Below are 56,126 nucleotides of genomic sequence, written 5' to 3'. Positions count from 1 at the left end.
CGTCCGAGGCCACCAACCGCCGTCGAACGATCCCTGGCCGCGGGCCGGGGACAACGACAGACGGGGCGCGCCTGCGCCGCCCGGCTCGGGGGCCGGTGCGGCCAGACGACGGTCGACATCCGGGGTACGCCGTCCGCCCGACGCGGGTGAACGGGCCAAGGCGCGTGCCCTGTCCGTGACCGCCAGGGGGGATGCGGTCGGAGCGCCACCGTCGTCGTCGAACCGGGCGAAATCGGCACGATCGGCAGGAAGGACCTTCAGGCTCGTCGTCATGACGGCCGCCTAACTCCGATGACGATGACCACCGGATGGCTGCGACCGGTAGCTGGGTCGGCCTTCTGGTCGACGCTCGCGATACACCCGATCAGCGACCATGCTACGCCCGATCGCCACACTGACTACCGGCTCGCCTCCGGCAGCACCGACGGCGTGCCGGGGCGGCCGCTGCCGGGCCCGTGGCCGGCGATCTCGGCCAGCGCGACGGCGAGCCGCCGGGACAGCTCGCGTACCGACAGCGGCACGCTCGGCGCGTGCCAGACCCGACCCCAGGCGCGCTCGTCCCGGCTGATCGCGACCAGGGCGCGGGCGACGTCGCCGACGTAGGCCCAGCTGTGCGCGGCGTCCGGATCACCCTCGCCGGGCGGGCGCACCCGCGGCAGCCCTTCGGACGCCAGATGTCCGGAGGTTCCCGCCATGATCAGGTCGGGTCGCGGTTCGACGGTGATGATGGCAACCATGCCCGCGGTCGCCACCACCCCCATCCGGCCCACCGCACCCGTCCCACCCGGCGCTCGCCGGCCGGCGGATCGCCTCGATCTGCACCGGCGCGTTCGTCCTGGCCCAGGCCGGCCTGCTCGACGGCCGGCAGGCGACCACGTACTGGGTGCAGGCCGGGGCGTTGAGCAGCCGCTTCCCCGCCGTCGACGTCCGCGCGGACGTGCTGTTCGTCGAGGACGGCCAGATCGTGACCTCGGCCGGGCTCGCCGCGGGCATCGACCTGTGCCTACACCTGGTGCGCAGCGACTACGGCAGCGCGGTCGCGAACGCGGCGGCCCGCCTCGCGGTGGCGGCCCCCGTGCGCGCCGGCGACCAGACCCAGCTCGTCCCGACCCCGCTGCCCGGCCCGGATGGCGCCGGTCTGGCCCGCACCCGGGACTGGGCGCTGGCGCGTCTCGACGAGCCACTCACCCTCGCCGACCTCGCCGCGCACGCGCACGTCAGCGAGCGGACGCTCGGGCGGCGCTTCCGGGCGCAGACGGGCCTCAGCCCGCTGCAGTGGCTGCTGCACCAGCGCGTCGAGCGGGCTCGCGAGCTGCTGGAGACCACCGACCTGCCGATGGATCACGTCGCCCGGCGCAGCGGGCTGGGCTCGGCCGACTCGCTGCGCCAGCACCTGCTGCGCCGCACCGGGCTCACCCCGACGGCCTACCGCACCGCCTTCGCCCGCCCAGGCGGCGCGGCCTGAGCCGCCCGTGCCGGGGCCGCGGGGGTTCCCGTGCGCGCGCTGGGAAGCCCGGGTCGCCCGCGGCATGGCGCGGGGACGGCACCGGGTCAGCGGGGCAGGCCCAGCGGGACGATGCGGGCCGGGGCCGCGGCCACCGCACGGTCCCCGACCCGCACCGCGATGACGAGGACGACCGCGCCGGCGACCGAGAGCAGCGTCCGGACGTGGTTCCACACCGTCCAGTCGCTCGCGTACCGCAGCCAGGATCCGGCCGCGCCGGCGGCGGCCGGGTCCACCCGGGCGAGGGTGTCGTTGTGCGGCACGTGGTAGGCGATCGTCATTAGCACCCCGAGCAGGTAGAGCACGGCTCCGGCGAGGCGGTACCAGGCGCCCGGCCCGTGCGGGTCACGCACCGACATCACGCCGAGCATGACGCAGGCGGCGGCCGTGCCGAACATGACCAGCATGAAGGCGGCCGTCGGGGCCTGCCGGTTGACGCTCTGCATCGCGGCGAGCCCCTGGTCCGGCGGCAGCCGGCGCAGCGCCGTCATGACGAAGGCGGAGAAGGCGAAGAACACCCCGCCCACGACCGCCGCCCCGACGGCGGTGATCAGCGTGAGCGTGGGCAGAACCCTGGAGGTCATGGGCCGTCCTGTTCAACGGGAAGCTGTCGTGATCCAGTGAAATGCGCGCGATCGGGACGAGCCATGGCCCCGACGCTCATCTGCATACGCGAGCGTCCATCCAGCCCGGCGAGCGTCGGCCGCCGTTACGATCTCCGGCATGGACGCGCTCGCCGGGCTGCTGGACGGCCCACGGGCGCGGGGGGCCTTCCTGCTGCGCACGACGATGAATCCGCCCTGGTCGATGCGCATCCAGGACGAGGCCCCGCTGGCCATCGTCGCGGTCGTGCGCGGCCATGCCTGGGTGATCCCCGACGACCGGCCCGCGGTGCGCCTGGCCGCCGGGGACGTCATCGTCATCCGCGGGCCCGACCCGTACCTTGTGGCCGACGATCCGGCGACCCCGGCGCAGATCGTCATCCATCCCGGCCAGATCTGCACCACCCCGGCCGGGAAGAGCCTGGACCTGTCGATGGACCTCGGGACGCGGGCCTGGGGGAACAGCCGTGGCGGCGCGGCCGAGCTGGTGACCGGCGTCTACCAGTTGCGCACCGAGGTCAGCCGCCGGCTGCTGACCGCGCTGCCGGCGCTCGCCGTGGTCCGGGCCGGTGACTGGGATTCCCCGCTCGTCGACCTGCTCGCCCGCGAGATCGGCCGGGACGATCCCGGCCAGGAGATCGTCCTGGACCGGCTGCTCGACCTGCTCGTCGTCGCGGTCGTGCGCACCTGGTTCGCCCAGGCGGAGGCGGACGTCCCGGCGTGGTGGCGAGCGAACGACGACCCGGTCGTGGGCCGGGCGCTGCGCCTGTTGCATCACACGCCCCAACACCCGTGGACGGTCGCGGAACTCGCCGCGGCCTGCGGGGCCTCCCGGGCAACCTTCGCCCGCCGGTTCACCGACCTGGTCGGCGAGCCTCCGATCGCCTACCTCACCGGCTGGCGCCTGGCGCTGGCCGCCGACCTGCTGCGCGAACCGGACGCCTCCGTCGGATCGGTGGCCCGCCGCGTCGGCTACGGCAGCCCGTTCGCGCTGAGCACCGCCTTTCGCCGCCATTACGGCGTCAGCCCCCGCGAGCACCGCGCCCGGTGACGCGGCCGGGCGGTGACACCACCGTGATGGCGTGCCCTCGGATCAGCCGGGCCGGCGTGGCGGCGAGCGGGGGAGTCCATGCCCCGACCGTTAGGGTTGTTGTCAAGGGTTCGACGTCGGGATGTGGTGGGACTGTGGTTGATCGCCGGGACTGGATGACCAAGGCCGCGGACGAAGCGATCGAGCGGGCGCAGCGGCGCCCGGGCAACGGGAAGGTCGTCTGCGCGTCCGGGATCAGCCCGTCGGGGCCCATTCACCTCGGCAACCTGCGGGAGATCCTCGTCCCGCACCTCGTCGCCGAGGAAATCCGCTCCCGTGGGGTGCCCTGCGAGCACATCCTGTCCTGGGACGACTACGACCGGCTGCGCAAGGTGCCCGCCGGGGTGCCCGCCGACTTCGCCGAGCATGTCGGCCGGCCGCTGACCGCCGTTCCTGACCCGTGGGGCGAGTTCCCGAGCTGGGCGGAGCGGTTCAAGGCGCCGTTCCGGGACGCGCTGCGCCGCCTCGGCATCGAGGTCCGCGAGATCAGCCAGACCGAGATGTACCGCTCGGGCGCCTACGTCGACGGCATCTCCCGGGCGATCGCCGCCGCCCCCGCCATCGACGGCATCCTCGGCCGCTATCGCACGCTCCAACCGTCGCCCGCTGCCGCTGCCCCGGCGGGGGACCCCGCGCCGGCCGACGTCGACGTCGCCGCGGACGAGGGCGCCGCCGACGACGAGGGTTCGGCTTCGGCGGGGGCCTACTTTCCGTTCCGGCCCTACTGTGACGTCTGCGGCCGGGACACGACGGCGGTGTCGGCCTTCGACCCGGCTGCCGGTCAGGGCGACTACTCCTGCTCCGCCTGCGCCAACCGGGGCCGGTTCGACGTGCGGGGGCCGGCGACCGGAAAGCTGGTGTGGAAGGTCGACTGGCCGATGCGCTGGGCGTTCGAGAACGTCGCCTTCGAGGCCGGCGGGGTGGACCACTCCTCGCCGGGGTCGAGCTTCACCGTCGGCGGTCAGATCGTCCGGGAGGTGTTCGGCGGCGAGCCGCCGGTGTACCTGCCGTACTCCTTCGTCGGGGTCCGCGGGCGGGCGAAGCTCTCCGGGTCCGCCGGCGGCGCCCCCACCCCCGCCGACGCCCTGCAGATCCTGGAACCGGCGATCGTTCGCTGGCTCTACGCCCGGCGCCGCCCGAACCAGGCCATCACCGTCGACTTCGGGCCGGAGGTGCTGCGCGTCTATGACGAGTGGGACGCGCTGAACCGCCGGGTCGACGACGGCGCGGCCGAGCCCGCGGAGGCGACCGTGGCGGCGCGTTCGCGGGGCACCGCCGGGCACGGCCCGGTCGACGCGCCGCGCACCGTGTTCCCCTTCCGGCTGCTGTCGTCGATCTGCGACATCACCGCCGACGACCCGACCCAGATCCTGCGGATCCTGCGCCAGGCCCGCGGCACCGATGCGCCCGGCGGGAGCGGAGCCGACGGCACGCCGGGTGCGTCGTTCACGCTCGACGACCTCCAGCCGCGGCTGGACTGCGCCCGGGTCTGGACCCGCGAGCACGTGCCCGCCGAGCAGCGCACCATCGTGCGGACCGAGCCGGACCGGGCGACGCTGGCGGCGCTGAGCGCCGACGAGACGAAGGCCATCGCCATCCTCGTCGACGGTCTCGAGGAGGACTGGTCGCTGAACGGGCTCACCGCGCTGACCTACGCCGTGCCGAAGCTGCTGCGCGGGCTGCCCGCCGACGCGCCGGCCACCACCGAGCTCAAGCAGGCCCAGCGCGCGTTCTTCGTCCTGGTCTACCGCCTGCTGGTCGGCCGCGACACCGGCCCGCGCCTGCCCACCCTGCTGCTCGCGGTCGGCCCCGAGCGGATCAGGTCACTGCTCACCGGCGCCTAGACGCAATCTCACGACACTGCTCGGCCCCGCCGACGAAACCGCCAACGACCAGCTCAAAACCCACCTGCGCGGACCCGGCCGGGTACTGCGCTCCCGGCTGCCTGACCTCGCCCACAAGGAAATCTGGGCGTGGCTGCTCGTGCACCACGCCCTGGCGGTCTGGTCGCCCGCGCCGCCGAAGCCGCCGACATCGACCCCGACCGGGTCAGCTACACCCGCCCCGTCCGCCTGGCCCGCCGCACCGCCACCGGTACGGCGGACATTCCCCCCTGAGGACTGGCACGCCGCGCTGCCCGCCATCCACGCCGAACTCACCGCCCGGCTCGTCCCACCCCGCCGTCACCGCACCTGTCCACGGGCGATCAAACGCGGCCGCCGCAACGCTTACCACGTCAAGAGACCCGGCCCGCCTCCGTTTGCCACCCGGGCCCGCCACAGTCCGCCTCTACCCACTGAACCCCCGAACAGCATGATCAAAATATGCTAAACGGCATTGGGTTATGATGGCGCTTATCACGTCTGCATGGCCGGGATCACCGTGGAGGGCACCTGGCCGGGGACGGTGCGTCCGGTCGTCGTATTAGGGTTGCCGCGAGCCTTCTTCGGCAGACACCTCGAAAACCTTGATTACCCCGACCAGTCCGGGCTCGCTATGCTGTCCGGTTCCCTGGCTGAACGGTTTTACCAGGCGCTGCTCTACCAGGCGCTGCGCGGAAGGATGTCGCCCGGTTGCCGCCCAAGGATGTGTCGCGATGGCTGGTCGATCTGTTGCTCCGCAACCTGGCGCAGGTGCGCCGGTGCGTCCCGGAGGCACTTGTCGTGTTCGCGACACCGGTCGGCGGTGGGCATTTACCCAGCTCAGCGGCCCGTCAGAGCGAAGCGTGAATGGATGCTACGTAGAATGGTGACATTGACCGATCGTGCTGCTATGCTCAGCATATTGAGTGGCCATCCTGCTGTGCTCGTCTTAAGGATACTTTGTATCTACGGGAACTACTAGGTCATGGGAGGATTGAGGTGGCGGTTGGCGATTATCTTTCCCCCTCTTTCTTTCTGGATGCAAATCGAGAATCCATACTCGACGAGCTCCAGATCAGACTGCATAGCAGTGGAAGCAGGATACTGGACGATCCGACCACGGCCGGTGCATTCATTGAGAGAGCATCACGTGCGCTGACCGAGACCATAGAAGATCTGCGCCGTGCCGCCAACACCCCACCGATCCCACATCCTCGGCTGCGCACCAGCGAAGCGATCGTCGTGAGCGTACCCGAACTGATCACCGCCGCCAACCTGCTTTTCGACGTGACACTAGACGCGGTCGCCGTGGAACTGTCCGGGACGTCGGAGGGGGCCCGCTTGATGGCCGATGTTGCCAGGGCTCTCCAACGCAGTCTGCTGACCATGGTCCGAGAAGGAGCCCTCGCCAACCGGAGCCTCCTACTTCAAGAGGTCTACATGGCGCAGATGGTGGAACGGCGACGGATCTCCCGTGAACTCCACGATTCCATCGGCCACAGCGTCAGCATCGCGAATCATAGTCTGGATCTCTACCGCACTTATCTCGACAGGGAACCGATCAAAGCCGCAGAGAAGATCAAGAACGCACACGACGCGATCCGGTGTGCCATGGCCGGCATTCGGGGTACCACCAGAGGCCTGCGGGCCGAAGCAGCCGTCGAACAACTCGAGTCGACGCTCCGCTCCTATATCGAGGAGGTGTGCCCCGACGACGTCGATGTTAGAATTTCGGTTCGGGGTGACGAGGAGAAGATGCCGGGCTATGTGTTAAACGAGATATTTCTCGTCATTCGCGAAGCGCTGAAAAATTCTTTCAAGCACGCCCGGGCAAGACTGATCCGAGTCGACGTGGTCATCAATGACAAACTGCTCGAAGCCTCCGTCGTCGATGACGGAATCGGGTTCGAGATATCGACACTCGATAGCCCTGGAGGTATCGAGTCCCTCCGTGAGCGGGTTGCGCTCCTCGGCGGCGACACCATTATTCGTAGTTACCCCCAGAAGGGTACTACGGTGACGATCTCCGTTCCCGTCCCCGGGGTCTCCGGTGCAGACCTTGGCCGATAGACCGTTCTCCATCGTCGTGGCCGACGATCACGTGCTCTTCCGTGACGGCCTGTGCGAGCTTCTCAATGTCGACGACCTCGTCGTGACCGGCGCCGTGGGCTCGGCCTACGAACTCTTCACGCTGATCCGCCGGAACCCCCCGGACCTCGTTCTGCTCGACGTTGAGATACCCGGCGAAGACGTCATAGCCACCGTCGAGAAGCTGGCCGCAGACTTCCCCAAAGTGAGAATCCTGATCCTCAGCATGTATGACGACCCGCGAGTGGTGTGGCGGCTGCTGTCCCTGGGAGTCCACGGTTACCTGCTGAAGACCGTCAGTAGAGTCGACCTGCTCTCGGCGGTGCGCGCAGTCCGCGACGACGACGCGCGGATCATCCTGTCGATCTCGCGGGAGAGCCTCTCCACGATGCCCACGAGACCGTCCGGGCGGCTCTCAGCGCGCGAGCAGGAGATCATCGTCCTGGTATCGCAAGCCATGAGCAACGCCCAGATAGCCCGGCGCCTCGCGATCACCGAGGGGACCGTCAAACGGCATCTGCGTAACATCTACAGGAAACTGGGGGCGGTCTCGCGTATCGATGCCGTCAACAAGGCCGGCGGGACGTAAGTTTCCGCAACAGCTCTGCGCGCCACCGCGGCGTGAGCCCGACAAGAATAAACATGAATTCTTGCCGGGCTCACGCGGTCGCTAGCCTAGAGTTGGCGCAGTTGTGGGACGATCTCATCGCGCACGTGTTCTTGGACGGTCTGCATCGGCACTCGTCGAGCTTCGAGTACCACGGTTCCGTGTGGGGCCGCGTGCCGCTTGACGGGCGGGCGTGACGCGAACTCCACCCCGCTGCCCACCAGCACCGCGGCGAACTGCCCGGTGTCGAGTAGCGCGAAGGCCTCCTCGTCCCGAGTCACGCCGATAGCCTGAAACCCGTTCTCTGTGATGATCGCGATCGATGCGTCAACCAGATGACGCTCGCGACCGAGAACCAGTACATTCGTCACTTTCGGTACACCTCTTCCGGGTCTTCTTGGCGGCCTACGTTGTCACCGGATTGGGTTCGGAATCTATCAGGGGGTTCGCCATCCGTGCGTGCTTGGGCAGCGCCAGGAAGCCGAGACTCACGATGACAAGGATCCCGCTGATGAGGAGCAACACGCCACTGAACGCGTAGGAGAAGTTCTTCGCATTGGCGCGGGCGGCGGCGTCGGTGAACGCGGCGGCCGTGCGCCCGTCCGCTCCAGTCGTGCTGCAGCTCGCCGGGACAACGGTCGGATCGATGGACGAAGATCGTTTCTGCACGCAGGTGCGGAAGCTCGCGAGGGTCTCGTCCTGCGCCTGTGTAGAGACACCGACAGCATTCAGTTCAGCCCGCAAGCCAGGCGCCACCGCATCGGTGCCGCGGCTGGAACTGTGGCCGAGCAGTGTGAAGAACACGACACCGACAAGCGCCACGCCGAGGGCTAGGCCGAGCTGCTGAACGGTGTTGAGCAGGCCCGAAGCGTTGCCAGCTTCGCGGCCGCGGACCTGGCCGAGGAGTAGATCCAGGGTGGGCGCGACGACCATTCCCCAGCCGATCCCGGACACCACGTGCACGGGGATGATCTGCCAAGAGCTGAGGCTGGGACCATAATGCCATGCCAGCCAGGCGAATGCCAGGAAGCCCGCGGCGTTGAGAAGCGCACCGACTACCAGGACGGTGCGGCCGAACTTCGGGACGAGTTTGTTGGGCGCATTGCCAGCGCCAATCCCGACGCCGATGGCGAAGGTTGCGGCGGTCAGGCCGGCGTGCAGCGGAGTCCAGCCGAGACCTTCCTGTAGGAAAAGTGTCCATACGAAGAAGAACCCACCTACTGCGATCCAGAACAGCCACCACATGCCCATGCCGACGGAGAACGGGCGGGAGCGGAACACATCGAATTCGACCAGCGCGGAACCCACGGTGGCGATCCGGCGCCGTTCGAAAGCGATGAACACTCCGAGCAGCACGGCCGCGCCGGCCACCATCGCGAAGATCCACGCGGGCCACCCCAGACGACGGCCTTCGGTGAGCGGGTACACCAGCAGCGTCACCGCGGCAAGTGCGAGCAGCATCCCGATCACGTCGAGCTTCGGTTTCTGGGGCGAGCGGGATTCGCGGATGAGGAACGCTCCGGCGATCAGCGCGGCAATGCCGATGGGGACATTGACGAGGAAGATCGGGCGCCACTGCCAGCCGAACAGGTTCCACTGCACGATCACGCCGCCCAGCGCCAGCCCGAACACGGCCGAGGAGCCGGTCACCCCGCCGAAAATGGCCACGGCCTTCGCGCGTTCGTTCTGGGGAAAAGTCACGCGGAGGATTGCGAGGATCTGGGGCACCATCAGGCCGGCCGCCGCGCCTTGCGCGAACCGGGCGGTGATGAGCATGCCAGGGTTGACCGATACCCCGCAGAACAAGGAGGCGATCGTGAACCCGGCCATGCCGATGGCGAACACACGCTTTCGTCCATAGATGTCGCCGAGCCGTCCGCTCAGGATCAGCAATGCGGCGAAGGACAGCACATAGGCTGCCACGACCCACTCGATCTGGGCGTATTCGGCGTGGAGGTCGCGTTGGATGCTCGGCACGGCGACGTTGACGATGGTCGAGTCGACCAAGTCGATGAACCCGGCCACCAGGACGATCCCGAAGGCGAGCCAGCGTCGCGGGTCCGGGAGGGTGTCGTCTCCCACCTCTCCCACGTCTCCCACGTCTCGCGGCGGCGCGGCCGGTGAAGAGATCTCATGAGCCATGCCGACTAGTATGCATCTAGGATGACTATCACGCAAGGTGATAATCCAGATCGGGTACCATGAGGGCATGGGATCGCAGCCTCTGTTCGAGCACCCCGCCTGCCTCATCACCCAGCTGGATGTCCACGTGCAGGAGCAGCTCATCGCGCAACTGGCGCCGCTGGGCATCCACCCACGCCATTTCGGTGTGCTCAGCCTGCTCATCGAGCAGGATGGCCTCAGCCAGCACCAGCTGAGCGCGCCGCTGAGCGTCCACCGCAACGTCATGGTCGGCCTGGTCGACGACATGGAGCGGCGTGGCCTCGTGGACCGCCAGCCGCACCCCACCGACCGCCGTGCCCACGCCGTGCGCCTGCTGCCAGCCGGTCGCCAGCTGCATGCTGAAGCCGAAGCCTTGGTGAGCGAGTTCGAAGCCAAGCTGCTCGGCGGGTTGGATGCGGCCGAGGCGAGGGCGTTCACCTCGCTGCTGATGCGCGTCTGCGAAAACGCCGGCCTTTACCACGACATTCACCCTGGCCTGAGGGCCAGCTCCGGCGAATCGCTGTCCGTCTGATCTGACCGGCGCGCAGTGGGCGCTGGTCGAGCGCTGCTGTCGACACCGTCGGCCGTCGGGAGAAGCACGACCGCCGGGACCTGGTCGACGCGATCCTCTAGCCTCGATCTTTCGCCTGGTGGCTGGGTCGGTTTGCAGGGTCGAAGCCGCGGCAGGCGATCGCCAGGCCGGACGGGCGGTGGCCGCGGGGGTCCCGTTCTCCTGGGTGACCGCGGAGGAGACCTACGGGCAGGCCAGGTACCTGCTGGTCTGGCGCGAAAAGCACGGCCTGCCCTATATATGTTGGCCACGAAGCGCAACGATGAGCTGGTCATCACGACCATGGGCCGGGCCAGAGCGGACGAGGTGGTCGCCGCGCTGGCCGCCCAGCGGGGTGCCGGATCTCGGCCCTTCGTCCAGGCCTGGTCATGCTGGCGGCGATGCCGCCAACACCAGGCCCGATGTTGCCACCACCGGCGACGTCGACCCTCACAAGGGCCGTTGCAGTACCGAGTCAGGGCATGTTGAAGTGGTGGGTGCCACCTCGCCTTGTCGGCGGACACGGCCCGGGTGGCGTCAGGGACGGTCGGCGAGGCGATCCGCGACCCAGTCCGCAGCTTCCAGAGTGTAGGCGTTGATGACGTTCAGGCTGGTGTGCGCCTCGCGCGGGTGCACTTCAAGTCGGTGCCGCGATCCCCACGCTTGATCGAGATCGGCCAGTGCCTCGACCGGAAAGATATCGTCGAGAGCGCCGTGAATGCTCAAGATCTCTGTCGCCGGCGCGGGACCCGGTTCCAACGCGAGCTCATCGAAGCGGGGCTGAAGATCCACCTCGCTGTCCACCTGGAAGGCGAACCGGAAGTTGTCCTTCAGTCGACGTGGGAGACCGTTGAACTTCCCGATGCTCGGACCTCCGCCGAAATTGATGACGCATCGGAATGAGCCCCCCAGAGCGCGCGCGACCCGAAGCGCGAGATAACCTCCGAAACTGATCCCGACGAAACCCAGACGGTCGACGGCGATTCCAGGCTCGGCACCCAGCTGCTCCACGAGGTCGGCGACCACCTCTTCCATCGTGATCCGCAGCGGCGTCTGCCCGAGTTGGATCCCCTGGCCGGGGCCCTCGAACAGGACCGCGACGATGCCGCGGTCGAGGTACGCCTCGGCCAGCGCCATCATTTCGACCTCCGTCGCCGAGTCCATGCCGTTGGAGAGCACCACTGCCGGCAGCGGTCGCCGAGCATCGCGCATGGCCGGCGTGGTCAGCAGCCAGTACGGCACCTCGGGACGGTCTGGGCTCGCGGGCAAGCGCCGCTGGGCGACACGGAGATCAGTGCCGTCGAGACTACGCATGAAGCACTCCCGGATCCGCTGCCTCAGCCGGTGCTTCAGATCCGCGTCATCGAAGTACTGGAACTCCGCCCAGTGATAGCATGCCGCCGCACTCCGCATCGCGCGCGACCGACCCGCCGCCGTACTCGAGCGTTCGGCGAGCTCCACGTAGCCGTCGGCCTGCACCGTCCACCGCTCGCGCCAGACGTTCCAGAAGGGCGCCGATCCCAGATCCAGGTCATCGGCCGGGAATCCGTCCAGCGCCGCCGCGATATCACCCCAGTGCACCTGTGGGGCGTAACGCCCGTTGAGGAAGAGCAACCTCGGAAACAAGTAACCGAGTGCGCTATAGACGTATTCGGGGACCCGCAGCCGGCTCACGGCGTCAGTCACGGCCGTCACCAGTCAGCTCGACCACTGCGGCGTGATCGATCCCCTTGGCTACCTCGCCTCGCATGATCTTGCCGTTCGCGCTCCTGGGGAATGGGCTCGCCGTCGCGTAAACGAAGTCGGGCCACTTCTCCCGGGCCAGGCTGCGCTCGAGTTCGCCGGCCACGGTGCTCCGTACCGTATCGGGACTTTGCGCGCCGATGGGCCCGCACAGGCACGCCACCGGGCGCTCGTGGGGCATCCTGGATCCAGGCAGGCCGACCAGAACCACTTCATCGACCCCCTGCATGCCACCCAGCACCGCCTCTATCTCCTCGGGGTAGATGCGATGGCCGTTCTCACTCAACAGCACCCCCGAGCTGCGTCCCTTCAGAACGAGGTCGCCCTCAGGGCTCCACTCCGCCAGATCGCCGGTGCGCAGCCACTCCCCGGGCGGCTGGATCGTGCCGTCGGCGACATCCACGTAGCCTTCCATCACCGCGGCACCGCGGACCAGGATCTCGCCGACACCGTCCGGGTGGCCGGCTACCGGGACGAGCCGCACCTCGAGGGTGTCGTCGGGGCGACCGATGCAGTAGATATGCTTCGCATAACGGCGGTCCGTGTGCCCCGCTTCATCCAGGAAGCAGAACGGCCCATAGGTTTCGGTGAGGCCGTATCCCTGGATCCAGTCGCACGGAATAAGCTCCCGGCCCTGCTCCAACACCGCGTGGGGAACGGCCGCTCCGCCGTACGACACCACGCGGAGGCACGAGAGATCGTGGCCGCCGGTGGCGACCGCGGCCACGAACTGCTTGAGCGCTACCGGCCGCAGCGCAAGGTGGGTAGCCCGATGGGCCGCCACCTGGGCATGCCAGTGCGCCGGATTCGGATCTTCGGGGAACACGACCGTGGCATCGTGCAGCAGTGCCCCGAACGAGTTGATGACACCCGTGGTGTTGTTCATCAGACCCGTCATGAATATGCGCGCGTCCGGGCTGTATCCCATCATCCGCGTGACGCTGGCCATCCTCGCGCAGATATGCGCCTCGCTGATGCTGATGGCCTTCGGCCTGCCTGTGGTCCCGCTCGTGAACAGGACGAGGAAGTTGACGATGGGAGCAGGGTAGTCGATCTCAACTTCGCGGTCCGGGCTGTCGCCCGGCGGGAATGGTAGCTCGACGACGCTGGGGCAGCGATCGCGCAGGACGTCGAGGCCCGAACGGTCGCGCTTCTGGTGGATGACGACATCAGGCCGCGCATTCTCCGCAATGGACAACCATTCCGGCAGAGCCGCCGCCTGCAGGCCATACGGCATCATCAGATGAAGACCTAGCGCGCTCGCCGCCGCAAGAAAGAATACAGCCTCCGGGCCGTGATCGAGCAGCGCCAGCACCCGGTCTCCCTGACCGAGCCCGTTGCTCCGCAAATCCATCAGGCATCGTGCCACCTCGTTGCGGACCTGCCGTCGAGTGAAGACGCGAGTACCCGCAACCATGCACGGGCTCTCGGTATCGGCGCCCTGCGCCAGGACGATGCTGACCAGCTTTCCTGGCTCGGTCATGCCCGATGCACCGCCGACGAGGCGAATCTGCCAGCCGCTTCCATGGTGGCGCGGCTGTTGGCACCGAGCGCATCGCGCACGTACGCACCCGCTTGATCCAGCGTCGTCCCGGGACCGAGGACACGCTCCACGGCGGCGGGAGCCACGGCCACCATGTGTCGCGAGGTGATCGCCACATCGGCGTCGACCTGCTCGAACTCCCAGATTCCGCTGTGTCCTGAAAGCAGGGCAGGCAGCACCGTCTGCTTGTAGGCGATCTGCCGGAGCGGGAAGCACAGCCGGACCGAGGAGGTGGTGTGCGCGCTGCCGTCCGAGGTGATCGTCTCCATCTCCATCTCCTGCACACTGCCGGGCTGCTCGTGCAGGCTTACCCGCAGCACATGCGGGAGGCGCTCCGGCCAGAGGTCCGATCGGTAGATGAAGTCGTATGCCTCGCCCAGCGCGACTCTAGGCAGCTCAATGCGATCACTGAAGCCGAATACGAACTGGTCCGGCGGGTGCCCGAGTGCAGCGACCTCTCCGAGAGCAGCGAGCTCCTGAATGCTGTTGCGGTCAACCGCCTCGGCGATCCAGTCCAAGGCCGCGGGTTCCTGCGCGACTGCCGAGAAGCTGTGTGCCAGGACGATACGCGTCCGGCCATCGCCGGCGGGGAGGAACGACCATTCTCCGGACATCGCGGCTATCGGCGCCGCACTGCGTTCCTGCTGGAAGGCGATCCGGAGGCCGGACGAATCGAGCAGCCGGCGCGAGGTCCACGACTTCACCTCGCCGTTCGTGTGGGCCCAGATTTCGATTCGCTCGTTGTCGCCGACCATTTCGAGCTGGCGGGCGTGGATGCACGGACCGAGGATTACCGGCCACCGACTGACGTCAGCGACCAGCGCATACAGCCGGTCCGCCGGGGCCTCTACCACCCTGCTGTGTTCCATTCGGCGGGTAAGTGTGCTCATGACTGCGTCGCAGCCTGTGCCGCCTGGACGATCGCGGCCAGTTCGCGGGGTGTCTTGGCCGCGATGAGAGGCTCGTCGGGAATCCGCACACCATAGTCGCGTTCGATCGTCGCGGCAGACTCCAGGAGCGCCAGCGACTCGTACCCGAGGTCGTCGAAACTGGTGTCGGCGAAGTCGTTCTCCGCGACCTCGACCTCGGGAGCGCCGGCGCTGGCAATCAGAATAAGGCGTATCTCGTCGATGGTGATGTTCATCGTGTCTCCTGGGAGAGGTTGGTCACGGTGGCAATGGTCCGCTGCTCAGTGCGAGTGCTCCCAGGCGCGGACAACTACTGCCGAATTGAATCCCCACAGCCCTCGGGCCAGCACGAGTGCGGTGCGGACATCACGATCTCGGGGCGTCCCGTAGACCACGTCGACGCCGTACTCGTCGGGGACCTCGCTGGTTCCGGCGACCGGCGGGATCACACCATCCCTGATGGACAGCAGAGCGCTCGCCACGTCGAGTGGCCCACCGCCGGAATAGGTCCGACCGGACGCTGCCTTCGGAGCTGTCACCGGCACACCACGCGGGCCGAAGACCTCCCGGATTGCGGCCGCCTCCGCCCGGTCCAACTCGGGGATCCCGACGGCGTCGGCGAAGATGACGTCGACCGCATCGGGGCCTATCCGGGCATCGGTTAAAGCGGATTCGATGGCTCGACGCAGCGCCGGGGGCCTGCCCAGCCCAGGCGCGGGGTCGAAGGCGCTGGCGTATCCGGCGATCTCGCCGTAGATGCGCGGCGCTGCGCGGCGCTGCGCGGCCTCGGCGTCCTCGAGCACCAGCAGCGCGCCACCCTCGCCCGGGACGAAGCCGTTGGCATCCCGGTCGAAGGGCAGGTATGCGTTGGTCGGATCCTCTCGGTCGCTGAGCCGGGCACTCGCGATCTGCGATACCCAACCCCATGGGTCGAAGGCCGAGTCCACCCCTCCGGTCACCACGAGCGGCGTGCCGCGCCGCACCGTACGCCGTGCGTGCCCGATCGCGTCCAGCCCCCCCGCCTGCTCCGCCACCAGCGCGCTGCTGGGGCCTCGCATGCCGTGCCGTATCGAGATCTGGCCGGTGTTGACCGCGTAGAACCAGGCGAAGGACTCATAGACGCTCACCGCCTGCGACCCCTCGGTCCACAGTTTGCGGAATTCGCGATGGGTGAACTCGAATCCGCCGAGCGCGTTCGCAGTCACCACGCCCATTTCGTAGTCCACCAGGCTCTCCGCGTCGATCTGGGCGTCAGCCAGGGCCCAGGCGGCGGCGACCAGCGCCAGACGGGTCGACACGTCGGTCTGCCGCAGCAGCCGGGCGGACAGGTGCTCGGCTGCGTCGAAGTCCTGGATCTCCCCGGCCAGCCGCACGGGATAGCGGGTCGCATCGAAGCGTGAGATCTCGCCGATTCCGTGCCGGCCCTTGACCGTGGAGTCCCAGTACGCCTCCGTCCCCAAGCCGTTGGACGCGAGCGCGCCGATTCCGGTGATTACCGTGGCTGTCATGCCTTCTCCGACGTAGGGCGCTGCAACACCATGGCGGTCTGGAAGCCGCCGAACCCGCTGCCGACCGTCAAAACAGTGTTTACGTCCATTTCGCGCGCAGTGAGCGGCACATAGTCCAGATCGCATTCGGGGTCCGGTTCGTGCAGGTTCGCCGTCGGCGGCACGACACCGTGCTCGATCGCGAGCGCGCAGGCGGCAATCTCCACGGAGCCGATGGCACCGAGCGAATGGCCGACCATCGATTTGATCGAGCTGACCGGCGTCCGATAGGCGTGCTGGCCAAGGGCCCGCTTGAACGCCGCGGTCTCGTGCCGGTCGTTCTGCTTAGTTCCCGAGCCGTGGGCGTTGATGTAATCAATAGTGGTGTTTTCGATTCGGGCAAGGTCCAACGCCACTCGGATCGCCTCGGCCAGCTCCCTGCCGTCGGGCTTCAAGCCAGTCATGTGATAGGCATTGCAGCGCGTCGCGTACCCGCTCACCTCCGCGTAGACGCGCGCGCCACGGCGACGCGCGGACTCGAGGTTCTCCAGCACAAACATGGCCGCGCCCTCGGCGAGCACGAAACCGCTGCGAGAGCTGTCAAACGGTCTGGAGGCGGTCTCCGGCTCGTCGTTGCGCGGCGTCGTCGCCTTGATCGCATCGAAACACGCGACGACGATGGGTGTGACCGGCGTGTCGGCGGCGCCAGCGACCATCACATCCGCGGCCCCCTCCTGGATGAGCTGCCAGGCGTGCCCCACGGCATCCAGCCCCGAGGTGCAGCCATTGGAGACCATTGACACCGGCCCCTCCGCGCCGATCTTCCACGCCACCTCGGCCGGCATCACACTCGGGGCCAGGTAATCGAACATGTGCGGTGACAACCAGTTGTCCTCGACCAGCCAGTTTCTGCCCGTGTCGGACAGGACGAGGTATTCACGTTCCAGACTGGTGGCGGCGGCCACCGCGCTTCCGAGAGTGACCCCGGTCCGCGCCGGATCCAGTCCGGCGAAATCCAGCCCGCTGTCTTGCACCGCTTCCTGCGCGCACACCACGGCGAACTGGGTCGCCCGGTCCATGCGCCGGATCTCCCGCTGGCTCAAGCCCTCCCAGACCGGATCGAAGTCGGCCTCACCGGCGATCTGCGACCGATACGGGGACGGGTCGAAAAACGTGATCCGCCGCGTCGCGGTCCGCCCCTGAGTGAGCAGATCCCAGAACGCCTTGGCGCCGCGGCCACCCGGGGCACGCACGCCGATTCCGGTGATCACAACACGTCGGCTCATACCACTCAACATTCCTCTCAGACCCCGTCGTAGTCGATGAGGCGCTCTTGATTGCGAAGCTGTCCGTCCTCTCGGACCAGAACATCGTGCACCACACAGCTACGCACCATTCCCGGGTCGGCACCCGGCCGCGTGGTCAACACCAACGCATAGGCGGTGCAGCGGAGCTTCCCGTCTTGCTGCGGCTCCATGTCGACCATCGTGAACATGTGCCGACGCTGCTGCGGGTCCGCATCGAGCCGCTTGCGCAGCTCATAGAGGTCGGACAGGATCGCCGTCCGGGTCCGGGTCGGCTCCCGGCCGGGCGTGTGGCCGAAGACCGCATCTGCGGTGAAGGAATCGGCGTAGACCTCCAGCTTTCCCCCGTCCAGCGCCTGCATCTGGCGCGCGTAGTACTGGAGTACCTCTGCATACAATCCGACATCGACGCGAGCCGTGTCCATTATCTTGAACTCCTTCGCGCGGACTTTGATGTGACCAGTCTCCGGGGCCGACCAAGAGGCGCGGTCGAGGCGGCCTCAAAACAGTCCGCGGGCGTCCTGTAGCTGGCCTCGACCTGGGCGCGAGGTGGGGGAGCGACCGTGGAGGCATGACACCTCTCACACGCACTGACACGCCGCAGCGGGTGGCCTTGGTCACCGGCGCGACGAGCGGTATCGGTCACGAGATCGCCCTGACGCTCGCTCGGCAGGGACTCGCGGTATATGTGTGCGCGCGGACGGACAAGGCGCTGACCGAAACCATCAAGGCGCTTCGCGGCGACGGGCTCGACGTCGATGGCAGTACCTGCGATGTCACCTCACCCGGGCAGGTCCGCGCCCTCGTCCAGGCTGCGGTCGACCGCTACGGCCGCATCGACGTCCTTGTCAACAATGCTGGTCGTCCAGGCGGCGGTGCGACCGCCGACATCGCCGACGAGCTGTGGTTCGAGGTTATCAACACTAATCTCAACAGTGTCTTTCTGGTGACGAAGGCGGTCCTGACCATCGGCGGCATGCTGGAACGCGGAACTGGCCGCGTCATCAATATCGCCTCCACCGGCGGCAAGCAGGGAGTGATCCACGCGGCCCCATACACCGCCTCCAAACACGGCGTGGTCGGCTTTACCAAGTCGCTGGGGCTGGAACTGGCCAGGACGGAAATCACCGTGAACGCCGTGTGCCCCGGCTTCGTGGAGACGCCGATGGCCGAGCGAGTGCGCGAGCACTACGCCGGGATCTGGGAAGTCGACGAGGACGAAGCGCACAACCGCATCACCGGCCGAGTTCCCATCGGACGTTACGTGGAGCCGCACGAAGTGGCGGCCATGGTCACCTACCTCGTCGGTGACGGCGCCGCCGCCGTCACCGCGCAGGCGATGAATGTCTGCGGTGGGCTCGGCAACTACTGATCAAGCTTTCAGTAGTTGGTCGACATAGGTCCGCGCAGCGGGCTCGAACTGGAGCGCCACATGTGTCGAGATGGAGGTGACGTCCCGCCAGACGCGCTGCATAACGCCAGAGGTCGACTGTCCACGCGTGCCGGCCTGACGGATCAGTCGGTCCACGGCGGTTACCGCCAGGTCTACGGCCAGCGAACAGTCGCGCAGGTTGCGCGCCGTATCCAGGGGGCTCGTGGCGGCCCCTTGGTCGGCGACCTCCGCTGCTCGGTCGAGCAGGAGCTTCGCAGCATCCGCCTCACCCGAGGCACGCGCGAGCGCGATCTCCGCTGAGGCGCGGATGCCCTGCACGCCGGTCGTCCCCGGGAGCGGTTGCGCGTTGCCGACCTTCTCGGCGAAATATGCCGAGAAGGTCCGTGCCATCCCTAGCGCGGCGCCGACCGCGGGGGCGGCGAACATCAGTCCATTGACGGCCTGCAGAGGAACGCGATAGCAGTTCGCTACGGCGGCCACAGCATCGCGGGCTCGCCCGGCGAACAGGTCCGCCCGGTCGAATGCGCGGTGCTCCGGGATGAACACTTCGTCCAGCACAAGGGTGTTGCTCCCGGTCGCCTGCATGCCGACACTGAACCAGGTGTCCTCGATGCCGTACGCGGATCGTGGCACCGCGAACAGCTTCGCCTCGGTCGCCGCGTCGGAGTGCACCATGCCGCCCACCAGAGCCCAATCCGAATACCCGATGGCGCTGATGTAGGGCCAGCGTCCGGAAAGCAGCCATCCGCCGGCACACGCCCGCGCCGTGCCGAGCGGTGTTGCCGATCCCACGAGCACCGTGTCGGGACCCGAGGCCCAGACCTCGTTCTGTCCGTCTTCGGGTAGGAAGGCTCCAGCCATCCGAGCGATGCTGGCGATCAGCGATGCGCACCAGGAGCTCGCTGGACACTCCTCGGCGATTACGCTGACCGCGCTGATCAGCTCGGCGAAGGATCCCTCCCTCCCGCCGAGCCCGATGGGGGTGAAGTGCCGGGCAAAGCCCGCCTCCACCACGGCCGCCATGACGGAGGGGTCTACTTCGCGGCGGCGCTCCGCGGCGTCGGCACAGCGGCCCGCGATCGCGGCGACCTCGACCGCGGCAGTGGGTAGCCCGGCGGTGGACATGCGCGTCCTCCTGCTGTTCTAGGAACTGACCAGCAACTGGTGGTAGTTGTTGCGAAAGAAGGCGAGCGGCTCGTCGTCGCGTTGCACAGCCAGCTCGAGGACCTCGCCGATGATGATTACATGATCGCCGGCGTAAACCTCGCGCTCCACGCGACACTCGAGATAGGCGAGCGCCGTGCTCAGGATCGGCACACCTGTGATTCCTTCCCGAGTGTCCACCTCAACGAGCCGACGGGTATGGCGACTGGCGAAGGCCCGGCAGATGTCCTCCTGGTCCGCGGCGAGAATATTGACCGCGAACGCGCCCGTCCGCTTGAGCGCCAGTAGCTCGCTCGATTCGTTCTGTATGCAGATTAGGATCAGCGGCGGGTCCAGGGACACCGAGGTGAACGAGTTCACCGTCAAACCGGACACAGGGCTGGTCGTTCCGCTCGTCACCACCGCGACGCCCGTCGCGAAGTTTCCGCAGACGCTGCGGAACATCCGTGGGTCCACTCGCATGGAATCCGTCCGATCCATGCCCCTGGGGGCATGCGTGTTCACGCGGCACCGTCAAGAAGCCGGTCGATGAACAGCCCCTGCATTCCCTCCGAAATCTCATCCGCCTGGGCGAGGGTCAGGAGCACGTCGCCGGCGAAGAGCCCGTTGGTCTGCCAGTCGTCAGGCCTCAAGCTAACGGCATAGGGGTTCACCGGTACAGCGGGGTCCGGGCGCGGATTCAAGTTGCGAGCGGCCCTGTGGAAGATCCCGACGGCGAGCGCCTCGGCGATGCGCACGTTGCGCGCGATGGCCGAGCTGAGCTCGTCGTCGTCATAGTCGAGGACGAGCGCCGTGTGACTCTCGCGGATCGCCTTGGCCGGGACGTACGCCTGCGCGGGGCCAGGCGTCTCCACCTGCTCAAGCAGGTGCCAGTCGCGGAAGATCTGCTGCACTCGGTCGTTGATCGCGTAGAAGCGCTCGATGTCGTTGCGCACCCGCTGGAGAAACTCGTAATCCACGAACTTGTTCTTGACGAACAGCAGCACGACACCGACATGGTTCAGCATGGCGTCCCAGCAGAGCTTCGGGACCATCACCACGGGATTGCCGAATGCCGGGTAGTGGTCTTCGATCTTCGAGAGCACGAACTCGAAGGTCCGGAGGTGGAAGTCGTTGTAGTACTCGACTCGCTCGCCGATCTCCAGGCCAGCGAGATCCCGCGTGATGAGATCGGTGGTGACGGAGTTGCCGTAACCGATCATGTCGGATCCGGGGGAGTAGAACGCGTCGGCGAACGCACCCGCCTCGCCAACCAGCGTCCACCGGTCCTGGGAGTACACGCGGTCGACACCGAAGGCGAAGTCCTGCACGGTGAGGAAGTCCGCGACGCTGTCCACTCGCGAGGACACGACCTCCGCTAGTTGAGGCTCGTGCCTGCGCAGCCAGTCGAGCACATGGTCGAAGTCGCTGATCTCCGCATAGGGGTGGAGGCGCGGATCGGCGCAGATCCCGATGCTGATGTGGTCGGAACCCAGCGGGATCAGCCAGACCCAGTACCCGGGGCCCATGAGGTGGTTCGTGCTGAACTGGCGGATGCCGACCTTGCGCATCCGACCCATCCACGTGGGATTGTCCGCTCCCCACTGCTCGAGGTCGATTCCACCGGCCAGGCGGAACCACGATGCGTCGATCGTGTGCGCGACCTCGCGTCCGATGCCGAGCTTGCGCTTGATGACGCCCGCTCGACCGGCGGCGTCGACCAGCCATCGGCTGTCAATGCTGCGTTCCGCTCCCCCCTGTGTGAAGGAGATGGAATGGTTTGCCGTCGGCCGCAGTGTCACGTCCCGCACAGCGCAGCCTTGCCGCAGATCGACGCCCGCAGCGAGCACGAGGCGGGTCAGCTCGTTCTCGAAGCGGCCGCGATCTATCTGATAGTTGTCGTGCGCCGGGAAGTCGGCCGGTCCCAGCTCGATCCGGCGCGTGATATCGCCGTTGTCGCCCGCAGGCTGGAAGAATCGCAACCCGTTCTTCTTCAGATGGAACTTGTCCAGATGCTCCTTCATGCCGACGACCTCGGCGAAGTAGTGCGCGCCCGCGGGGACCGTCGACTCGCCGACCTTGAACGCGGCCTCCGGCGCCAGCCCTTCCCGCTTGTCCAACACCACGATGCTCGTCTCGGGGCGTGCCTGCTTGAGCTGGATCGCGAGCGTTAGACCCGCAAGACCGCCGCCGAGGATCACGACATCTGAACTACTCTGACCGACCATCATTCCTCCCGCTGATTGGGTAACGAAGCCAGTATGGATGGGGCACCTCGGGGCCCGCTCAAGTCCGAATTGAAGCGGGCCGCGAGCTAGATGGACTGGTCATGAATGCGGTCGTACGCTGCTGATCAAGCGTGGCACGTAGGGAGCCTCCCATGAAGTTCCACCATCGCCCGGAAAATATCATCGACCTGAACGACGTCCCCATGCCCCTCGCCGCGCAATTCGTCGCAGGCACGATAGAGATTCGGCACCAGCCGCTCGCTGTCCACGAACTCCGCGAACTCGCCGAGGTCCGCGTTCCGCGCGATATCAAGCGGAGCCAGCCCTTCGGTCAAACCAGCCCTCGCCAGATCCATCAACCAGTCGAGATAGCGTTCGGTGACATCCAGGAGTTCTGGCCCGCCGACCGCTCCGTGTCCCGGCACGATCGTCTCCGCGTCGAGTGTCCGGAGTGTGGCCACCGCACTGCGCAGCCCGGCGATCGACCCGGTCAGTATGAGTGGAGTCACTCCGGATAGCACCAGATCGCCAGTGAACAGCACGCGCTGTCGTGGTAACCAGACAATCGTGTCACAGCAGGTGTGCGCCGGCCCGAACGAGCGTAGCTGGGCGACGTGTTCCCCGAGGTGGAGCGTCATGCTGTCTGCAAAGGTGACGTCCGGCGGAATCAGTTCGACGCCCCCCCAGTCCACATCGGGCCACAGCCCCATGAGGTGCAGACCTACCTCGATGACCTCCGCCCTGGTCTGTTCGTTACCCACCACGGCGGCCTCGGGGAACACAAAGTTTCCGAACGTGTGGTCGCCATGCGCATGGGTGTTGACGATAATCCTGGGCGAGATCTGCGCGACGTCCCCGACCAGGTCACGCAGCCGCCTAGCTCGAGTTTCGGTCGCAGCGGTGTCGACGAGAACGGTCGTGTCTTTTTCGACGATCACTCCAGCGTTGTTGAGGCACCATCCACCGTCGGGTTGCAGGAAGGCGTGAACCCCGTCGGCTACCTCTTCGAGTCTCGGTGCGCCAGTGAAGGCCTCCATGTCGACCACTCTCACACCGAGCACTCGATAATCGCTCAAAGCCTCGCCGAGTCAGCCCTGGAATCGCAGACTCCAGACGGGCCAGCCCCTCGCCGTAGCCATGCACAGGCGCCATCACACCCCCGCGCCCGGATCCGCTGATCTGCCCTGGACACAGCCTCGATGACCAGCGGCGAACCCGGAAAAACCATGCCCACAAGCGGATCGTGTTGTCAGCGGCAGGCGTAGGGTGTAAGTGTTTAGTCCGCAGGTGGTGGGGCCGAACAGTGCTCCAGGAGAGGGCAGATGCGGCAGGACACCGGCATCCCAGGAGTACGGGCAAGTCTTTGCGTGTGCGCTGGCCCCTGCGTGCCCGCGGTGCCGTTGAAGACCTCCCGGTCAACAGCTCCGTATGCCGAGGAGGGATCTGCGGGCAGCCATCATGATGCTGTTCACCGACGATGCCCCGGCAGGGCTCTCCCATCGACGGCCGTCATGTTGATGTGCGAGGATCGCTATCAAAACAACCAACCGTGTGACGGGAGTGCGAGTATGGTCAAGAGGGTTTTGTTGGTCGGTCTGCTGCCGAAGCTTGTCGATGACTTTCACAAGCGGCTCGACAGGCCCGACATCGAGCTCCTCAGCGGCACTGGAGTCGAGGAGGTTCGCGCGGCGTTCGCCCAGGCAGACATCGAGCACGTCTTCCTTGGTGGAGGGCTGGATCTCAGGGCTCGGCTGGAGATGATCCGGGTGGTATTCGAGTCGAGCGACAAGGCAACCGTCCATCTAAAGGATCACCTGTCGGGTCCTGAGGGCTTCGTGCCCTTCGTTCGGGCGGTGCTCGGAGGACTCGACGACTACGAGCCCCGCGAGTCGTCCCGTGCGGTCCTGCGGGCACAGCGGCGCGATCTGCTCACGGAGGACTGACCGTAGGACCCCGCAGACAGGTCAAGCGTCGAGTCGCAGGCAACCTTCCTGGGCGTGCAGGTCCCGTGGGGCGTGCTCAACCGCAATGGTGGCCGGTCGCGACCTCAACTCCATGCCCCTTGGTTGAGCTCTGCACGTTGGCTCTGGTCGTGCGCTGATACCTGGTGCGCGTCTGCTGCCACGGTGTCGGCGCCATCGACGCGATCCGCAACGCCCGCCCCGGAATCCCCTGGCCACCCGTGCTGGCCGCCGCTGCACAGCAACATCACGGGTGCATCCCCAAAGGGAAACTGTTTACCTTTGGGAGTGCGAGGCTAGAGGTAGTCGGCTACCTCCTAGGGGGTATTGGTCTACCCCCTAGGAACCGTACTTTCACCCCTTGGGCGCTCGAGAATCACTATGGTAATTTCGAGCTGTAGTGATTCTCCGGAAGAGTGACTCTGGTCAGGGGGATGGCATGCTGGAATTCAACGTGCTCGGGGAATTGGAGGTCATCGGCGGCGGGCGCGATCTCGCGCCGTCGGCACCGCGCGTGAAGACGGTGCTCGCTCTGCTGGCGCTGAACGTGAACCGAGTTGTCAGCACGGAGACCCTGGCTGAGGAACTTTGGGACGATCTGCCGCCGCGGAGTGCGGCGACGACGCTGCAGACATATATTTACCAGCTCCGGCGGATTCTCGGCGGCACGGTCGGCGGGGGCGCTCAAGGGTGCGACATTGTCACCCGTCGACCCGGCTACATGCTGCGCACCGCCGGGGTTCGGGTCGACGCGGCGATATTCCTCGACATGGTCGGTGAGGGGCGAAACCTGTGGAAAGAGGAGCGTGTCGACGAGGCGGCCCATCGGCTGCGACAGGCACTCGAACTCTGGCGAGGCCCCGCTCTCGCGGACGTCAGGTCGGGGCCGCGGCTCAGAATTCATGTGGCGCACCTGTCCGAAGTACGGCTGCGGGCACTGGAACTGCGCGTCCACGCCTACGCCAGGCTCGGACGGCACCGTGAGCTGATTCCGGAGTTGCGGTCGCTGGTCGCGGAGCATCGGCTCAATGAATCGTTCCATGCGCAGCTCATCGACTCGCTGAGTTCTGCGGGCCGCCGCGCGGAGGCGCTGCAGGCATACCAGGATCTGCGCCACATGTTGAAGACGGAACTCGGCCTCGACCCGACGCCGGAGGTGCAGCGGCTCCAGACCGAGGTCCTCAGCGGAGTCAGAGGCGGCACCTTGTCCAGCCTGCTCCGGGCCGGGTGACTCGGGTCGGATCTCCCTCTACGAGGGTGCCGGCGGCGCCGCAGGGGATTGTGAAACCTGCAGCGGGCCCATCTCCAGCCTCCCGCCGAGCCTGGCCGACCTCGTCGTGTTCGACGTCGGTCTGTCGCTCGGCGTCGTCATCTCTGCCCGTGAACCGGGTGATATCGCAGGCCGGATGAGTCCACGTTCCGCCGACTGCTGGCCCGTCTGGACCGCCAGGCGCTGGCCGCGGCCGTGCTGGGACCCGCCGACCCGGCGGACCCTGCCGGACGGCCGGGAACAGGCCGTCTGCCCGCGGTCGCGGTCGACGGAAAACCAGCCGTGGTGTCCGGCGTCCCCACGGGAGCCGGGTCCACCTGCTCGGCGCCGCCGCGCCCGTCCTGAAGGTCGACTTCCGTAGGACGGACCGCACCCCCTGCCCGCTGCGCGCCCGCTGCACCTCCTCGGCGACCAGCGCCCGCAAACTCATCCTGCGCCCCCGGGACCAGCACCACGCCCTGGAATGCAGCCGCGCCGAACAGGCCACCGACACCTGGCAGCGGCGTTACAACATCCGCGCCGGCATCGAGGGCACCAGGCACCAGGCACCAGGCCACAGCGGCCGCCGGCATCCGCCGCTCCCGCTACCACGGCCTGCCCAAAAACCATCTCGCTCGCGTTCTCGCCGCCACCGCGGTCAACATCATCCGCCTCGACGTCTGGTGGACCGACACCCCGACCAGGAGAACACGAACCACCCACTTCAGCACCCTCACCTCCAGACTCGCCGCATGATCAGAGAATTGGGCAACGGAGTCCTTCAGACGGGGGAGGACGTCAACCGTCGTACCGCGTACTTCGCCTCGGACGACCAGTGGCGCGGCCAGTTCGGGCGGTGGGTGCGGGGCCACAGCGTGAGCCGGCAGCTCCGGCTGGAGCCGTTCGACGACGCGCAGATCCGGCGTTTCCTCCTCCACCGGTTCCGGCGGCGGGCCGGGGACGGGCAGGGACCGCGCAGGAGCTGAACGCCGGAGCGCTCGACGACGCGCGCCGCCTGCTCCTGACCGCCGCGGCGAAGGAGTTCCCGGGCCATCCGCTCTTCTCGCGGTGGTTGTCGGGTCCGCCGCTGGTCCGGGGTCAGCTGGTGCCGGGCGAGCCGGGGCCGAACAGCTTCAGGTAGCGCTTCGAGGACTTGGGGTTCAGGTTCGGCTTGTACAGCGACGAGCGGACGTTCTCCGCCTCGGAGTTGTTGTAGTACGCCTCGTATGCCAGATTCGCGGCATTCGCGGCGAACGTCTCGTACATCTTCTGGATGTAGAAGGGGTTGTCACCGCCGCCGCCGTCCGAGCGGACCACTCCCCACTCCGGGACGGCGAACTTCTTGCCGTGATCGTGGGCGAACCGGATCACCGTGCACAGCCCGGACCGCTGGTGGCACTGCCGGTTCCAGCTCTTGTCGCTGACCGACGCGGGGAAGTGGTCGTAGGAGTCGATGCTGACGATGTCGACGTACCGGTCGCCGGGATAGGCATCCCACACGTCGCGCCCGCTCCCGGGCAGCTTGTCGGTGTGGGCGTTCATGTTCCAGTCGATCTTCACCGCCGGTGCGGTCGAGCGCAGCGCGGTCACGGTCCGGCGAAAGCAGGTCTTCCAGGTCTCGACATTGCGCACGTGCCAGTACATGTAATCGCCGTTGAACTCCCAGCCGAGCCGGATGTAGGCGTCCGCGCGGCCGAACTTCGTCAGCGTCGTGCCGAACGTTCGCCAGTAGTTGTCGTAGGCGCCGCTGGCGCAGGTCGCCTCGTTGCCGTCGCGGGGGAACGGCGGCTGCGCGATCGACAGCTCACCGGGGAACTTGTCCCGCGTGAAGGCCGCCGTCGGCCAGTCCGCCGAGACCATGTTGTACCAGTCCTTGCGCTCGGTGAAGACGATCGCGAGCCCGACCTTGCGGCCGGTGAACGTCCCCCAGGCGTTGACGTCGGCGGGGTAGTTGCCGTTGGCGCCGGACACCCAGTGCACCCCGACGGGGCCGGGCTCGGGCTCCGACGAGCCGGAGCAGGCCGCGAGCCCGGCGGTCAGCAGCACGGTGACCAGCAGCAGCGGTAGTGACACCAGGCGCGAGCGGCTGCGCCCCGAGTGCCCCCGGTGGCGTCGCGCGCGCATGGTCATCGGATGACGGAGCCGGACGGTGTCCCCGCCGCCACCCCCCGACGTGGGCGTCCGTCCGGCTCTCACGCTACGGAGGACCTGCGTAGGACCGGCGCCGTGGTGGTCGAGGTCGTGTCGGTACCCGGCGTCGAGGACTGATCGGCCGACGCCAGCATCCCCGGCGCGTTGACGCCCGCAGCCGTCCCGCTCGCCGTGGTGGGCGTCTCCGTCGGGTTCGCGTCCCGCGACGCCAGCCAGGCCAGGACGCGGTCGGCCTCCGCGGCCCAGTCGTAGCCGGGGACGAGCGCGTCGCCGAGCTCCATGTGCGTGGCCAGGGAGAGCGCGGGGACCAGCAGGGTTCGCCGCCGTCGCTCGGGCCGGGCCAGCGCCACGGCGTTCAGGGTGGCCCGCAGCCCGGTCAGCGCCGCCCGGCGGGCGATCCGCGCGGCGGCCGTCGGCAGCTCCACCATCGGTGGCTCACCGCCCAGCTCAGGCAGCCGGAAGGGTTGGAAGCCCTGCAGCGTCAGACACGTGGCGCGGTCGAAGGCGCCGCCGACGAAGGGGATCGAGCGCAGCAGCAGCTCGTCCTCCACGAGGGTGCCGACTCGCAGGCCGAAGGTGCTGGTGGTAGTGGCGGCGCGGGCCCAGGACACCCCCTCGACCACCGGGGCGTGCTCGTGGTTGCCGCCGCCCTCGGCGACCTTCGGGCGCCGCCGGGTGGAGGCGGGGGACAGCCGCGACGTGCCGTACAGGGTGAAGTATTCGACGTCCGGCAGGGCGGCAGCGGCGGAGACCAGGGCGGACAGTGAGTGCTCCGTGTACAGATAGTCGTCTTCCGCAAGCCACACCAGATCGTCGGCGGCCCAGCCGCGGAGCCGGGGCATGCGCAGGACGTGGCGATACGACGCGCGATTACTGCCGCGCGTGACCGGGACGACCTCACCGGCGTCCGCCATCATCGAAAGGCGATCCGCCGGTATCGGACCGTCGTTGACGAAGACGATCCTTGTCGGGATGCCGACATTCTCGACGGCGCGTAGGAGGGACGCGAGCGCCAGCTTCTTGCTGTAGAACGCTGGTCGGTTCTTCGCGTTCTCCGAGCCGACCGATCGATACAGGATGCGCAGAATCATCTCAACCCCCCCCGCCTGGCCCGGGTCCAGGCGGCATTCACCGGAACGGTCTCGACGCCGGTCGAGATCCTACCTACAGCTTCGCCGCCCCCCGATGGGCCGGTCGTGCTCTGGAGAATTTCCCAACGCCCACCGGTGGGGCCGGACGCGATCCGGTTCATCCGGGCTCATACGATCCGGCGGGCTTCGCGTCGGCGGGCTTCGCGTCGGCGGGCTTCGCGTCGGCGGGCTTCGCGTCGGCGGGCTTCGCGTCGGCGGGCTTCGCGTCGGCGGGCTTCGCGTCGGCGGGCTTCGCGTCGGCGGGCTTCGCGTCGGCGGCGATCGTGGCGCCGTCCCGTTCCGCCTCGCGGGCCACCCGGCGGACCAGCATGAACCAGAACGGCACGGTGATCCAGAACGCCGCGATGTAGCCGACGATCGCGCCCGTATCGCCGCCGAGCTCCAGACCGATGACCGGGTAGAGCAGCAGCTGCGGGGCCAGGATCGCGTTCGCGCGGAAGGTGAGTTTGGCCTGGCCCATCGCGTAGAGCATGCAGGCCGGACCCACCGTCGCCGCCGGCCCCGCCTGCTGCACGATCGACAGCGCCAGCAGATGATGGGTCTGCTCCCAGGTGTCGCCGAGCAGGGAGTGGCCGACACTCGTCGGCAGGAACAGGAAGATCGTCCCCCAGATCGCGCCGACGGCGACGATCACCCCCGACAGCGCGTAGGCGGCGCGCAGCCGCGCCCCGGCCGACATGTCCTTGCGACGGGAGAACTCCGGGATCGCCCAGCTCACGATCCCGACGGCGAGGATCGTCGTCGGCCCGAGCAGCGTCTGCACGCCGCGCAGCGCGCCGACGAGGTCGATTGCCCCCAGGGTGCCGAGCAGCAGCGTCGACGCCTGCTGGGCGCCCTGGACGGTGAGGTACTCCGCGCTCATGTAGCCGTTGATGTCGCGGTGCTCGACGATCCAGGACCGGACCTGGTTCGTCGCAGGCCGGAAGCCGGCCTGGTAGATCCCGAGGACGGCCGCGACGGCCGCCGCCCCGCCCCAGGCCAGCAGCATCGCCCACGAGGTCGACACGTCGCGGACGATCAGCAGGTAGATGGCCGCGAACTGGACGACCGCCCAGACCCCGTCGTTGGCCGCGGCGGCGGCCGGCCGGCCCTCGGCGAAGAACACCTGCCGCCAGGCGTCCTGGAGCAGCAACGCCGGGAACACCAGTCCCATCGCGATCAGGGAGTCGCCGACGCTGCCGCCGATCGCGAGGCCGACGACCAGCGTCACCACCCCGGAGAACAGCCCGATGGCGAAGGCGGTCCCGGTGCCGGCGGCGCCCGCCGCCCGGAACACCCGGGGCGAGACGTCCGCGAACTTGATGCCCAGCGGCGCGGTGCCCGCGGCCTTCGAGAAGCCGATCATCAGCGAGAAGATCGCGAACGCCACGCCGAACGCGCCGAACTCCGACGGGCTGTTCACGCTGCGCGCGATGATGAACGACATCGCGGCGTTCGTGCCGCTGGAGAGCACCTGGTCGACGAGGGTCCAGATCGCCCGGGACCGGCTCGATCCGCGGGTGGTCCGCTCGACGCGGTGCCACCCGCCAGACTCGGCGTCCTCGCTGAGATCCGCCAGGCCGTAGTCGGCCGGCTCGGCGCGGTCCGCCACGGCCGTGCCGCCGACGGTGCCGGCTGCCGTGGGGCCGCCGGTTGCGCCGGCGTCGCCCGCAGCCGGGTCCGGCCGGTTGAGGCCGCCGAGGAAGAACTCGCCGGTCATCGCGCCGTACATCGGGATCAGGCCTTCGGCGGTGGGCGTGTGTCCGGGGCGGAAGCTGTCCGCCCCGGGTACCCGGCGCCCGCGCAGCCCGCGGATGATCTGCGTCCGCTCGTGGTCGAACGGTTCCACCCGGCGCGCCGGCGCCGCCTCACGGCGGCCGAACTCGCTCTCGGGTGGCTCGCCGCGCGGGTCCCAGGCCCGCTCGGCGGTGCGCTCCCGCTCGGAGTCCCGGCCCTGGCCGTAGCCGAACTCGCGGCCGTGGCCGTACCCATGCCCCTGGTGGTGGTCGACGGCGGCCTCCGGCTCCCCGAGCCGCCCGCGTCGCGGCCCCCCCGCGGCGTCCTGGCCGTGGTCGGGGTGCTGGCGGTGTTCCCTGGCCCGCTGGGTCCGGCCGGTGGGGTACAGCGCCGGATCCCGGTCCTGGTCGTGGTCACGGTGGCGGTCCCGACCGGGACCGGTGCCCGCGGCCCGGCCGTCGTCGCGGGCGCCTGGGCCGCCGGCGTTCTCCGCGGCTCGGCGTTCACGCTCGGCCCGGCGGGCCTCGGTGATGTCGGGCATGCCGAGACGGCGGCGCAGGGCGGCCAGCTCGGTCGTCGCCGTGAACTCGGCCGGAGCCGCCGGACGCGACGGGGACGGCGGGCCGGGACGCTTCTGCTCCGCCGGGCGGTCCTCGTCGGCGGGCCGGTCCGCCTGATCGGCGCGGTCGCAGTCCGTGGGTCGGTCCTGGTCCGTGGGTCGGTCCTGGTCGGCGGGTCGGTCCTGGTCGGCGGGTCGGTCCTGGTCCGTGGGTCGGTCCTGGTCGGCGGGTCGGTCCTGGTCGGCGGGCGTGGTGTCCAGATCCGGGGGTGGCACGGCCGAGCGGCGCGGGCGCGGCGCGGTGAGACGCTGGTTCGTCTGCGTGGTGGCGGGACCCGGGTCGGCGCGGGTCACCGGGGGTCGCCCGCCCGGCCGTCGCGGCAGGCGGGGCCGGCGGAGGGGCGGCGGACCACCCTGATCGTCATCGGATGGGAATCCGTGGCCGGACTCATCCATCCACCGCCGACCGTCCTCTCCGTGCCGCATCAGCCCGACCTTGACCGGCGCGTCCCGCCGGGGGCCACCGGGGCTCTCACCCGGCGAACCCCGGATGGGTCCGCCGCGGTGCCGCACACCCGGCAGCCAGCACGCCGATCGTAGCCCGATCTGGGTAGCTCACCCGGGCCGGGCGGGCCGGATGTGCCGCATCCGACCGATGCCGACGGTCGGCCGACGGGACCCACCACGCCGGGGCTGCGGCGACCGGACGCGATCCGCCGACCGGTGTGCCTGGTGGGCGGCCGGCGAGCTTCGCGGCGCATCCCTGCGCATCGACGACGGTGCCGCATCTCGAGGACGATGGTGACGATCATAACAATCGGCGGTGCGCCCGCAGTGATTTGCGTGTCATCCCTCGGCGCTGAGGTCATCCCTCGGCGCTGCGACGGATCCGCCGACCGCGCGGCTCATGGCCGCAGGTCCGGTGGCCGCGGCACCCACCACCTCGGGGAGCCGCTCGGCGAGGCGGTCGCGCAGGGCGGTGAGGGCGGCGATGCGCCCGTCGAGCGTGGACAGCCGCCGGGCGGCGACGGTGAGCGCGTCGCCGCATATGGGGGCCGGGCGGAACCGGTCGGGCAGCGGTCGATCGAGGAAGGCCAGGAAGGATCGGACGTCGGCCAGCGTGAAGCCGCTGGCGACCAGGTCGCGGATGTTGCCGACGCGCACGACCGCGTCCTCGTCGAAGTCGCGGTAGCCGCCCGGTGCCCGGCTGGGTTGCAGCAGGCCGCGCTCCTCGTAGTAACGCAGGGCCCGGGTTGTCGTCCCGGTCCTGTGGGCCAGCTCGCCGATCCGCATGGATGCCACCTCCGGGAGGCCGGTTCGCGACGGTGAACAACGAGGAATGGTTCCCCCTCCGGATGGTGACGTGGCCGGGCGGTCATCCGAAGGGCGCGACGAGGACGCGACCGGTGTAGGCACCGGCAAGCATGTCGATGAACGCTCGCGGGGCGTTCGCGAGCCCGGTCACGACGGTCTGATCGAGGACGAGTCGGCCGTCGCGCAGCCAGCCGGCCACCTCCGCCTGGATCCGCGGCAGCCGCTCGGCGTGCTCGCCGGTGCGGAACCCGCGCAGGGTCAGCCGGCTGCCGATGGCGGCGGTCAGGTCGACCTCGCCGCCCGGTGCCCGGCCGTTCTGCCGCCCCAGCACCCCGCACAGGGCGACGCGGCCATGCGGGTTCATCGCCTCGAGCGCTGCTTGTAGCTGCTCCCCTCCGGTGGTGTCGAAGAACACGTCGACGCCGTGCGGGGCGGCCTCGCGCAGCCGATCGATGATCGGGCCGTCATGGTGGTCGAACGCGGCGTCGAAGCCGAGGTCGCCGACGAGGTGGGCGACCTTGGCGGGGGAGCCGGCGCTGCCGACGACCCGGCCGGCTCCCTTCAGGCGGGCGATCTGCCCGGCGAGACCGCCGACCGCCCCGGCGGCACCGGAGACGAACACGGTCTCCCCCGGGCTGATCCCGGCGACGTCGACCAGCCCCACCCAGGCGGTCGGGAAGGACGCGAGATGCGCCGCCAGGGTCGGGAAGGCGTCGGGGTCGATCCTCCGGAACCGGTCGGCGCCCGCGGTGACGTACTCCCGCCATCCGAACCCGTGGCGGACCGTGTCGCCGACCGCGAGGCCGGGGCTGGCGCTCGCCATCACCTCCCCGACGGCATCGCCGGCCAGTGCCTCGCCGACCGCCAGCGGCGGCATGGCCACGCCGACGTCGCTCAGCCGCAGCCGCAGGGCAGCGTCGAGGGAGAAGTACCGGTTGCGGACCAGGACCTCGCCGGGCGCGGGCGGGTGGACCGCCACGGTGAGCAGGCGGAAGTCCGCGGGCGCTGGGCGGCCGACCGGCCGCGCGGCGAGCCGCACCTCACCCCCGGTGCGGGGGGCGAGGTCCAGGTGGTCGCGACCGTGGGGGGCGGCTGCGTGGGTGGCGGCTGCGGGGGTGGCGGATGGCGCGTTGTCGGTCATGGCGCCGGACGGTAGAGCCTGACGCGGACGTCAAGGTCAAGCGTGGCAGCATGCCGGTGCCGGTCGTCGGGTCGGGGCGCGCCGGCCGGTCCAGCGGTCCACGACCACGGTCCACGACTAGGGGTGCCGGCGGCGCAGCGTCACCGCGGCGAGGCCGAGGGCGGCGAGGGTGCAGCCGGTGACGATCACTATGTCGCGGGCCAGCCAGTGGTCGAAGTGCCGCGACGTCGACAGCCGGGCCATGGCGTCGACGACGTACGTCATCGGCATGACGGTGCTGACCGCGTCGAGCACCGGCAGCATGTCGTGCCGCGGCAGCAGGATGCCGCACAGCATGAACTGGGGGATCAGCGCCGCCGGGATGAGCTGCACCGCCTCGAACTCGGTGCGGGCGAACGCGCTCATCCACAGGCCGAGCGCGGTGCCGAGGAAGGAGCTGAGGATGGCCGCCACGAAGAGCATGGGGGGCGATCCCCGCACGGTCAGGCCGAGCGCGCCGACGGCCAGCGCGGTGGTGACCGCGGCCTGGGCCGCGGCGAGCACGGCGAACGCCAGCCCGTAGCCGAGGAGCAGGTCCCCGCGGCCGACGGGGGTGGTCAGCAGCCGCTCCAGCGTGCCGGAGGTGCGTTCCCGCAGCATGGCGACGGAGGTGACGAAGAACATCGTCATGAGCGGGAAGATTCCGAGCAGCGCCGGACCCACCCGGTCGAAGGTGGCGGGGGACCGGTGGAACAACAGGCGCAGCGTCAGCAGCAGCACCGGCGGCAGCAACAGGACCAGGGCGAGGGTGCGGCGGTCGCGGCCGAGCTGGTGCAGCACCCGGGCGGCGGTGGCGTTGGTGCGCAGCGCGTCGATGGGCTTGCGGCGCGGGCAGGGCGCGACGCCGCTGGGATGGCGTGGGGGGCCGTCTGGATGGCCGGGAGCCGGGGGTGGGGCCGGGGAGCGCGGCGGATCGGAGGTCGCCCCCGGACGGCCGATCGTGGCCGACGCGGCGCCGGGATCGGCTCGGCCACCCACGCCGGCGAGGCGCCCCGCAGCCTCGACGAGGCGCAGGAAACCCTCCTCCAGGTCGGCGCAGTCGGTGGTGGCGAGCAGGTCGGCGGGCGTGCCCTGCGCGAGCAGCGTCCCCTCGTAGAGCAGCAGCAGGCGGTCGCAGCGGACCGCCTCGTCCATCACGTGCGAGCTCACCATGATCGTCATGCCGCCTTCGGTGAGCTGGCGGAAGTCGGCCCACAGCCGTCGGCGCAGCAGCGGGTCGGCCCCGACGGTGGGTTCGTCGAGGACGAGCAGGTCGGTGCCGCCGATCATCGCGACGGCCAGGGACACCCGCGAACGCTGGCCGCCCGAGAGGTGGTCGACCAGCCTGGACGCCTGCTCGGTCAGGCCGACGTGCTCCAGCAGCGCGTCGAGGTAGCCGGGCGCCCGGGTGGGGTCGTCGGGGTCGTCGGCCTGGGCGAGCGCGGCGAAGTAGCGCAGGTTCTCCCGCACGGTCAGGTCGCCGTACACCGACGCGGCCTGGGTGGCGTAGCCGACCCGCCGGCGCAGGCAGGCGTCGCCCGCGGCGTAGCCGAGGACGCGCAGGTCCCCGTCCACCCCGCTCTGCACCCCGACGATCGCCCGCATCAGCGTGGTCTTGCCGCCGCCGCTCGGCCCGATCACCCCCGTCACGCTGCCGCGGGGCACGGTGAACGTGATCCCGTGGATGACCTCGTGACCGCCGCCCCCACGCCGGCGGGCCCCGCGCCGGATCCGCACGTCGGTCGCGGACACCGCCGCCGCGTCTCTGTGCGCGCCGGGCGGGGCGCGTCGAGCGGCGATCCCGGCCGCATTGGTCACGCTCGGCGTCGGTTCCAGTCCGGGGTGCACCCGCCGCATCCTGCCAACGTCGCGCCCCGATCCGCGCGACCGAGCGTCCCGGCGAGTTCCGCGGCGGTCCCGGGCGCAGCGTCGCGTCCGGCGTCGGATGTCTGGCGGCTTGCGGTGGCTGCACCCCCCGCGCGGTCCAGGAGTACTTCGACGCCGGTTACACCGAGGTCTACGTGACCATGAGACGTAGCGTGCAGGCCCCGCCCTTCGGCTTCAGGGCGGGGCTGGTGCATCGACAACAGCACCGGCCGATCAAACGGGTGTGCTATTCGGTGGGGTGCGGGAAGCCGGGTGGCGAAGCGGGCGTACCGCTACCGGTTCTACCCGGATGGGGAGAAGGTCACCAACCCGAAGCGCGAGCGGCGGGACCGTGCCCGGCTCGCCCGCGCCCAACGGGAGCTGTCCCGCAAGCAGAAGGGCTCGAAGAACCGGGCGAAGGTGCGGGTGAGGGTCGCCCGGATCCACGGCCGGATCGCCGACCGGTGCCGGGACCATCTGCACCAGCTGTCCACGAGGATCCTCCGCGCGAACCAAACGGTGGCCATCGAGGACCTGCCCGTCCGCAACCTGCTCCGCAACCACACCCTCGCGCGGGCGATCTCCGACGCCTCCTGGTCGCAGCTGCGGCGGATGGTGGCGTACAAGGCCGGCTGGTACGGCCGGACGGTCATCGCGATCGACCGGTTCTACCCGTCGTCGAAATGGAGTAGAGGAGGCTGTCGCGCCAGGCGCCGCCGGTGTGGACGTGGTCGCGGAGGCGTCCTTCGTGGGTGAAGCCAAGGTGTTCGACGACGGCGACGGAGGCGGGGTTGTTCGGGCCGATGGCGGCGCTGATGCGGTGGAGCCCGAGGGTGTCGAAGCCGAAGTGGATGAGGGTGCGGACGGCGTCGGTGGCGTGGCCGTGGCCCCAGTGGTCGGCGTGGAGGGCGTAGCCGAGTTTTGCGGCCTGGACGCCGCCCAGGTCGAGGCGGGCGAAGCCGATCAGGGAGCCGGCGTGGCCGACGGCGAGGTAGAACTCGGTGCGGGGCTGCTGTCGGGCGCGTTGGACGATGCCGGTGAGCATCGTGTCGGACTGCTCGCGGGTCTTGGCGTCGAAGGACAGGTAGTCGGTGACGCGCCGGTCCCGACGAGGTCGTGGACGGCCTTGGCGTCGTCTTCGCCGAACTCGCGGAGCGTGACAGTGGCGCCGGCCAGGTGGAGGGGGTAGAGGGTCACGGTTCTACCGTGGCAGAGCCGCTGCCGGGGTGCGGGTGAAGGTCTCGATCTCTTCTTGAAGGTCGCGGGCGGGCGGGTCGACCCCCAGGTCTGAGCTAGTGATGGCGGCGTGGAGCCGTTGCACGGAGTGCACAATCCCGTTGATCCGCTGTTCGGGGACGAGACCGAGCACGGGTGTGATGGCATCGGTGGCGCCGTCGAGGTCACCGCGAGCGATGCGGGCGAGGGCAAGTCCGGTGTGGCTCCGGCCGGATTCCGGACGGAGCTTCTGATGCGTCAGCCGCGGTGGGGGAGGAGCTCCTGGACCTTGGTGCGCAGGCCGGCGGAGATGACGCCCCAGCGGTTCTCGTCGCCCTTGAGCAGGGCCTCGGCGGCGTCCTTGGCCTGCTCGAAGCTGGTGTGCGGCGGGATCGGCGGGAAGTCCGGGTCGGTGCGGACGTCGAGGACGGTCGGGCGGTCGGCGGCCAGCGCCCGGTCCCAGGCGGGGCCGAGCTGGCCGGGCTCGTCGACGGCCACCCCGTGCAGGCCGACCGCGCGGGCGAAGTCGGCGTAGGACACCTCGGGCAGCGTCTGCGACTCGGTGAACTTCGGCGCGCCCTGCATGGCCCGCATCTCCCAGGTGACCTGGTTGAGGTCGTTGTTGTGCAGCACGGCGATGACGAACCGTGGGTCGGTCCACTCGCGCCAGTAGCGGGCGATGGTGAGCAGCTCGGTCAGGCCGTTCATCTGCATGGCGCCGTCGCCCTCGAACACGACGACTGGCCGGTCCGGGTGGGCGTACTTCGCGCCGATCCCGTACGGCACGCCCGGGCCCATCGTCGCGAGCGTCCCCGACAGCGAGCCACGCATGTCCCCGCGCAGGCGCAGGTCGCGGGCGTACCAGTTCGCCGCCGACCCGGAGTCCGCGGCCAGGATGGCGTTGCCGGGCAGCCGGGCGGAGGCCTCCCAGAACAGCCGCATCGGGTTGATCGGCTTGCCCTCGACGTGCGCCTCCCGCTCGACGGTCTCCCACCAGCGGGCGACGTTGCGTTCGACCGTCTCCCGCCAGGTGCGGTCCTCCTTGCGGTCGAGCAGGGGCAGCAGCGCCCGCAGGGTCGCCGCGGCGTCCCCGACCAGGTTGATCTCGTAGGGGTAACGCATCCCGATGTAGCGGGCGTCGATGTCGATCTGCACGCCGCGGGCCTGGTGCAGATCGGGGAGGAACTGCGTGTAGGGGAAGCTTGAGCCGACGGTGAGCAGCGTGTCGCAGTCCCGCATCAGCTCGTAGCTCGGCCGGGTGCCCAGCAGGCCGATGGCGCCGGTGACGAAGGGCAGGTCGTCGGGTAGCACGTCCTTGCCGAGCAGCGCCTTCGCGACGCCGGCGCCGAGCCGGTCGGCGACCTCGATCAGTTCCGCCCGCGCGCCGCGGGCGCCCTGGCCGGCGAGGATCGCCACCTTCTTCCCGGCATTGAGCAGCTCGGCTGCGGCCCGCACGCCGGCGTCGTCGGGGGACACTGCCGGCCAGCGCACCCCGAGGCTGGACGGCACCATCTTGAACGCGTGCGTCGGCGGGGAGTAGTCGAGCTCCTGCACGTCCGCGGGAACGATGACGCAGGTCGGGGCCCGTTCGGCGAGCGCGACCCGCAGGGCCCGGTCCAGGACGTTGGGTAGCTGCTCGGGGACGTTGACCACCTGCACGTACTCGCTGGCCACGTCCTTGAACAGGCTGAGCAGGTCGACCTCCTGCTGGTAGGAGCCGCCCATCGCGCTGCGGTTGGTCTGGCCGACGATCGCGACCACCGGGACGTGGTCGAGCTTGGCGTCGTAGAGCCCGTTGAGCAGGTGGATCGCGCCCGGCCCCGAGGTCGCCGCGCAGACCCCGACCTTCCCGGAGAACTTCGCGTACCCCACCGCCGCGAAGGCGGCCATCTCCTCGTGTCGGGTCTGGATGAAACGGGGCTGGTTGTCGGCTCGCCCCCAGGCGGCGAGCAGCCCGTTGATGCCGTCGCCGGGATAGCCGAACACGTGCTCGACGCCCCAGGCGCGCAGCCGAGCCAGGATGAAGTCGCCCACGGTCTGGCCCATGAGGCTGTTCCTCTCGTCGCACGTCGCCGGTGCCAACGGCCGGTACGAGGAGTGCTCTACCCGCGCCCGGCGCCCAGAACCGGCGCCGCTGCCCCCCCTGGCCGAGCGTGGCGTGGATGATGTCCGGCCGAGGGGGCCCGGCCGGTTCTGTCGGTGGTCGGCCGTAGGCTGCGCCCGAGCGCGCACGTGGCCGTCCCGCGGTTCCCTGCCCCGTTCCGTCCGTTCCCGTGAAGGAGTACCGATGTCGGAGTTCACCGGGTTCCCCGCAGAGGCGCTGATCTTCTTCGAGGGCCTGGAGGCCGACAACAGCAAGGCGTACTGGACGGACCATCGCGACATGTACGCCAAGGCCGTCCGCGGCCCGATGGTCGCCCTGCTCGACGCCCTGGAACCGGAGTTCGGCGAGCCGCACCTGTTCCGGCCGAACCGCGACGTCCGCTTCTCGAAGGACAAATCGCCGTACAAGACCGCGATCGGCGCCCACAACGAGAGCGGCGGCTACGTCCAGGTGTCCGCGGCCGGGCTGATGGTGGCCACCGGCTACTGGCAGACCGCGCCCGACCAGGTGGAGCGGCTACGGGCGGCGGTCGCCGACGACGTCACCGGCCCGAAGCTCGAAGCCGTCGTCGCGGGGCTCCGCAAGGACGGGTACGAGATCTCCGGCACCCGGCTGAAGACCCGTCCGCGCGGCTACGACGCCGACCATCCGCGCATCGAGCTGCTGCGGCACCGCACGCTCACCGTCCACCGCGAGTTCGGCGAACCGCCCTGGCTCGCCGAGCCCGAATGCGTCGACCAGGTGGCCGCCGCCTGGCGCGACATGCGCGTGCTGCGCGACTGGCTCGACCGCCACGTCGGCCCCACCCGCCTCCCCCAGGACCGCCGCCGCTGACATCGCGTCCTGCCGGCGGCCGGCGTCCCACAGGCGGCCCGGCCGGGCTGGTGCCGCAGGCGGGTCCCGCCCGGCCCGGCAACCGAGGCGGGGCCGGGCCGGGCGGGAGGTCACTGCTGGGGCGGCTCGCCGGCGAGGAGGGCCTGCAGCTCGCGCAGGGCCAGGGTGAGCTGCTCGGCGAAGGCGTACAAGCCGTCGGCGACCGCGCGCGGGGTGCTCAGGTAGAGGTTGAAGCGGTCCGGCAGCAGCACGTAGGCGACGCCGATGCACTGGCTGCTCGTCGAGCCGAAGCCGAAGAACTCGACGTTGACCGACGGCGCGGAGCTGGTGCTCAGGAAGTCGTCGCGGGTCTTGAGCCAACCGGGGGTGTCGTAGAGCGCGATCGGCTCGCTCACCCCGAGCTCGGCACCGCGGCGCCGCGCGATGAACTGCAGCTCCCACAGGTGCTGCTCGGGGGCGCGCCCGGCCTGGCAGTCCTTCGCTCGGCGCACGTGCGCGTCGGCGGCGGCGCGAAACGCCGCCCGCTTCGTCGCCGGGTCCGCGGCCGGGTCCTGCATCGCCGCGACGAACTGGTGGATCTGCGGGGTGATGACCCGCATCGCCTCGGTGCGTCCGCGCCGCCACTGCCGGGTCGCGATCGACTCGTAGGTGGCGCCCACGTGGCCCTTGGCCCGGACGTGCGCGAGCTGGTAGGCGAGCTGGACGAAGGCGTCCGGCGAGGTCCGCAGCGCCTTGGCCTGGTTCTGGCCGAAGTCGTCGAAGGACAGCACGGCCGAGGCGGTCGCCGCGGCGAAGTCCGTGAACGACGCGCCCGCGGCGGCGATGTCCGCGCGCAGGTCGGCGTCGAGGACGAACTCGATGGGCTCGACGGCGGGCAGGCCCTGCGGCTGGGCGCCGGAGCTCGCCGAGTGCTCCTGCGGCGAGGTGGACAGCAGGTCGTCGACGAAGCTGAGGATCGTCGTGCCGTCCAGGCCGCAGTGCTCCACGTTGATGCCCGCCCGGCCGTCCGGGAAGACGATCAGCGAGACCGCCTTGTCGAACCAGCGGTTGCCGGCGTCGCCGTGCAGGAGCTGGTCGCAGGCGGCAAGGTCGTCGGCCGGCGTGGCCTCCTCCAGACAGAGGCAGAACAACGCCGTCTCGATGGTGTCCAGCGCGGCGGCGTTGGCCGGGTCGAGGGCGGACAGCCGCTCCCGGCTCTGCGCCCAGGCCGCGCGCGCCTTGGTGGTGAGCTGGCCGACGGCGGCGTCGGCCGGCGCCCGGGTCGGCGCCGCCTTGAGCACGGCGGTCAGGCCCGCGGCGAGGTCGTCGAGCGTGTACGGGTGACCGTTCGGGCCGACCACGTCCAGGCGGACGATGTTCCCCCGGTGGAAGACCACGATGTGGCGGGCCGGGGAGGGGCCGGGCCAGGCGTCGCTGTACGGGGTGCGCACGGTGTCCTGCACGGCGCCCGGGATGCGGGTCGTGGAGAACAGGAAGGTGTTCTGCGCCATCGACAGCACCTGTCCGCGCTGGCGGACCGGTTCGATCCGCTCGTCGTCGAGGCGCAGCTTGTAGTCGACGGCCGCCGCGATGAGGCCCGCGGCCCGCTCGACCTGCGGCTGTTCCGCCGCGCGGGCGGCGGCGTCATCGGCGAACAGGAAGATGTAGTTGGCGTTGAGCGCGATGCGGTCCCGCCGGCCGAGGTAGCGGGAGTCCCAGAAGTCGTCCAGCCAGCTGTGCACGCCGTCGGTCGCCTCGTAGCTCTCCAGCGCGGCGTGCAGGACCGGGCCGGGGCCGTCGGAGCCCTGGAAGGCGGTCACGGCCGCCGCGGTCGCCGCGCGCTCGGCCGGGGTGAGCAGGGGTGCGGACCATTCGAGGAAACGCTCGCAGCTCGCCGCGAGCGTGGGCAGCGGCACCCGGGGCAGCAGGTCGTCGTAAGCGAAGGTTCCGGTGGTGCGCTGGTCGGGTGGGGTCGCGTTCATCCTGGGCCTCGGCTTGTCTCAGGGGGGCTCGGCTTGTCTCGGGGACTCGGCTTGTCTCGGGGACTCGGCTTGTCTCAGGGACTCGGCTGGTCTCGGTGTCTCGGCTGGTCTCGGTGTCTCGGCCTAGGTCGGGCGCACCGTCGGGGACGCTGTTCGGGCTGCGTCAGGTCAGGCGTCGCCGGGTCGGCCGGAGCTCGAGGGTCCCATGAGACGACGGGATCGTGCGGGTCGTCGTCACCCCTGGGTGGTGCCGACTGGCTCACCATGGCGCTCAGGTCCGCCGCCCGGTCAGGGTGCCGGCCGGCTGCTGGCCGAAGACGGGCCGGTTCGCGCCGCGGCCCGCGGCGCTGCGCGGCCGGGAGACGTGCAGCTGGGCGTAGAGCCAGCCCTCGGTCTCCAGCCCGCGGGGGTCGACGCCCACCGAGGCCAGCGTGTCCAGGACCTGCTCCTGCTCCTGGGCGGAGGCGAAGCGCCGCTGCGGGAACACCCCGTCGACATGGACGGTCTCGTAGCCGAGCTCGTCGAGGGTCTCGGTGAACGGCGCGAAGGGGAACATCCGCAGCACGAAGTGGGCCATCCACGGCCGTCGCTCGCCGGCGGCGCGGGCGACCCGGGCGAGCGTCCGTTCGCTGACGTAGCCGATGCAGCCGGTGGAGATGACGAGATCGGTGCCGTCGAGGCGGGCACGTTCGGCCTCGGTGGGGTCACGCTGCTCCAGGTCGGCGCAGACGGCGTCGTCGAGGAAGCCCGCCGCCAGCGCGTAGGAGATCGCCGGCTCGGAGGTGTCCAGGCCGACGAAGCGGGTCCCGCTTGACCGGCGGTGGGCGTGGACGAGCTCGCGGTCGCGGTCCAGCAGGACGTCCCGCCCCGGGCTGGGCTGGGCGCCGTAACGCTCGAACAGGTCGTCCATGGTCAGGTCGCAGCGCAGCAGCGCGGCGTTGATCCCGTAGGAGCAGCCGATGTCCAGCACGGTCGGGGGGAGCCGCCGCTGTGCCCGGCACTCATCGATGAGCCGGCTGAAGAACGGCTTGGCGAGCTGGGGGATGTGGTAGCCGAGCGTCCGCAGGGTGCTGAAGTAGGCGTGCGGGTCGGGCTGGGTGTAGATGTGGTCGAGGGCGACCTTGCCGGTGTCGTCGAACCGCAGGCCGTCATCGAGCTGGCCGGCCGGATCGGCGCCGGCCGGATCGGCGCCGGTGGGATGGGCGCCGATGGTGCGGACGCCGATGGTGCGGACGTCGATGGGGTGGACGTCGGCGGTGTCGATGGGATCGGCGTCGATGGGATTGGCGTCGATGGGATTGGCGTCGATGGGATTGGCGTCGGTGGGGTCGGCGTCGGTGGGGTCGGCGTCGGAATGCACGCGGGACGCTCCTCCTCGAACGGCGGTGCGGCTGTCGGGACCGGCGGGGGCTCGACGAGGGCGGTTTCAGTCCAGCAGCGCGTCGACGCGCACGGCACTCGCCTCCGCGGCCAGGTGGCCGGGCAGGACGCGGCCGAACAGCTGGCGGGTGCGGGCCACGCTGCCGACCACTCCCGGCCGTTCGGTGTACGCGAAGATCGCCGAATGCCGGGCGATCTCGCCCTGGACGGGACTGACCCGGTGCATGGAGTAGCGCCCGAGGAAGAGCTGCAGGTCACCGGGGCGAAGGATCAGGCGCCGGACGAGGTGGGAGCCCTCGCCGGCCAGCACGGCCCGGACGTCGGGGAAGTTCTCCGCCTGCGCCGTGCGGATGTTCGGGCAGTACTCGAACTCGCCGCCGTACTCCGGCTCCTGGGTCAGCATGCTGACCGCGAACTCGTTGGTGTCGAAGTGCCAGGGGTGTTCCAGGCCCGGCGCGATCACGTTCAGGCACAGCCCGGCCAGCGGGTCGGCGAGTTCGTGCACCCGCGACAGCCCGAAACAAGCCGCCACGAAGCGCTGGAACGGCTCGCTGCGGTAGAGCCGGTGGATGGCGAAGTCGGCGGGAATCTGGTCCCGCGCGACGAAGGCGTTCCCCCGGCGCATGGCGAGCCGACCGGGATGGTCGGCCGGCAGAGCCGAGTCGATCGCAATGTTGTAGGCGTTGACCGTCTCGACCTCGTCGTAGGCCAGCGGGGCCACGGTGGCGCATTCTTGGGCGAGGGCGGGAAACACGGTGGGGTGGATGAATCCGGGCAGCACGCAACAACCATCTGTACGCAGATCATGTCGCGCCCGGGAGACGGCGGTCCACCACAGCGGGTTGGCCGGGTCGGCGAGGGGATAACTCGTCGTGTCGACCAACTCGCTGATTGATCGAGCTTCCGCCGCGCTCATGACACTCCTCTCCACCACCCGTTCGCGGCTGTTCCCGGCAACGTGAACCACTCGTGACCGGAACGGGAATTACCCCATGCTGACCCGGAAGTCACGATGGTGAAGGTTAGTGTGAGATGCGACACGGTCGGCGGGGTGGCCGGTCGGAACTGTTGGCGTGCGGCGTTGTCCGGCTGCTATGACCAGGACCGGCCTTCCCTTTCCCGCGAGTCCGGCAAGGGGGTTGACCTGCAGTTGTGCGGTCGTCGCGGCGTAGCCGGCCGACCCCGGGCCATACCGCGCCCACCTGTTTGAACCGGGTGGCACCTACCCGAACGTGCTACCAGTTCACCGGGTCATGGCGAGAGCGGTGGGGCGCGCCGTCGCGGCGGCCGGGTCGGCGCCAGCCGTGGTCGCCTCGCTGCTCGCCGCAGCAGTGCCGGCGGCGGTGCCCGGCGTCCGGTCGAGCACCGAGGCCAGGATCTCGCCGGCGCGGACCGCGACGTTGGACAGCAGAGTCGAGGAGATGCCGTGGGCGTGCTCGGATGCGCCCGGGACGTAGACGGCGGCGCTGGCCGATCCGGTGAGCGTCACCCGGTAGTCGCGGGTGACCGCGAGCCGGCCGGCTCCGTCGGCGTCGCAGTGGTCGGCCAGCTCGCCGAGCAGGTCGCGTGGCTCCCGCGCGCGATAGCCGGTGGCCAGCACGACGACGTCGGCGTCGATGGCGCGCCGCTGCCCGGTCGGCAGGAACTCGACGGTGGCCCGTACCCCGTCGGTGACCGGGTCCATCGACACCACCCGGGAGGCGCGCAGCATCCGCAGCCGCGGCGTGCCGTGAACCTTCTCCTCGTAGACCCGCCGGTAGAGATCGTCGATGAGGCCGATGTCGACGACGGAGTAGTTGGTCGACCGGTGGTAGCCGGTCAGCATCTCGCGGACCTCGTCCGGGGCGGCGAAGAAGTCGTCGACCGCGTCCGGATCGAAGATCTGGTTGGCGAACGCGCTGTTGTCCGCGGGGCTGTAGCCGTAGCGCGCGAAGACCGAGTACACCTCGGCGCCCGGGAAGCCCCGGTGCAGGTAGTCGGTGACCTCGGCGGCGCTCTGCCCGGCGCCGACGACGATGAACCGGCCGTGCGGGGTCGACGGCATCCGTGCCACCCGGCCGAGCAGGTCGCTGTTGTGCCAGATCCGGTCGTCGAGGGTGATCCCGTCCGGAATGCATGGCTGCAGACCGGCGGCGATGACGACGTTGCGGGCCCGGCGGATCACCGTGCGCCCGGGGCCGTCGTGCGGGCGGCTCACGACGTCGACGTGTCGCAGGTCGCCGTCGACGATGACGGGCCGCAGCGTCACGACCGTCTGGCCGTACTCGACGAGATGGGACAGGCGGGTCGCGGCCCACTCCAGGTAGTCGTGGAACTCCCGGCGCAGCGGGAACATCGTCTTGTGGTTGATGAAGTCGACCAGTCGTCGGCGGCCGTGGAGGTAGGCCAGGAAGGTGAAGTCGCTCGTCGGGTTTCGCAGCGTGACCAGGTCCTTGAGGTAGGACACCTGCATCGTCGCGCCGTCGAGCAGCATGCCGCGGTGCCAGCCGAAGCGCTCCTGGCGTTCGAGGAAGACGCAGCGCAGGCCGTCGGTGTCGGCTCGCGCGTTGTGCTCCTCGACGGCGACCGCCAGTGCGAGGTTCGAGGGCCCGAAGCCGATGCCGATGATGTCGTAGATGCCTGGTTCCATCTCGTGCGGGTGCCCTGCCACGACTGACCTCCGGTCTGCTGAGGGTGCGGGGATCGGATTCAGGCGAGCACCGAGCCGGCCGGGGAGTGGCCGGCCTGGGCGGCGACGGCATGGTCGAGCTTGTCGCCCAGCAAAGTGCGCCGCATGAAGGTGTTCTCCTCGTTGGTCGGTGCGGCCGGTCGGTGCGGCTGGCCGGCGGGGCCGGCCAGCGCGGCGACCCGCGCCCGCCCGGGGTGAGGGACGGACCCGTGGGCATGCTCCGCGCCGCGGGCGAACCCGGAACGCGGGACCTGGCTCGCGGTGACTTAGGTGAAGATAACCTAAGTCTGGCCGCCCGTCACCTCCCGGAACCTCCCACTCCGGCCGGGTCCTCCCCGTCGGACGCGTCCGCGACGGCGCGTCCGATCTCGGGAGATTAAGTAGGTAAGGCTTACCTTGTGTAGGTTAGCCTAACCTTGCTAGCGTCGGCGCCGGTCGCGGACGAGGTGATCGGGCGCCGCCCTCGGCCCGGACCACCGCCGGCCGGACCGCCGCGAACCCGCCCCGGTCCTCGGCAGACGCCGGGAGAACAGCGCGGGCGGCGAGCGAAATCCTCCGAATGGACAAGTCGTCGAGCCACGCTGAATACCATCTGTGCCAGCCCGATCCCGATTCTGGTGACGGACGTGGGGAATCACGGCCCGGTGCCACGCGCGGCCCTCCGTCGGGCCCGACCTTCCGGAGAATCGAGAGGACGCAGGATGGCCTCAGCCTCGCACGCGGACCATGTCGTCGCCGTCGTCTTCGCTGACGCGGCGCTCATCATCGCCCTCAGCGCGGGATTCGCGCAGGTCGCCCGCCGGTGCCGGCAGCCGGTGGTGATCGGCGAGATTCTCGCGGGCCTCGCCCTCGGGCCGAGCCTGCTCGGCCTGTTGCCGGGGGATCTGCCGAGGACGCTTTTCCCCCCGGACATCCGGCCGTACCTGAACGTTCTGTCCCAACTCGGCCTGGTTCTGTTCATGTTCGTCGTCGGATACGACCACGACCTCGGCGACGTCCGCCGCCGGGGAGGGCTGACGGCCTCCCTGGTGGCCGCGTCGATCCTAATGCCGTTTGGCAGCGGCTTCGGTGCCGCCGCCCTCCTGCATCCGTGGCACCAGAACGTCGACGGAAAAGCGGTCGACCTCCTGCCGTTCGCGCTGTTTCTCGGCACTGCGATGTCCATCACCGCGCTGCCGGTGCTCGCCCGCATTCTCGCCGAGCGGCGCATGGTCGGCGACGCGGTCGGGAGAATGGCGCTTACCTGCGCCGTCATCGGGGACGCCATCGGCTGGTGCATGCTCGCCGTGGTCGTCGCGGTGGTGAAATCGAGCGGTCCGTGGGGATTCCTGCGGATGGTCGGCGAGCTCGCCGCCCTCGTCGCCGTGCTGGCGGGCGTCGTGGGGCCGCTGGCCCGGGTGCTGGCGCAGCGGGCGGCGGCGCGGCCCGATCCGCGCAACGTCGCGCCGGCCCTGCTCACCTTCGCCGTCGTCGGCCTGCTGATCTGCTCGTGGGCGACCGCCGAGATCGGGCTGCACCCGGTGTTCGGCGCGTTCGCGTTCGGGGCCGCGTTGCCCCGGTCGAGTATCGGTCGGCTCGCACCGGACCTGGGCGTGGACATCGAGCGGTTCGGAGCGATCCTGCTGCCGGTCTTCTTCGTCGCGGCGGGCCTGTCCGTGGATCTCGGCGCCGTGGACGGGCGCGGCCTGCTGGAGATCCTGCTGATCGTGACGGTAGCGTTCACCGCAAAGTTCGTCGGGTCGGGTGGTGCCGCCGCGCTGTCCGGGATGGGTCGCCGACGGTCGGCGACGTTCGCCGTGCTGATGAACACCCGCGGGCTGACCGAGATCGTCGTGGCCCAGATCGGCCTCGACATGGGCGTGCTCGACGAAACGACCTTCACCGCGCTCGTCGTGATGGCGCTGCTCACCACCGCGGCCACGAGCCCCCTGCTCGATCGCCTGGGCATCCCCATGCCGCCGGCGGCCCCCATCCCGGCCACCCGGTCACCCCTCGACGCCACCGCGCCGGCGCCGACCGGCGAGCCGAGCCGGCTGCCTCGGAATCCGGCGAGGTAGGTGGCGAGCACGGGCTGCGGAACTCTGGCGCCAAGATGCTGTCATCCGCCGACGTCGGGCCCCATACGTGGACCACAAGTTCCCAGGGTGCCCTAAATGGGTTTTCGATCCCGCAGGTTTCGTTTGGTTCGGATTCATGTTCCTCGCCAGGTTGGGGTTGATTCGCCGGTGGCGCGTCGGGCCATGAGATCGATCATTGCAAGGTGGATCATGGCTTCGGGGCGGGTGGGACGGGCTTCGTGGTCGCGGGCGAGGCGGCGGTAGGACATCAGCCAGCCGAAAGTGCGTTCCACAACCCAGCGACGAGGAAGGGGAAAGAATCCTTTGGCCGCGGAGTTGCGGCGGATGACTTCGACATCGATGCCCAGCCTGGCGCCATGTTCGATGGCCGCGGTGCGGTAGGCGCTGTCGGCCCAGGCTTTACGGATTCTGGGATGGGCGGCGGCGACGGTGGCCGGTAGGTGAATGCCGGCGGGGCCATCGGGTGTGCTGGCCGCGGTGACCAGCACCGTGAGTAGCAGCCCGAGGGTGTCGACGATGATGTTGCGTTTCCTGCCGACGATCTTCTTTCCTGCGTCTATGCCTTGCGTGGCGGTCGGAACAGTGGGAGCGGTCTTGACGCTCTGAGAGTCGATCACGCAGGCGGTGGGTTCGGGGTCGTGGCCTGCGGCGGTGCGGACGTGGAGTCGTGTCCGCTCGACGAGTTGGTCGAGGACACCGTCGTTGTGCCAGTGAGCGAAGTAGCCGTAGACGGTCTCCCAGGGCGGGTAGTCGTGCGGGAGGTAGCGCCAGGGGATACCCGTCCGGTCGACGTACAGGATGGCATTGAGGAGGCTGCGTAGATCATGTGCTGGGGGGCGGCCGATGCTCAGGCCTTTCTTGTGGCGTTCGGCGCGCCAGGCGGCCAGTACGGGTTCGACCAGGTTCCACCGGGCATCGGACAGGTCACTGGGGTATGGTCTCTGCTCGGTTCGAACTCGGCGTCTGCAGGTACGTCATATTGGGTAGAACGGCTCAGACCTTACATGGATCTCTTTGAAAAGTTGCTGGGCGTGGCCGCCGGACAGAAGAGAAACCTGTATATAAATTCTGGAACAGGATCAAACACCCACTCGGATCGTCGATGATGTCGCCGTCGCGCCGCTGCCCACCTTCACCGCCGGCGGCCCGCGGTACTCCGCCGTCGGCGGCTGGAGCCTGTTCGTGAACCCGCACAGCCAGCACATCCGGCATACCGGGCGTTTCGTCGACTGGATGACCGACGTGCCCGCGCAGAAGATCCCCACCAGGTCGGCGGCGATACCGACGAACCGCGCCGTCCGGGCCGACGCCGAACTGCGTGAGCAGTATCCGCCGCTGCGGGCGGCGGCCGCGTCCACCAAGGCCTATCGATTGGCGGGCCTGCTGGGCTACGCCGAGGTCAGCAGGGCCATCCACACCAACGTGCAGCTCGCGCTGCGCGGTCAGCTCGAACCGGCCGAGGCGCTGCTGCGGGCGCAGCGCGACTGTGATCGGGCTCTGCGCGCGAAGTCGGGCTGACGGCCGCCGCGCCTGACGGCGGCCCGCAGCGTCGTCGCCGGGCCGAGGTCAGAAACCGGCGAGGTAGGCGGAGGTCTTCGCCGGGTCGAGGAACCAGTGCTGGTAGTCGCTGGGGTCGTCGAAGCCGTTGACGAAGCGCCGGGCGACGGCCTCGTGCGCCCCCGCCGCGCCGAGGATCTGCTGGACGTGTTCCGGCGGCGGGGCGAGCAGCGCGTTCGTCCACGTGGTGACGTGCTGGGCATAGTCCCAGTACCGGTCGAAGGCGCCCTGCATCCAGGCGCGGTCGAACGGCCCGTCGCCGTGGGCGAGGATGCTGTCCAGGTAGGAGGCTGCGCACTTCGCGGCGTTGTTCGCGCCCTGCCCGGTGAGCGGGTCGTTGGCGACGACGACGTCGGCCATGCCCAGCACCGCCCGGCCCGAGGGCAGCTCGCCGACCGGACGGCGCACGACCGGAGTATAGCCGCCGGCGAGCGTGGCGTGGCTGTCGGTGAGCTCCACCTCGGCGCAGCGCTCGTACTCCCATGGCACGTACGTGCGGGTCAGCTCGAGGATGCGCTGCAGGTGCTCGGCGGGTTCGGGGTGGTCGTCCCAGCAGTCCAGCGGGCCGCCGGGGATCCCCTCGAAGAACAGGATGTCGCAGTTCCCGCTGAGCGTGTACGCCGGGATGACGAACAGCTCCCCGACCCCGGGGGCGATGTTGAAGCGGACGCCGGGGGCGTCGGGGTGCTCGGGACGCGGCGCGAGCCCGTGTACGTAGGCCAGTGACAGCACGCGCTGCGGGGCGGTGTACGGCGAGCGGGCGGCGTCCCGGTCGAACAGGCCGACCAGCTCGCCCTTGCCCGCGGCCACGATGACGAGGTCATACAGCTCGGCGAGGGAGTTCAGGTCGGAGGTGGTGACCCCGGAGATGATGAGCTTGCCACCCCGCTCCTCGAACAGCTCCGCCCAGCCGGCCATCTTCACCCGCTGGTCGACGGACTGGGCGGGATGGTCGAGCCGGCCGAACCAGTCCAGCGCCCGGGTGCCGTCCGGCGCGGCCAGCGACACGCCCAGCCCCTCGATCCCGACCGCGTCGGCCTCCCACAGGTTCAGGCCGTGGTCGCGCTCGTGCTGCAGCGCCGTGTGGAACATGGCCTGGGTGGACATCACCCGGCCGGTGCGGATCTCCTCTGGGGTGCGCGCCGACATCATCGTGACGTCGTAGTCATGCTCCCGCAGGGTGAGGGCGAGCTGCAGGCCCGACTGGCCGGCGCCGACGATCAGGATCTTGCGCATGGGGTGCGTCCTCCTCGGGGGTCAGGCCAGGACGGTAATTCAGGCCAGGACGGTAATTCAGGCCAGGGACGGTGGTTCAGGCCAGGGACATGGCGTAGCGGACCAGCTCGCGCAGGGCCTCGGCGGTCGAGGCCGGGTCCCGTGCGTCGCAGGCGATCAGCGGGATGCCCGGCCGCAGCGCGAGGGCGTCCCGCACCTCGTCGAGGTCGTGCCACAGCCGGCCGTCGAACAGGTTCACCGCGACGAGGAACGGCACCGTCGAATCATGCTCGAAGTAGTTGACCGCGGCGAAGGACTGGTCGAGCCGGCGGGTGTCGGCCAGGACGATCGCGCCCAGCGCGCCGCGGGACAGGTCGTCCCACAGGAACCAGAACCGCGCCTGGCCGGGCGTGCCGAACAGGTAGAGCACCAGATCGGAGTCCAGCGAGATCCGGCCGAAGTCCATGGCGACCGTCGTCGTGGTCTTCTCGCCGTGCGGGGGCAGGTCGTCGACGCCCTCGCTGGCCTCGGTCATCCACGCCTCGGTGTTGATCGGCGGCACCTCCGACACCGAGCCGACCAACGTCGTCTTGCCGACGCCGAACCCACCGGCGATCACGATCTTCGCCGAGATCATCAATCGTTCCGGGTCGGCGACCTCCCCGGGTGCGTCCCCGCTCAGACCGGCAGCTCCCGCAGTCCGCTGAGGATCCGCTCCAGCACGCCGCGGTCATGGGAGTAGGCGTGCGCCGTCGGATGGATGAACACCGCCCCTTGGGCGGCGAGGTCGCTGATGAGCACGCGGACGACCCCGAGGGGGATCGACAGCATCGCCGACAGCTCGGCGATCGACAGCTGCGCGCGGGCCCGCTCGTAGAGCGCCTTCGACTCGGGCATCAGCGACTCGCTCAGCGCCGGGTCGTAGCTGGGGACCGAGACGAGCGTCTCCACCAGCAGGTGGTGGCGGGTCCTGGTGCGGCCCCCGGTGAGGGTGTACGGGCGGATGCGCCGGCTGCGCGTCCGTGGCGCCCGCGTCGACGGTCCCGGCGCGCTGTCCAGCGGCATCGTGATCACGGTCCTTGTCCGTCTCGGCACTACAGGGTCCGTCCCGGCACTGTCACCTGTCCCGGCACTGTCACCTGTCCCGGCCTGGCATGCGTCCCGGCACTACAGCTGCCGGCCGGCGAGGACCCGGCGCAGGTCGGCGCGGGTCTGCGGGGTCAACGCATGGCCGGCGTGCTGCACGAACTGGGTCATCTCGTAGGCCACGACCTTCATGTCGCAGTCGGCGTCGGTGAGCACCGCGAGGCCCGCGCCGGCGTCGATGCCCATGAACAGCAGGTATCCCGACGACAGCCGGACGATGATCTGCTCGCAGGTCCCCTTGTCGAACAGCGCGGCGCTGTTGCGGGCAAGACTCAGCATCCCGCTGGCGATCGCGGCGAGCTGCTCGCCCTCGACGGTGCCGACCGTGTCCGAGGCGGTGAGCGACAGCCCGTCGGACGACAGGATCAGGGCGTGGGAAACCCCGTGCACCCTGGCGACGAAGTCATTGATGAGCCAGGTGAAGTCGTCGTGCCCCTGGCGATTGGTCGTGTCGGTCACGGCTGTTCCTCAGGCCCCTCGCTGCTCGTCACGGGCGGCCCGTTCCCCCTCGGCGAACGCGCCGAGATCGGCGAGCAGCCGCTCGTGGTCCGTCGCCCGACTGGCTGCCGCTGCTGCCGGCGGTGCTGGCGGTGGCGCCGCGAGCGGCCCGGTGCCGCTCTTCAGGCTGCGTGACACCCGGCGGGGCAGGCCGCTGGCGGTGGTCTCGCCCGCGCCTGGGCCTGGGGCCGGGTTCGGCGGCGGGCTCGGCACGGGCCGCAGCGCCGGGGCGGCGGGCTGCGCGGAGTGGGCTGCCGGTGCGGCCGGGCGTGGGCGGGCCAGGTGCGCGGCCCGGCGCCCCGGTAGCCCGGCGGAGGCTGCAACGGGCAGCGGGGACCCGACGGTGCGCACGGCGGCGACGGCGGGCGCGGCGGTGACGGTCTGGGCGCCCGACCAGCTCGCCTCGGGCAGCTCGCAGATCAGCGCCGCGGGCAGCAGCACCGAGGCGGTCGTCCCGTGCGGGTGGCGTCGGTCGAGCCAGGTGCGCATCTCGTGCCGGGCCGCGATCCGGCCGACCACGGCCAGCCCCATGTGCCGCACGGCGTCGTCGTCGAGCGCCGGGCCGGCGCGCAGCCGCTCGTTGAGCCGGCGCATCCGCTCCGGTGGCAGACCGATGCCCTCGTCCTCGACCCGCAGCAGCGCGCTGCCCTGTTCGGTCAGGTGCACGCCGACGCGCACCGGCGCGGTCGGCGGGGAGGACTTGGTGGCGTTGTCGAGCAGTTCCGCCAGCAGCCGGCCGAGGTCCTCCGCGGCGAACCCGACCACGCCGAGGGGGACCACCCGGCCGATGGTGATGCGCGAGTAGTGGTCGATGGAGGACATGGCCGCGCGGATCACGTCGACCATCGCCGCGGTCTCCGACACCGTCTCGCTCGCGTCCCGGCCGGCGAGGATGCGCAGGTTCTCGGCGTTACGGCGCAGCCGGGCGGCCAGATGGTCGAGCTGGTAGAGCTCGGCGAGCCGCTCGGCGTCCTCCTCGCGGGCCTCCATCTCCTCGAGCTGGGAGAGCAGGGAGTCCACCAGGTTCAGGTCACGCAGGGCGACGTCGGCGCAGATCGCCGACAGCGCCTGCGCGGCCGCCGTGGGCGTGGTCGTGGCCACAGGCTGGGCGGTGGCCACAGGCTGGGCGGTGGCCGCAGGCTGGGCGGTGGCCACAGGCTGGGCGGTGGTCCCAGGTAGGGAGGTGGCCGGGGCTACCGGCGGCGCCAGCGGGGCGGCTGGGTCCGGCGCAGGTCTCGACGACGGCGCCGCGGCGGGTGGGACGGCCGGGCGGGAGGGCGTCCCGGGAGACGCGAGGAGCTGCGCGGCGACCTCGCGGGAGTTTCCGAGCAGCGCGCGCGATCGTTGGAACAGTTCTCGGGCTCGTGTCGTCATCCCGTCCTTACTGCTCTCTCTCGTGCGGGTCCCTCCGCTTCCGGCCACCCCCGTCAGGGTGGTATGCAATCAGACGTCCGGCGGGCTCGTCCAACCGACTTGCCCGATCCCGGGGTGACATGTCCCTAGTTGTTCCGATCGTTGCCAGGAATGGGTGCCCTAACCGCGGTGGCACCGCCGGTGACACCGGATGAACGCGGCGGGCGGGGCGACTGGCCTGCGGCTACGCCCGGATCCCCGAGCGCGCCTCGGTCAACCGTGCTGCGCACAACCCGCGGACAGCGTATTCCGGAGACGGCTTCCTCGGGGCGGTGGCAATACGCCCGCCGGGATGCCCGTGGGGGCACGCAATGTCGCCCAGCGCGTCGGGGGCGTGGCATATTTCCTGTTACCCGGAGAACTATGCGGGATCAACAGGGCAGCTACGGTGTGGAGCGGTGTGGGCGGGTCCGTGGTCCGACCGGCACCGCCGGCTGCCGACGTCGCGTGAGCGCCTTCACCGCCTGCCCTGACCGTCCTGGTGGCGGTTCTCACCGCGGGCGCAGGCCCTGGCGGTCGCAGCGACGCCGCCCTGCGCCCGGACCGAGCTGGCCCGGACCGAGCTGGCCCGGACCGAGCTGGCCCGGACCGAGCTGGCCCGGACCGGGGGATCAGCGAAGGGCCTCCAGGGCGTTGCGCTGGAGCAGGTCCCCGGACTCGACGGCCAGGCGCAGCAGCTCGTCGAAGCTGGGAACCGGCACATCCAGCAGCTGGGCTACCGCGGCGACGGCGTCGTCGGCCTCCGTGCGGCTGATCCCGGGGCGGCGGCAGATCGCCAGCGCCCGCTGGCGCACCGCGCGGGTGCGCAGCCGTTCGTCGTCGCACCAGAGCTGGAGGAAGTGGCCTTCGCGCACCTGGAACGAGCCGAGCCGGTGCAGCTGCAGCTGGCCGTCGAAGGCCTGCGGCGGCAGCGTCGCCCGCCACACCCCGCTCGGCAGGGTGTGCAGGTTCGCCCGGCCGAGACCCCGCTCGCGCAGCCAGTCGAGCCAGCGCAGCCGCGGCTCGTCCCCGCCGCGTTCGTGCCGCAGGGTGTCCAGGACCTGCGGGGCGCGCCGGCACAGCTGCTCGAGGAACGTGTCGCGTACCGGCGCGGCCTGGGTGAAGGCGAGGACGCCATCTTCGGTCAGCAGGAGATGTGCCGGCAGCCACGCGCCCGCAGTGGCGATCGGGCTGAGGTCCTCCAGCAGGTGGGGGACGTTGAACCGGGCGCGGTCGGGGCGCCGGCCCAGTGCGCGCACGGCGTCCAGGGAGAACGGCCGCATCGAGGTCAGCCGGCGAAACCAGCGGGCCCGCTCGTGCTCCCCGGCCGTCTCCTCGCCGTCGAGCAGGATCCGCACCGAGCCGTGGTAGTGGGAGCGCGGCAGCGGCTCGTTCGTGAACGCGTCGAAATACAGCAGGTGGCGGCTCTCCTTCTCGACGTACCGCATCCCGTCCTGCACGGAGAGCACGCCCAGCGAGCTCGCGGCCACCTCGGCCGGCCCGGTGCGGGTCAGGTGGCCGATGTGGACGAGGTGATCGACGCCGCGGGTCACGAGCGAGGCCGACAGCCCGAAGAAGCGCATGAGGTCGGCCTCGGTGGCGAGCCGGCCCTCGACCACCCCGCGCAGCAGGAAGTGGTCGACGACGTCGAACGGCTGGCTCTCCCGGAACCTGGCCTGCGCCTCGACCTGCCACAGCGGCCAGCGCACCGAGAAGATCCGCAGCGGGCGGACCTCCGGCATCGTCATCGCGTGCTCCAACGCCCGGAACGCCGGATACAACAGGGGGGCTCCGCTTGTCGTGGGAACACCGCTTGTCGTGGGAACACCGCCGCTCATCGGGGGTCACCGTCGAGCCCGCGCAGCCGGGCCTCGATCTCTCGGGACGGGCGCAGGTCCCCGCCCGCGGCGAGCGCGGCCCGCAGCTGCGCCATGACGGCGGCGAAGCCCTCGTTGCGGGCCGGGCCGAGCGTCGCCAGGTCACCGACGAGGACGAGCTGCCGGCGGGTTCGCGTCATCGCCACGTTCAGCCGGCGCAGTTCGCTGAGGAACCCGACGGTCCCGTTGTGGTTGCTGCGGGTGAAGCCATAGATGATCAGATCCCGCTCGTTGCCCTGAAAGGAGTCCACCGTGCCCACGTTGTCGTCGATCGCGCCGGGCCCGCCGAGCTGCTGGACGAGCGTGCGCCGCAGCAGCCGGACCTGATGCTGGTAGGGCACGATCACGGCCCAGTCGCGATGGTGGGCGGCGTAGCGGGCCAGCAGCCAGCCGATCAGCTCGGCCTCCAGCGCGTTGCTCACCCCGCCGCCCTCGCCATGGGTCTCGGACCGCTCGCCGGCCGGCCGGTCGGAGGTGTCCACGAACGCCAGCGGGCTGGTGAACAGGGGATCGTCCGTCCATCCCGGATGGTCCGTGGCGAGCGCGCCGTCGTAGAAGGCGTGGGAGATGAACTCGGCGACGGTCGCCGGCATGCGGCGCTGGAGCGTGAGGGTGACCCGGTGGTGCTCGTCGAGCCGGGTGAACAGCCGCTCGAACTCGCTGCGGCGCACCATGTCGCGGGTCTGCTCGGCCGCCTCCGGGGACAGCTCGGCGCCCGGGACGAGGTCGTCGGCCCAGTCGGCAAGCTCCTCCTCCAGGTACGGGGGAAGCTGGTGGTGGTCGCCGACGAGGAGCGCGCGCCGCGCCCGGACCAGCGGGATGAGCAAGTTCGGGGCGGAGATCTGGCCGGCCTCGTCGAC

At 69.9% G+C, this 56,126-nt stretch carries 49 protein-coding genes and 3 pseudogenes (2 of these 52 cut by a window edge); 16 read left to right on the top strand and 36 right to left on the bottom strand.

Annotation, left to right across the window (positions count from 1 at the left end; all coding sequences use genetic code 11):
* Both FRAQA3DRAFT_RS37300 and FRAQA3DRAFT_RS15410 read right to left on the bottom strand, forming a co-directional pair.
* On the bottom strand, positions 1-273 hold the 5' portion of the coding sequence (locus FRAQA3DRAFT_RS37300; protein WP_009739958.1) for a DUF5994 family protein. 411 nt of this gene lie to the left of the window's left edge; the window shows 273 of its 684 coding nt (coding positions 1-273); the start codon lies at positions 271-273; its stop codon lies off the left edge, out of view.
* 125 nt (positions 274-398) lie between these two features.
* The gene (locus FRAQA3DRAFT_RS15410) at positions 399-761 is read right to left on the bottom strand and encodes a hypothetical protein (protein WP_157467383.1); all 363 of its coding nucleotides are present in this window, start codon (positions 759-761) and stop codon (positions 399-401) included.
* 26 nt (positions 762-787) lie between these two features.
* On the opposite strand from FRAQA3DRAFT_RS15410, the pseudogene FRAQA3DRAFT_RS15405 reads away from it, so the two are divergent.
* A pseudogene (locus FRAQA3DRAFT_RS15405) lies at positions 788-1,465 on the top strand (GlxA family transcriptional regulator); the annotation flags it as partial.
* An 86-nt stretch (positions 1,466-1,551) separates the two neighbouring features.
* Here FRAQA3DRAFT_RS15405 and FRAQA3DRAFT_RS15400 read toward each other — a convergent pair.
* The gene (locus FRAQA3DRAFT_RS15400; protein WP_009739957.1) at positions 1,552-2,088 is read right to left on the bottom strand and encodes a DUF1772 domain-containing protein; all 537 of its coding nucleotides are present in this window, start codon (positions 2,086-2,088) and stop codon (positions 1,552-1,554) included.
* Positions 2,089-2,227: 139 nt separating this feature from the next.
* On the opposite strand from FRAQA3DRAFT_RS15400, the gene FRAQA3DRAFT_RS15395 reads away from it, so the two are divergent.
* The 5 genes from FRAQA3DRAFT_RS15395 to FRAQA3DRAFT_RS15380 all read left to right on the top strand — a co-directional run bounded on the left by FRAQA3DRAFT_RS15395 (position 2,228) and on the right by FRAQA3DRAFT_RS15380 (position 7,735).
* Positions 2,228-3,157 carry an AraC family transcriptional regulator gene (locus tag FRAQA3DRAFT_RS15395; protein WP_009739956.1) on the top strand — a complete coding sequence of 310 codons (930 nt, stop codon included), beginning with the start codon at positions 2,228-2,230 and terminating at the stop codon, positions 3,155-3,157.
* Positions 3,158-3,312: 155 nt separating this feature from the next.
* Entirely contained in the window at positions 3,313-5,040 is a 1,728-nt protein-coding gene (gene lysS / locus FRAQA3DRAFT_RS15390) for a lysine--tRNA ligase (RefSeq protein WP_009739955.1), read from the top strand.
* 129 nt (positions 5,041-5,169) lie between these two features.
* Positions 5,170-5,313, top strand: a complete 144-nt coding sequence (locus tag FRAQA3DRAFT_RS37295) for a hypothetical protein (RefSeq protein WP_232292067.1) — start codon at positions 5,170-5,172, stop codon at positions 5,311-5,313.
* A 744-nt stretch (positions 5,314-6,057) separates the two neighbouring features.
* On the top strand, positions 6,058-7,128 hold the full coding sequence (locus FRAQA3DRAFT_RS15385; protein ID WP_009739954.1) for a sensor histidine kinase: 1,071 nt from the start codon (positions 6,058-6,060) through the stop codon (positions 7,126-7,128).
* Entirely contained in the window at positions 7,109-7,735 is a 627-nt protein-coding gene (locus tag FRAQA3DRAFT_RS15380) for a response regulator transcription factor (RefSeq protein ID WP_009739953.1), read from the top strand. Before FRAQA3DRAFT_RS15385 ends, FRAQA3DRAFT_RS15380 begins: the two co-directional genes overlap by 20 nt.
* 86 nt (positions 7,736-7,821) lie before the next feature.
* Here the strand turns inward: FRAQA3DRAFT_RS15380 and FRAQA3DRAFT_RS15375 are convergent, their stop codons facing one another.
* Both FRAQA3DRAFT_RS15375 and FRAQA3DRAFT_RS15370 read right to left on the bottom strand, forming a co-directional pair.
* On the bottom strand, positions 7,822-8,124 hold the full coding sequence (locus FRAQA3DRAFT_RS15375) for a hypothetical protein (RefSeq protein WP_009739952.1): 303 nt from the start codon (positions 8,122-8,124) through the stop codon (positions 7,822-7,824).
* Positions 8,125-8,158: 34 nt separating this feature from the next.
* Positions 8,159-9,895: an MFS transporter gene (locus FRAQA3DRAFT_RS15370; RefSeq protein WP_009739951.1), complete on the bottom strand. Its 1,737-nt coding sequence runs from the start codon at positions 9,893-9,895 to the stop codon at positions 8,159-8,161.
* Positions 9,896-9,962: 67 nt separating this feature from the next.
* Between FRAQA3DRAFT_RS15370 and FRAQA3DRAFT_RS15365 the strand changes: the two genes are divergently transcribed.
* Positions 9,963-10,448, top strand: a complete 486-nt coding sequence (locus tag FRAQA3DRAFT_RS15365) for a MarR family winged helix-turn-helix transcriptional regulator (protein WP_035922965.1) — start codon at positions 9,963-9,965, stop codon at positions 10,446-10,448.
* A gap of 555 nt (positions 10,449-11,003) precedes the next feature.
* On the opposite strand, the gene FRAQA3DRAFT_RS15360 is transcribed toward FRAQA3DRAFT_RS15365, so the two are convergent.
* The 7 genes from FRAQA3DRAFT_RS15360 to FRAQA3DRAFT_RS15330 are packed head-to-tail and all read right to left on the bottom strand — an operon-like array spanning position 11,004 to position 17,876.
* A complete protein-coding gene (locus FRAQA3DRAFT_RS15360) occupies positions 11,004-12,152 on the bottom strand; it encodes a S9 family peptidase (protein ID WP_198287095.1) in 1,149 nt (382 codons plus the stop codon).
* Positions 12,145-13,692 (bottom strand): class I adenylate-forming enzyme family protein, encoded by a 1,548-nt coding sequence (locus FRAQA3DRAFT_RS15355; RefSeq protein WP_009739948.1) that lies wholly within the window; start codon positions 13,690-13,692, stop codon positions 12,145-12,147. The genes FRAQA3DRAFT_RS15360 and FRAQA3DRAFT_RS15355 overlap by 8 nt, the downstream gene beginning before the upstream one ends.
* Complete coding sequence (locus tag FRAQA3DRAFT_RS15350; RefSeq protein ID WP_009739947.1) at positions 13,689-14,642, bottom strand: aromatase/cyclase; 954 nt, start codon at positions 14,640-14,642, stop codon at positions 13,689-13,691. Before FRAQA3DRAFT_RS15350 ends, FRAQA3DRAFT_RS15355 begins: the two co-directional genes overlap by 4 nt.
* Positions 14,639-14,896: an acyl carrier protein gene (locus FRAQA3DRAFT_RS15345; protein WP_009739946.1), complete on the bottom strand. Its 258-nt coding sequence runs from the start codon at positions 14,894-14,896 to the stop codon at positions 14,639-14,641. Before FRAQA3DRAFT_RS15345 ends, FRAQA3DRAFT_RS15350 begins: the two co-directional genes overlap by 4 nt.
* A gap of 45 nt (positions 14,897-14,941) precedes the next feature.
* On the bottom strand, positions 14,942-16,168 hold the full coding sequence (locus FRAQA3DRAFT_RS15340; RefSeq protein ID WP_009739945.1) for a ketosynthase chain-length factor: 1,227 nt from the start codon (positions 16,166-16,168) through the stop codon (positions 14,942-14,944).
* The gene (locus tag FRAQA3DRAFT_RS15335; protein ID WP_009739944.1) at positions 16,165-17,433 is read right to left on the bottom strand and encodes a beta-ketoacyl synthase; all 1,269 of its coding nucleotides are present in this window, start codon (positions 17,431-17,433) and stop codon (positions 16,165-16,167) included. The genes FRAQA3DRAFT_RS15340 and FRAQA3DRAFT_RS15335 overlap by 4 nt, the downstream gene beginning before the upstream one ends.
* Before the next feature lie 17 nt (positions 17,434-17,450).
* Positions 17,451-17,876 carry a nuclear transport factor 2 family protein gene (locus tag FRAQA3DRAFT_RS15330; RefSeq protein ID WP_009739943.1) on the bottom strand — a complete coding sequence of 142 codons (426 nt, stop codon included), beginning with the start codon at positions 17,874-17,876 and terminating at the stop codon, positions 17,451-17,453.
* A 146-nt stretch (positions 17,877-18,022) separates the two neighbouring features.
* On the opposite strand from FRAQA3DRAFT_RS15330, the gene fabG reads away from it, so the two are divergent.
* Positions 18,023-18,823 carry a 3-oxoacyl-ACP reductase FabG gene (gene fabG, locus FRAQA3DRAFT_RS15325; protein ID WP_009739942.1) on the top strand — a complete coding sequence of 267 codons (801 nt, stop codon included), beginning with the start codon at positions 18,023-18,025 and terminating at the stop codon, positions 18,821-18,823.
* On the opposite strand, the gene FRAQA3DRAFT_RS15320 is transcribed toward fabG, so the two are convergent.
* The 4 genes from FRAQA3DRAFT_RS15320 to FRAQA3DRAFT_RS15305 form a co-directional block, all read right to left on the bottom strand.
* Positions 18,824-19,969 (bottom strand): acyl-CoA dehydrogenase, encoded by a 1,146-nt coding sequence (locus tag FRAQA3DRAFT_RS15320; protein WP_009739941.1) that lies wholly within the window; start codon positions 19,967-19,969, stop codon positions 18,824-18,826. It abuts the gene before it with no gap.
* An 18-nt stretch (positions 19,970-19,987) separates the two neighbouring features.
* Positions 19,988-20,452 (bottom strand): flavin reductase family protein, encoded by a 465-nt coding sequence (locus FRAQA3DRAFT_RS15315; protein WP_198287094.1) that lies wholly within the window; start codon positions 20,450-20,452, stop codon positions 19,988-19,990.
* 56 nt (positions 20,453-20,508) lie between these two features.
* Entirely contained in the window at positions 20,509-22,188 is a 1,680-nt protein-coding gene (locus FRAQA3DRAFT_RS15310; protein WP_198287093.1) for an NAD(P)/FAD-dependent oxidoreductase, read from the bottom strand.
* A gap of 152 nt (positions 22,189-22,340) precedes the next feature.
* The gene (locus FRAQA3DRAFT_RS15305) at positions 22,341-23,252 is read right to left on the bottom strand and encodes an MBL fold metallo-hydrolase (protein WP_009739938.1); all 912 of its coding nucleotides are present in this window, start codon (positions 23,250-23,252) and stop codon (positions 22,341-22,343) included.
* Between the two features lie 531 nt (positions 23,253-23,783).
* Here FRAQA3DRAFT_RS15305 and FRAQA3DRAFT_RS15300 point away from each other — a divergent pair.
* The 4 genes and pseudogenes from FRAQA3DRAFT_RS15300 to FRAQA3DRAFT_RS37290 all read left to right on the top strand — a co-directional run bounded on the left by FRAQA3DRAFT_RS15300 (position 23,784) and on the right by FRAQA3DRAFT_RS37290 (position 26,411).
* Positions 23,784-24,158, top strand: coding sequence for a hypothetical protein (locus FRAQA3DRAFT_RS15300; protein ID WP_009739937.1), 375 nt, complete (start codon positions 23,784-23,786; stop codon positions 24,156-24,158).
* Positions 24,159-24,615: 457 nt separating this feature from the next.
* Complete coding sequence (locus FRAQA3DRAFT_RS15295) at positions 24,616-25,407, top strand: AfsR/SARP family transcriptional regulator (RefSeq protein WP_009739936.1); 792 nt, start codon at positions 24,616-24,618, stop codon at positions 25,405-25,407.
* A 356-nt stretch (positions 25,408-25,763) separates the two neighbouring features.
* A pseudogene (locus FRAQA3DRAFT_RS38770) lies at positions 25,764-25,937 on the top strand (hypothetical protein); the annotation flags it as partial.
* Positions 25,938-26,177: 240 nt separating this feature from the next.
* Positions 26,178-26,411 (top strand): hypothetical protein, encoded by a 234-nt coding sequence (locus tag FRAQA3DRAFT_RS37290; protein ID WP_009739935.1) that lies wholly within the window; start codon positions 26,178-26,180, stop codon positions 26,409-26,411.
* 112 nt (positions 26,412-26,523) lie between these two features.
* On the opposite strand, the gene FRAQA3DRAFT_RS15285 is transcribed toward FRAQA3DRAFT_RS37290, so the two are convergent.
* The 6 genes from FRAQA3DRAFT_RS15285 to FRAQA3DRAFT_RS15260 all read right to left on the bottom strand — a co-directional run bounded on the left by FRAQA3DRAFT_RS15285 (position 26,524) and on the right by FRAQA3DRAFT_RS15260 (position 35,332).
* Positions 26,524-27,555: a glycoside hydrolase family 26 protein gene (locus tag FRAQA3DRAFT_RS15285; RefSeq protein ID WP_009739934.1), complete on the bottom strand. Its 1,032-nt coding sequence runs from the start codon at positions 27,553-27,555 to the stop codon at positions 26,524-26,526.
* A 62-nt stretch (positions 27,556-27,617) separates the two neighbouring features.
* Positions 27,618-28,667 carry a hypothetical protein gene (locus FRAQA3DRAFT_RS15280; RefSeq protein ID WP_009739933.1) on the bottom strand — a complete coding sequence of 350 codons (1,050 nt, stop codon included), beginning with the start codon at positions 28,665-28,667 and terminating at the stop codon, positions 27,618-27,620.
* 157 nt (positions 28,668-28,824) lie between these two features.
* Positions 28,825-31,356, bottom strand: a complete 2,532-nt coding sequence (locus tag FRAQA3DRAFT_RS15275) for a hypothetical protein (protein WP_009739932.1) — start codon at positions 31,354-31,356, stop codon at positions 28,825-28,827.
* Between the two features lie 492 nt (positions 31,357-31,848).
* A complete protein-coding gene (locus FRAQA3DRAFT_RS15270) occupies positions 31,849-32,295 on the bottom strand; it encodes a MerR family transcriptional regulator (RefSeq protein WP_009739931.1) in 447 nt (148 codons plus the stop codon).
* 82 nt (positions 32,296-32,377) lie between these two features.
* The gene (locus FRAQA3DRAFT_RS15265) at positions 32,378-33,457 is read right to left on the bottom strand and encodes an NADP-dependent oxidoreductase (RefSeq protein ID WP_009739930.1); all 1,080 of its coding nucleotides are present in this window, start codon (positions 33,455-33,457) and stop codon (positions 32,378-32,380) included.
* Positions 33,458-33,574: 117 nt separating this feature from the next.
* A complete protein-coding gene (locus tag FRAQA3DRAFT_RS15260; RefSeq protein ID WP_369809430.1) occupies positions 33,575-35,332 on the bottom strand; it encodes an ABC transporter ATP-binding protein/permease in 1,758 nt (585 codons plus the stop codon).
* Positions 35,333-35,653: 321 nt separating this feature from the next.
* Between FRAQA3DRAFT_RS15260 and FRAQA3DRAFT_RS33165 the strand changes: the two are divergent.
* Positions 35,654-36,025, top strand: a pseudogene (locus FRAQA3DRAFT_RS33165) (RNA-guided endonuclease TnpB family protein); the annotation flags it as partial.
* On the opposite strand, the gene FRAQA3DRAFT_RS38765 reads toward FRAQA3DRAFT_RS33165, so the two are convergent.
* Both FRAQA3DRAFT_RS38765 and FRAQA3DRAFT_RS15245 read right to left on the bottom strand, forming a co-directional pair.
* The gene (locus tag FRAQA3DRAFT_RS38765; protein WP_035921028.1) at positions 35,991-36,425 is read right to left on the bottom strand and encodes a GNAT family N-acetyltransferase; all 435 of its coding nucleotides are present in this window, start codon (positions 36,423-36,425) and stop codon (positions 35,991-35,993) included. The pseudogene FRAQA3DRAFT_RS33165 and the gene FRAQA3DRAFT_RS38765 sit on opposite strands and share 35 nt — an antisense overlap.
* 389 nt (positions 36,426-36,814) lie before the next feature.
* A complete protein-coding gene (locus FRAQA3DRAFT_RS15245) occupies positions 36,815-38,602 on the bottom strand; it encodes a thiamine pyrophosphate-requiring protein (RefSeq protein ID WP_009739928.1) in 1,788 nt (595 codons plus the stop codon).
* Between the two features lie 241 nt (positions 38,603-38,843).
* Between FRAQA3DRAFT_RS15245 and FRAQA3DRAFT_RS15240 the strand changes: the two genes are divergently transcribed.
* Positions 38,844-39,494, top strand: coding sequence for a DUF2461 domain-containing protein (locus tag FRAQA3DRAFT_RS15240; protein ID WP_009739927.1), 651 nt, complete (start codon positions 38,844-38,846; stop codon positions 39,492-39,494).
* Between the two features lie 110 nt (positions 39,495-39,604).
* On the opposite strand, the gene FRAQA3DRAFT_RS15235 is transcribed toward FRAQA3DRAFT_RS15240, so the two are convergent.
* The 4 genes from FRAQA3DRAFT_RS15235 to FRAQA3DRAFT_RS15220 form a co-directional block, all read right to left on the bottom strand.
* Positions 39,605-41,455, bottom strand: coding sequence for a choline/carnitine O-acyltransferase (locus FRAQA3DRAFT_RS15235; RefSeq protein ID WP_009739926.1), 1,851 nt, complete (start codon positions 41,453-41,455; stop codon positions 39,605-39,607).
* A gap of 271 nt (positions 41,456-41,726) precedes the next feature.
* The gene (locus tag FRAQA3DRAFT_RS15230) at positions 41,727-42,815 is read right to left on the bottom strand and encodes a methyltransferase type 12 (RefSeq protein WP_009739925.1); all 1,089 of its coding nucleotides are present in this window, start codon (positions 42,813-42,815) and stop codon (positions 41,727-41,729) included.
* Positions 42,816-42,881: 66 nt separating this feature from the next.
* A complete protein-coding gene (locus FRAQA3DRAFT_RS15225) occupies positions 42,882-43,751 on the bottom strand; it encodes a hypothetical protein (protein WP_009739924.1) in 870 nt (289 codons plus the stop codon).
* A gap of 327 nt (positions 43,752-44,078) precedes the next feature.
* Positions 44,079-45,485, bottom strand: coding sequence for a lysine N(6)-hydroxylase/L-ornithine N(5)-oxygenase family protein (locus tag FRAQA3DRAFT_RS15220; protein ID WP_009739923.1), 1,407 nt, complete (start codon positions 45,483-45,485; stop codon positions 44,079-44,081).
* A 719-nt stretch (positions 45,486-46,204) separates the two neighbouring features.
* On the opposite strand from FRAQA3DRAFT_RS15220, the gene FRAQA3DRAFT_RS15215 reads away from it, so the two are divergent.
* Complete coding sequence (locus FRAQA3DRAFT_RS15215) at positions 46,205-47,560, top strand: cation:proton antiporter (protein ID WP_009739922.1); 1,356 nt, start codon at positions 46,205-46,207, stop codon at positions 47,558-47,560.
* 134 nt (positions 47,561-47,694) lie between these two features.
* Here the strand turns inward: FRAQA3DRAFT_RS15215 and FRAQA3DRAFT_RS15210 are convergent, their stop codons facing one another.
* Complete coding sequence (locus FRAQA3DRAFT_RS15210; protein ID WP_035921025.1) at positions 47,695-48,504, bottom strand: IS5 family transposase; 810 nt, start codon at positions 48,502-48,504, stop codon at positions 47,695-47,697.
* 259 nt (positions 48,505-48,763) lie between these two features.
* Between FRAQA3DRAFT_RS15210 and FRAQA3DRAFT_RS15205 the strand changes: the two genes are divergently transcribed.
* Positions 48,764-49,099 (top strand): hypothetical protein, encoded by a 336-nt coding sequence (locus FRAQA3DRAFT_RS15205; protein WP_035921024.1) that lies wholly within the window; start codon positions 48,764-48,766, stop codon positions 49,097-49,099.
* 48 nt (positions 49,100-49,147) lie between these two features.
* Here the strand turns inward: FRAQA3DRAFT_RS15205 and FRAQA3DRAFT_RS15200 are convergent, their stop codons facing one another.
* The 7 genes from FRAQA3DRAFT_RS15200 to FRAQA3DRAFT_RS15170 all read right to left on the bottom strand — a co-directional run.
* Positions 49,148-50,374: a styrene monooxygenase/indole monooxygenase family protein gene (locus tag FRAQA3DRAFT_RS15200; RefSeq protein ID WP_009739921.1), complete on the bottom strand. Its 1,227-nt coding sequence runs from the start codon at positions 50,372-50,374 to the stop codon at positions 49,148-49,150.
* A 76-nt stretch (positions 50,375-50,450) separates the two neighbouring features.
* Positions 50,451-50,990, bottom strand: coding sequence for an ATP/GTP-binding protein (locus tag FRAQA3DRAFT_RS15195; protein ID WP_009739920.1), 540 nt, complete (start codon positions 50,988-50,990; stop codon positions 50,451-50,453).
* A 41-nt stretch (positions 50,991-51,031) separates the two neighbouring features.
* Complete coding sequence (locus FRAQA3DRAFT_RS15190; RefSeq protein ID WP_009739919.1) at positions 51,032-51,418, bottom strand: DUF742 domain-containing protein; 387 nt, start codon at positions 51,416-51,418, stop codon at positions 51,032-51,034.
* Between the two features lie 102 nt (positions 51,419-51,520).
* Positions 51,521-51,958: a roadblock/LC7 domain-containing protein gene (locus tag FRAQA3DRAFT_RS15185; protein WP_009739918.1), complete on the bottom strand. Its 438-nt coding sequence runs from the start codon at positions 51,956-51,958 to the stop codon at positions 51,521-51,523.
* A gap of 9 nt (positions 51,959-51,967) precedes the next feature.
* Positions 51,968-53,371: a sensor histidine kinase KdpD gene (locus FRAQA3DRAFT_RS15180; RefSeq protein WP_009739917.1), complete on the bottom strand. Its 1,404-nt coding sequence runs from the start codon at positions 53,369-53,371 to the stop codon at positions 51,968-51,970.
* A 650-nt stretch (positions 53,372-54,021) separates the two neighbouring features.
* Entirely contained in the window at positions 54,022-55,137 is a 1,116-nt protein-coding gene (locus tag FRAQA3DRAFT_RS15175) for a hypothetical protein (RefSeq protein ID WP_232292064.1), read from the bottom strand.
* Between the two features lie 86 nt (positions 55,138-55,223).
* Positions 55,224-56,126: the final stretch of a DEAD/DEAH box helicase gene (locus FRAQA3DRAFT_RS15170; RefSeq protein ID WP_009739915.1), read on the bottom strand. 2,178 nt of this gene lie beyond the right edge of the window; only the last 903 of its 3,081 coding nucleotides appear in the window; the start codon falls outside the window, past its right edge — the gene reads right to left on this strand; it ends in the stop codon at positions 55,224-55,226.

Origin of the sequence: Frankia sp. QA3, assembly GCF_000262465.1 — a bacterium.
Taxonomy (GTDB): Bacteria; Actinomycetota; Actinomycetes; order Frankiales; family Frankiaceae; genus Frankia.
This window is presented reverse-complemented; position numbering and strand designations above follow the sequence as displayed.

Coding starts and splice junctions, on each gene's coding strand:
- FRAQA3DRAFT_RS15295 (WP_009739936.1), top strand. CDS start 24,616: ATGCTGGAATTCAACGTGCTCGGGGAATTGGAGGTCATCGGCGGCGGG.
- FRAQA3DRAFT_RS15175 (WP_232292064.1), bottom strand. CDS start 55,137: ATGACGATGCCGGAGGTCCGCCCGCTGCGGATCTTCTCGGTGCGCTGG.
- FRAQA3DRAFT_RS15280 (WP_009739933.1), bottom strand. CDS start 28,667: ATGATTCTGCGCATCCTGTATCGATCGGTCGGCTCGGAGAACGCGAAG.
- FRAQA3DRAFT_RS15315 (WP_198287094.1), bottom strand. CDS start 20,452: ATGTTCCGCAGCGTCTGCGGAAACTTCGCGACGGGCGTCGCGGTGGTG.
- FRAQA3DRAFT_RS15330 (WP_009739943.1), bottom strand. CDS start 17,876: ATGGACACGGCTCGCGTCGATGTCGGATTGTATGCAGAGGTACTCCAG.
- FRAQA3DRAFT_RS15240 (WP_009739927.1), top strand. CDS start 38,844: ATGTCGGAGTTCACCGGGTTCCCCGCAGAGGCGCTGATCTTCTTCGAG.
- FRAQA3DRAFT_RS15195 (WP_009739920.1), bottom strand. CDS start 50,990: ATGATCTCGGCGAAGATCGTGATCGCCGGTGGGTTCGGCGTCGGCAAG.
- FRAQA3DRAFT_RS15260 (WP_369809430.1), bottom strand. CDS start 35,332: ATGCGGCGGGTGCACCCCGGACTGGAACCGACGCCGAGCGTGACCAAT.
- FRAQA3DRAFT_RS15215 (WP_009739922.1), top strand. CDS start 46,205: ATGGCCTCAGCCTCGCACGCGGACCATGTCGTCGCCGTCGTCTTCGCT.
- FRAQA3DRAFT_RS15400 (WP_009739957.1), bottom strand. CDS start 2,088: ATGACCTCCAGGGTTCTGCCCACGCTCACGCTGATCACCGCCGTCGGG.
- FRAQA3DRAFT_RS15320 (WP_009739941.1), bottom strand. CDS start 19,969: ATGTCCACCGCCGGGCTACCCACTGCCGCGGTCGAGGTCGCCGCGATC.
- FRAQA3DRAFT_RS15285 (WP_009739934.1), bottom strand. CDS start 27,555: ATGACCATGCGCGCGCGACGCCACCGGGGGCACTCGGGGCGCAGCCGC.
- FRAQA3DRAFT_RS15365 (WP_035922965.1), top strand. CDS start 9,963: ATGGGATCGCAGCCTCTGTTCGAGCACCCCGCCTGCCTCATCACCCAG.
- FRAQA3DRAFT_RS15345 (WP_009739946.1), bottom strand. CDS start 14,896: ATGAACATCACCATCGACGAGATACGCCTTATTCTGATTGCCAGCGCC.
- FRAQA3DRAFT_RS15180 (WP_009739917.1), bottom strand. CDS start 53,371: ATGACGACACGAGCCCGAGAACTGTTCCAACGATCGCGCGCGCTGCTC.
- FRAQA3DRAFT_RS15370 (WP_009739951.1), bottom strand. CDS start 9,895: ATGGCTCATGAGATCTCTTCACCGGCCGCGCCGCCGCGAGACGTGGGA.
- FRAQA3DRAFT_RS15225 (WP_009739924.1), bottom strand. CDS start 43,751: ATGAGCGCGGCGGAAGCTCGATCAATCAGCGAGTTGGTCGACACGACG.
- fabG (WP_009739942.1), top strand. CDS start 18,023: ATGACACCTCTCACACGCACTGACACGCCGCAGCGGGTGGCCTTGGTC.
- FRAQA3DRAFT_RS15265 (WP_009739930.1), bottom strand. CDS start 33,457: ATGACCGACAACGCGCCATCCGCCACCCCCGCAGCCGCCACCCACGCA.
- FRAQA3DRAFT_RS15200 (WP_009739921.1), bottom strand. CDS start 50,374: ATGCGCAAGATCCTGATCGTCGGCGCCGGCCAGTCGGGCCTGCAGCTC.
- FRAQA3DRAFT_RS15335 (WP_009739944.1), bottom strand. CDS start 17,433: ATGAGCCGACGTGTTGTGATCACCGGAATCGGCGTGCGTGCCCCGGGT.
- FRAQA3DRAFT_RS15340 (WP_009739945.1), bottom strand. CDS start 16,168: ATGACAGCCACGGTAATCACCGGAATCGGCGCGCTCGCGTCCAACGGC.
- FRAQA3DRAFT_RS15395 (WP_009739956.1), top strand. CDS start 2,228: ATGGACGCGCTCGCCGGGCTGCTGGACGGCCCACGGGCGCGGGGGGCC.
- FRAQA3DRAFT_RS15350 (WP_009739947.1), bottom strand. CDS start 14,642: ATGAGCACACTTACCCGCCGAATGGAACACAGCAGGGTGGTAGAGGCC.
- FRAQA3DRAFT_RS15235 (WP_009739926.1), bottom strand. CDS start 41,455: ATGAACGCGACCCCACCCGACCAGCGCACCACCGGAACCTTCGCTTAC.
- FRAQA3DRAFT_RS15410 (WP_157467383.1), bottom strand. CDS start 761: ATGGGGGTGGTGGCGACCGCGGGCATGGTTGCCATCATCACCGTCGAA.
- FRAQA3DRAFT_RS15190 (WP_009739919.1), bottom strand. CDS start 51,418: ATGCCGCTGGACAGCGCGCCGGGACCGTCGACGCGGGCGCCACGGACG.
- FRAQA3DRAFT_RS15245 (WP_009739928.1), bottom strand. CDS start 38,602: ATGGGCCAGACCGTGGGCGACTTCATCCTGGCTCGGCTGCGCGCCTGG.
- FRAQA3DRAFT_RS15355 (WP_009739948.1), bottom strand. CDS start 13,692: ATGACCGAGCCAGGAAAGCTGGTCAGCATCGTCCTGGCGCAGGGCGCC.
- FRAQA3DRAFT_RS37290 (WP_009739935.1), top strand. CDS start 26,178: ATGATCAGAGAATTGGGCAACGGAGTCCTTCAGACGGGGGAGGACGTC.
- FRAQA3DRAFT_RS15270 (WP_009739931.1), bottom strand. CDS start 32,295: ATGCGGATCGGCGAGCTGGCCCACAGGACCGGGACGACAACCCGGGCC.
- FRAQA3DRAFT_RS15305 (WP_009739938.1), bottom strand. CDS start 23,252: ATGGAGGCCTTCACTGGCGCACCGAGACTCGAAGAGGTAGCCGACGGG.
- FRAQA3DRAFT_RS15300 (WP_009739937.1), top strand. CDS start 23,784: ATGGTCAAGAGGGTTTTGTTGGTCGGTCTGCTGCCGAAGCTTGTCGAT.
- lysS (WP_009739955.1), top strand. CDS start 3,313: ATGACCAAGGCCGCGGACGAAGCGATCGAGCGGGCGCAGCGGCGCCCG.